At 61.4% G+C, this 53291-nt stretch carries 45 protein-coding genes and 1 pseudogene (1 of these 46 only partly in view); 23 read left to right on the plus strand and 23 right to left on the minus strand.

Going from position 1 to position 53291, the window contains the following annotated elements:
- A protein-coding gene (locus J4721_RS16000) for an alpha-2-macroglobulin family protein (protein WP_211003188.1) crosses the window boundary here: on the minus strand, window positions 1-4583 show its 5' portion. Its footprint begins 727 nt before the window's first position; 4583 of the gene's 5310 nt are visible here — the first part of the coding sequence; its start codon is at window positions 4581-4583; its stop codon lies beyond the left edge, outside the window.
- 309 nt (window positions 4584-4892) lie between these two features.
- Here J4721_RS16000 and J4721_RS16005 point away from each other — a divergent pair, with 309 nt between their 5' ends.
- The gene (locus tag J4721_RS16005) at window positions 4893-7187 is read left to right on the plus strand and encodes a response regulator (RefSeq protein WP_211003125.1); all 2295 of its coding nucleotides are present in this window, start codon (window positions 4893-4895) and stop codon (window positions 7185-7187) included.
- Window positions 7188-7214: 27 nt separating this feature from the next.
- Here the strand turns inward: J4721_RS16005 and yaaA are convergent, their stop codons facing one another.
- From yaaA to J4721_RS16020, 3 genes are all read right to left on the minus strand, one after another.
- Window positions 7215-7979: a peroxide stress protein YaaA gene (gene yaaA / locus J4721_RS16010; protein WP_027248221.1), complete on the minus strand. Its 765-nt coding sequence runs from the start codon at window positions 7977-7979 to the stop codon at window positions 7215-7217.
- 29 nt (window positions 7980-8008) lie between these two features.
- The gene (gene recQ, locus J4721_RS16015) at window positions 8009-10087 is read right to left on the minus strand and encodes a DNA helicase RecQ (protein ID WP_211003189.1); all 2079 of its coding nucleotides are present in this window, start codon (window positions 10085-10087) and stop codon (window positions 8009-8011) included.
- Window positions 10088-10277: 190 nt separating this feature from the next.
- A complete protein-coding gene (locus J4721_RS16020; protein WP_014873231.1) occupies window positions 10278-10565 on the minus strand; it encodes a YggT family protein in 288 nt (95 codons plus the stop codon).
- A gap of 133 nt (window positions 10566-10698) precedes the next feature.
- On the opposite strand from J4721_RS16020, the gene J4721_RS16025 reads away from it, so the two are divergent.
- From J4721_RS16025 to J4721_RS16075, 11 genes are all read left to right on the plus strand, one after another.
- A complete protein-coding gene (locus tag J4721_RS16025) occupies window positions 10699-11286 on the plus strand; it encodes an acyl-CoA thioesterase (protein WP_211003126.1) in 588 nt (195 codons plus the stop codon).
- Between the two features lie 17 nt (window positions 11287-11303).
- The gene (locus J4721_RS16030) at window positions 11304-12725 is read left to right on the plus strand and encodes an MFS transporter (protein WP_371816087.1); all 1422 of its coding nucleotides are present in this window, start codon (window positions 11304-11306) and stop codon (window positions 12723-12725) included.
- Window positions 12722-13645: a penicillin-insensitive murein endopeptidase gene (mepA, locus tag J4721_RS16035; protein ID WP_014873228.1), complete on the plus strand. Its 924-nt coding sequence runs from the start codon at window positions 12722-12724 to the stop codon at window positions 13643-13645. Before J4721_RS16030 ends, mepA begins: the two co-directional genes overlap by 4 nt.
- The gene (locus tag J4721_RS16040; protein WP_211003128.1) at window positions 13618-14547 is read left to right on the plus strand and encodes an esterase-like activity of phytase family protein; all 930 of its coding nucleotides are present in this window, start codon (window positions 13618-13620) and stop codon (window positions 14545-14547) included. The genes mepA and J4721_RS16040 overlap by 28 nt, the downstream gene beginning before the upstream one ends.
- A 146-nt stretch (window positions 14548-14693) precedes the next feature.
- On the plus strand, window positions 14694-15326 hold the full coding sequence (locus J4721_RS16045) for a queuosine precursor transporter (protein ID WP_102857732.1): 633 nt from the start codon (window positions 14694-14696) through the stop codon (window positions 15324-15326).
- A 329-nt stretch (window positions 15327-15655) separates the two neighbouring features.
- Window positions 15656-16075, plus strand: a complete 420-nt coding sequence (gene arfB / locus J4721_RS16050) for an alternative ribosome rescue aminoacyl-tRNA hydrolase ArfB (protein WP_044040862.1) — start codon at window positions 15656-15658, stop codon at window positions 16073-16075.
- 66 nt (window positions 16076-16141) lie between these two features.
- A complete protein-coding gene (locus J4721_RS16055) occupies window positions 16142-16903 on the plus strand; it encodes an SDR family oxidoreductase (RefSeq protein ID WP_211003129.1) in 762 nt (253 codons plus the stop codon).
- Window positions 16904-17024: 121 nt separating this feature from the next.
- Window positions 17025-18062, plus strand: coding sequence for a P1 family peptidase (locus J4721_RS16060; protein ID WP_211003130.1), 1038 nt, complete (start codon window positions 17025-17027; stop codon window positions 18060-18062).
- Between the two features lie 155 nt (window positions 18063-18217).
- Complete coding sequence (locus J4721_RS16065; protein ID WP_014873222.1) at window positions 18218-18682, plus strand: cytochrome c family protein; 465 nt, start codon at window positions 18218-18220, stop codon at window positions 18680-18682.
- Between the two features lie 258 nt (window positions 18683-18940).
- Window positions 18941-19489 carry an isopentenyl-diphosphate Delta-isomerase gene (gene idi / locus J4721_RS16070; protein WP_014873221.1) on the plus strand — a complete coding sequence of 183 codons (549 nt, stop codon included), beginning with the start codon at window positions 18941-18943 and terminating at the stop codon, window positions 19487-19489.
- A gap of 100 nt (window positions 19490-19589) precedes the next feature.
- Window positions 19590-20846 carry a flavin-dependent oxidoreductase gene (locus tag J4721_RS16075; RefSeq protein ID WP_211003131.1) on the plus strand — a complete coding sequence of 419 codons (1257 nt, stop codon included), beginning with the start codon at window positions 19590-19592 and terminating at the stop codon, window positions 20844-20846.
- Window positions 20847-21088: 242 nt separating this feature from the next.
- Here J4721_RS16075 and glpK read toward each other — a convergent pair whose 3' ends face one another.
- From glpK to panB, 3 genes are all read right to left on the minus strand, one after another.
- Window positions 21089-22573 (minus strand): glycerol kinase GlpK, encoded by a 1485-nt coding sequence (gene glpK, locus J4721_RS16080; RefSeq protein WP_211003132.1) that lies wholly within the window; start codon window positions 22571-22573, stop codon window positions 21089-21091.
- Window positions 22574-22640: 67 nt separating this feature from the next.
- A complete protein-coding gene (gene panC, locus J4721_RS16085) occupies window positions 22641-23498 on the minus strand; it encodes a pantoate--beta-alanine ligase (protein ID WP_211003133.1) in 858 nt (285 codons plus the stop codon).
- 7 nt (window positions 23499-23505) lie between these two features.
- Window positions 23506-24369 (minus strand): 3-methyl-2-oxobutanoate hydroxymethyltransferase, encoded by an 864-nt coding sequence (gene panB, locus J4721_RS16090; protein ID WP_102914317.1) that lies wholly within the window; start codon window positions 24367-24369, stop codon window positions 23506-23508.
- Window positions 24370-24529: 160 nt separating this feature from the next.
- Between panB and J4721_RS16095 the strand changes: the two genes are divergently transcribed.
- Entirely contained in the window at window positions 24530-26008 is a 1479-nt protein-coding gene (locus J4721_RS16095; protein ID WP_211003134.1) for an ABC transporter substrate-binding protein, read from the plus strand.
- A gap of 71 nt (window positions 26009-26079) precedes the next feature.
- Here J4721_RS16095 and J4721_RS16100 read toward each other — a convergent pair whose 3' ends face one another.
- Window positions 26080-27264 (minus strand): acetoin utilization protein AcuC, encoded by a 1185-nt coding sequence (locus J4721_RS16100; protein ID WP_211003135.1) that lies wholly within the window; start codon window positions 27262-27264, stop codon window positions 26080-26082.
- A 196-nt stretch (window positions 27265-27460) separates the two neighbouring features.
- On the opposite strand from J4721_RS16100, the gene J4721_RS16105 reads away from it, so the two are divergent.
- The 5 genes from J4721_RS16105 to J4721_RS16125 all read left to right on the plus strand — a co-directional run bounded on the left by J4721_RS16105 (window position 27461) and on the right by J4721_RS16125 (window position 32817).
- Entirely contained in the window at window positions 27461-28408 is a 948-nt protein-coding gene (locus J4721_RS16105; RefSeq protein WP_102869293.1) for an ABC transporter permease, read from the plus strand.
- A 69-nt stretch (window positions 28409-28477) separates the two neighbouring features.
- Window positions 28478-29293, plus strand: a complete 816-nt coding sequence (locus tag J4721_RS16110) for an ABC transporter permease (RefSeq protein ID WP_102857722.1) — start codon at window positions 28478-28480, stop codon at window positions 29291-29293.
- Entirely contained in the window at window positions 29290-30897 is a 1608-nt protein-coding gene (locus tag J4721_RS16115) for an ABC transporter ATP-binding protein (protein ID WP_211003136.1), read from the plus strand. Before J4721_RS16110 ends, J4721_RS16115 begins: the two co-directional genes overlap by 4 nt.
- The gene (locus J4721_RS16120; RefSeq protein WP_014873211.1) at window positions 30894-31367 is read left to right on the plus strand and encodes a GNAT family N-acetyltransferase; all 474 of its coding nucleotides are present in this window, start codon (window positions 30894-30896) and stop codon (window positions 31365-31367) included. Before J4721_RS16115 ends, J4721_RS16120 begins: the two co-directional genes overlap by 4 nt.
- Window positions 31360-32817, plus strand: a complete 1458-nt coding sequence (locus J4721_RS16125) for an aldehyde dehydrogenase family protein (RefSeq protein WP_211003152.1) — start codon at window positions 31360-31362, stop codon at window positions 32815-32817. The genes J4721_RS16120 and J4721_RS16125 overlap by 8 nt, the downstream gene beginning before the upstream one ends.
- A gap of 125 nt (window positions 32818-32942) precedes the next feature.
- On the opposite strand, the gene pncB is transcribed toward J4721_RS16125, so the two are convergent.
- From pncB to pncA, 3 genes are all read right to left on the minus strand, one after another.
- A complete protein-coding gene (gene pncB, locus J4721_RS16130) occupies window positions 32943-34232 on the minus strand; it encodes a nicotinate phosphoribosyltransferase (RefSeq protein WP_211003190.1) in 1290 nt (429 codons plus the stop codon).
- 64 nt (window positions 34233-34296) lie between these two features.
- Window positions 34297-36561, minus strand: coding sequence for a PAS domain-containing hybrid sensor histidine kinase/response regulator (locus J4721_RS16135; RefSeq protein ID WP_211003154.1), 2265 nt, complete (start codon window positions 36559-36561; stop codon window positions 34297-34299).
- A 58-nt stretch (window positions 36562-36619) separates the two neighbouring features.
- On the minus strand, window positions 36620-37225 hold the full coding sequence (pncA, locus tag J4721_RS16140) for a bifunctional nicotinamidase/pyrazinamidase (protein WP_211003156.1): 606 nt from the start codon (window positions 37223-37225) through the stop codon (window positions 36620-36622).
- A 121-nt stretch (window positions 37226-37346) separates the two neighbouring features.
- Here pncA and J4721_RS16145 point away from each other — a divergent pair, with 121 nt between their 5' ends.
- The 3 genes from J4721_RS16145 to J4721_RS16155 all read left to right on the plus strand — a co-directional run bounded on the left by J4721_RS16145 (window position 37347) and on the right by J4721_RS16155 (window position 39720).
- Window positions 37347-38261, plus strand: a complete 915-nt coding sequence (locus J4721_RS16145) for a rhodanese-related sulfurtransferase (RefSeq protein ID WP_211003158.1) — start codon at window positions 37347-37349, stop codon at window positions 38259-38261.
- 249 nt (window positions 38262-38510) lie between these two features.
- Window positions 38511-38726, plus strand: coding sequence for a hypothetical protein (locus tag J4721_RS16150; protein WP_247656168.1), 216 nt, complete (start codon window positions 38511-38513; stop codon window positions 38724-38726).
- A 4-nt stretch (window positions 38727-38730) separates the two neighbouring features.
- Complete coding sequence (locus J4721_RS16155) at window positions 38731-39720, plus strand: Hint domain-containing protein (RefSeq protein ID WP_211003160.1); 990 nt, start codon at window positions 38731-38733, stop codon at window positions 39718-39720.
- A gap of 95 nt (window positions 39721-39815) precedes the next feature.
- Here J4721_RS16155 and hpaH read toward each other — a convergent pair whose 3' ends face one another.
- The 10 genes from hpaH to J4721_RS16205 all read right to left on the minus strand — a co-directional run bounded on the left by hpaH (window position 39816) and on the right by J4721_RS16205 (window position 50247).
- Window positions 39816-40616, minus strand: coding sequence for a 2-oxo-hept-4-ene-1,7-dioate hydratase (gene hpaH, locus J4721_RS16160; RefSeq protein ID WP_211003161.1), 801 nt, complete (start codon window positions 40614-40616; stop codon window positions 39816-39818).
- Window positions 40613-41467 (minus strand): fumarylacetoacetate hydrolase family protein, encoded by an 855-nt coding sequence (locus J4721_RS16165; RefSeq protein ID WP_211003163.1) that lies wholly within the window; start codon window positions 41465-41467, stop codon window positions 40613-40615. The genes hpaH and J4721_RS16165 overlap by 4 nt, the downstream gene beginning before the upstream one ends.
- Complete coding sequence (gene hpaD / locus J4721_RS16170; protein ID WP_211003165.1) at window positions 41464-42447, minus strand: 3,4-dihydroxyphenylacetate 2,3-dioxygenase; 984 nt, start codon at window positions 42445-42447, stop codon at window positions 41464-41466. The genes J4721_RS16165 and hpaD overlap by 4 nt, the downstream gene beginning before the upstream one ends.
- A complete protein-coding gene (gene hpaE / locus J4721_RS16175; RefSeq protein ID WP_076618403.1) occupies window positions 42447-43958 on the minus strand; it encodes a 5-carboxymethyl-2-hydroxymuconate semialdehyde dehydrogenase in 1512 nt (503 codons plus the stop codon). Before hpaE ends, hpaD begins: the two co-directional genes overlap by 1 nt.
- Window positions 43955-44344 (minus strand): 5-carboxymethyl-2-hydroxymuconate Delta-isomerase, encoded by a 390-nt coding sequence (locus tag J4721_RS16180; RefSeq protein ID WP_211003167.1) that lies wholly within the window; start codon window positions 44342-44344, stop codon window positions 43955-43957. The genes hpaE and J4721_RS16180 overlap by 4 nt, the downstream gene beginning before the upstream one ends.
- A gap of 63 nt (window positions 44345-44407) precedes the next feature.
- Window positions 44408-45667: a Tm-1-like ATP-binding domain-containing protein gene (locus tag J4721_RS16185; protein WP_211003169.1), complete on the minus strand. Its 1260-nt coding sequence runs from the start codon at window positions 45665-45667 to the stop codon at window positions 44408-44410.
- Window positions 45668-45676: 9 nt separating this feature from the next.
- Window positions 45677-47161, minus strand: coding sequence for an aldehyde dehydrogenase family protein (locus J4721_RS16190; protein WP_211003176.1), 1485 nt, complete (start codon window positions 47159-47161; stop codon window positions 45677-45679).
- A gap of 5 nt (window positions 47162-47166) precedes the next feature.
- Window positions 47167-48684, minus strand: a complete 1518-nt coding sequence (locus tag J4721_RS16195) for a tripartite tricarboxylate transporter permease (protein WP_211003178.1) — start codon at window positions 48682-48684, stop codon at window positions 47167-47169.
- 12 nt (window positions 48685-48696) lie between these two features.
- Complete coding sequence (locus J4721_RS16200) at window positions 48697-49236, minus strand: tripartite tricarboxylate transporter TctB family protein (protein WP_014873195.1); 540 nt, start codon at window positions 49234-49236, stop codon at window positions 48697-48699.
- Window positions 49237-49302: 66 nt separating this feature from the next.
- Window positions 49303-50247 carry a tripartite tricarboxylate transporter substrate-binding protein gene (locus J4721_RS16205; protein WP_211003180.1) on the minus strand — a complete coding sequence of 315 codons (945 nt, stop codon included), beginning with the start codon at window positions 50245-50247 and terminating at the stop codon, window positions 49303-49305.
- A gap of 116 nt (window positions 50248-50363) precedes the next feature.
- Between J4721_RS16205 and J4721_RS16210 the strand changes: the two genes are divergently transcribed.
- Together J4721_RS16210 and J4721_RS16215 are read left to right on the plus strand one after the other, a co-directional pair.
- Window positions 50364-51173, plus strand: coding sequence for an IclR family transcriptional regulator (locus tag J4721_RS16210; protein ID WP_211003183.1), 810 nt, complete (start codon window positions 50364-50366; stop codon window positions 51171-51173).
- Window positions 51170-52516 carry an aminotransferase class III-fold pyridoxal phosphate-dependent enzyme gene (locus J4721_RS16215; protein WP_014873192.1) on the plus strand — a complete coding sequence of 449 codons (1347 nt, stop codon included), beginning with the start codon at window positions 51170-51172 and terminating at the stop codon, window positions 52514-52516. The genes J4721_RS16210 and J4721_RS16215 overlap by 4 nt, the downstream gene beginning before the upstream one ends.
- Before the next feature lie 116 nt (window positions 52517-52632).
- Here the strand turns inward: J4721_RS16215 and J4721_RS19805 are convergent, their stop codons facing one another.
- Both J4721_RS19805 and J4721_RS19940 read right to left on the minus strand, forming a co-directional pair.
- Window positions 52633-52833: a transposase gene (locus J4721_RS19805; protein WP_247656169.1), complete on the minus strand. Its 201-nt coding sequence runs from the start codon at window positions 52831-52833 to the stop codon at window positions 52633-52635.
- A 98-nt stretch (window positions 52834-52931) separates the two neighbouring features.
- Window positions 52932-53144, minus strand: a pseudogene (locus tag J4721_RS19940) (hypothetical protein); the annotation flags it as partial.
- Between the last annotated feature and the right edge of the window lie 147 nt (window positions 53145-53291).

Consider the following 53291-nt stretch of genomic DNA (forward strand, 5'->3'; position numbering starts at 1 on the left):
TCCGACCCGGCCTCACTGGCAAGGGCCAGAACCCCGGCCTGATCGCGGCGCAGGCTGCCGTAGTCGGCCCGCCACAGTGTCGGATCAGGAGCGGCGCGGTGCAGCATCGCGGCGGCACGGGCGAACATCTGATCTGCCCGACGCTGATCGCCATAGGCCGCCAGAGCCGCCCCCACCTGCGCCACTGACAACGGTGTGGCGAAATCACCGGCCTTCACATCCGCATAGTAGCGCAGATCCCCCATTGCCGCCTCACCTTCGCGGGCCAGAACCAACAGCGCATAGGCGATATCCTCGCCTCCATTGTCAAAATCGGGCGCGTAGTTCACCCGGTTGCGCAGATTGTCCAGCGCCTGACGGAACCGTGTCTCAGCCACCTGATAGCCCTGCGCCCGTGCGCGACTTAGAAAATCACTGGCATAGGCATCCAGCCAGAAATCGCCACTTTCTGCACGCCACAAACCAAAGCCACCGTTGCTGGCTTGGCGCGCCAGCACCTGCCGGATGGCGCTGTCGATCTTTGCGGTGACCTCAGGCGCGCCCCCCAGTCCCGCAGCCTTTGCCACCGATGACAGATACAACAGCGGCAATGCGCGCGAGGTCACCTGTTCGGTGCAGCCATAGGGGTAGAGATCCAACCCATTGAGCAGCCCCGGCACATCAAACCGCGCCAATGGCCCCGCAGACATCACCGCCCGCGCACTCTCCGGTCGCAGCCCGGTAAAGACGTCAGAGGAGAACAGGAAACTGTTCCCCGCCGCCAACTGGAAGCGGCGGGTGGTCGCAACCATCGGATCATTGGCCCGCACCGGCAGGCGCAGGGTCTGAATCAGGGTCTCCCCCTCAGCGGTGGTCAGCGTCAGTTCAATCTCAGGGTCGCCAACGGACAGCGCCGCAACGGGCAGGATCACGGTCTCGCTGCCGCCGGGTGCCAGTACAAGCGATTGGGGCAGCGCGCCGATCTCCAAACCCGCGCCAAGGGTACGGGCCGCAAGCTCCAGTCGACCGGCAGGGCCGTCCGCATGGGTGACCTCGATCTGCACCCGGCTGCTATCCCCCGGCGCCAGGAAGCGCGGTGCCGTCGCACTGACCACAACCGGATCCCGAACCAGCATGTCTTCAGCTGCCTGCCCAACCGCGCTCTGCGACCAGGCGACCGCCATCACCCGCACCGTCCCGTTAAAGGGCGGCAGCGTGATCGGCACCTCGGCGCGCCCCTCCGCATCAAGCTTCACCGGACCGGAAAACACTGCCATCAGATCCTGCGTCGGCGGCGGTGACTGCAACCGCATCCCGGTGCCCGCATCCCCACCCGAACGCACCCGGCCAAGCGCCCCGGTGCCAGTCTCAATCAACCGCCCGTATAAATCGCGCAGTTCCATCCCCAGCCGCCGCTGGCCATAGTAATGCGCCGATGGATCCGGGCTCTGAAATCCGGTCAGGTTCAGAATCCCCAGATCAACCGCTGCCAACGTCAGCCAGACCTCTTCGCCGGGGGCGGCACCGCGCACCTCAACCTTGGCCAGCTCGGTCCTGCGTGGTCGGGCCACCTCGGGCAGGTCTAACATCACCTGCAAGTCCTGCTCCGGCCGGGTGACCGTGGCATGCGCCAGCCCCAGCGCCCGGGTCGGGCTTTGATCTGCCTTGCCCGCCAGCGGCTGTACCACCATCGCAGAGACATAGGCGCCACTGCCCCAATCAGCAGCAACACTCAGCGGGATCACCGTTTCCCCGGCGGGCACCTCGACCATTTGGCGACTGATCAAACGGTTCGACATCACCGAGACCAGTGCGGTTCCGGCGCCACGGCTCACCACGCGCAGGCGTGCGGTATCACCCGGCTTATAGCTGTCACGATCCAATGACACCTCCAGCTGGTCCGGCGTATCCGCCCCCTCGTCCGGGACGTACCAGCCTGCATAGAAGTCACTGGACGCCGCGACATAGGGCACGCCCTGATGCTCTACCACCAACTCATATCTGCCCCAGTCAACCGGCTGTTCCAGCACCAGTGGCGTGGCGGCATTCACCTTCGCCGCGCCGGTTGCAACACGGCTGCGGCGGGTCGTTGGTTCCCAGTTCCAGTTCCCGTAAAGCTGATACCACTGATAGCGCGTTTCCACCCGGTTCAGCGTCCATGTCACCGGCATATCCTGCGGGCTGCCATCAGGAGCCAGCGCGACAATGGAAAACCGCGCCGCAGCACCTTCCGCGACAACATCCTCAAACAACGGCTTAATGCCAATCACCGGACCGTCCGGCTGCAGGGCCACGCTCAGTTGCCGTTCAACCGGACGTGCACTGCCATCACTCAGACGGGTGGTCACCTCCGCGACAACAGGCTGACCCAGCGCCTCAATCTCGGGCAGCGCCACCGAAAGTGTCCCAATCCCCTCCGCGTCCGTACGCGCGCCGCCGAAATGGCGACTTTGCGGGGCAACCACATCGTCGTAGCGGCCAAATCGGTAGCCGTCCCATCCCGCCAGCTGATCCGCCGGGCGTAGCGTCACCTCGCCGTCGATACTGAGATCCCGACCCGGCGCGCCGAACAGATACCGCGCCTCAATCCGCAAGGGACTGCTGGTGCCGGGACGCAGCTCCTGCCCGGCAGCTGCCGTCAGAGTTTGGGTAAAGTCGATCCGTTCGGGCAGAAAATCCTCAACCAGAATCTGCCGACTGGCCAGGGGCGGCGCTTTGGGATCGGACAGGATCGACAATCGCCAGGTACCACGCGGCGCGGTGTCTCCAACAAGTAGCGCAAACACATGGCCCCCAGCCACGCCCCGGTCCGAAATCAGACGGGCATATTCGACCCCATCAGGGCGATTCAAAACCGCGATCAACGGCAGGCCGGTTATCGCCTGCGCCGTCGCATCACGGGCAAGGACAGTGGCATGGATCACCTCTCCGGCGCGATAAGCTCCGCGATCCGTGGTCAAAAACACATCGATTGGTCCGGGCGCCACGCGCCCCTCAACGCCACGATCCGACAGATCAAAGGCCGCATCCCGCAGCGAGAGAAAGGCAAAGTCTGCCGCTGTCTCCCCCGCCTCACCCGTCTGCGCCATCAGCACGGCCGGAGCAGACGCGCCCTGCCCACGCGTCAGACCCGCATCAAAATGCGCATAGCCCTCGGCATCACTCACCGCGGTTCCCAATACGGCGTTGGCGTTGGAAATCAGCTCTACCCGCACACCAGCACGCGGCGCGGCATCGGAAAGCCCCTGCACCTGCACATGCAGCCCGTCACTGCCCAGCATTGTGCTTAGCCCCAGATCGGTCAGCACAAACCATTGGGTCGCGGCTGGGCTGTCATAAGGATCGGCGCCGGGCAGCTGCGCACTCAGCGCGTAGATCCCCACCGGTTGATCCGCCAGCGCCTGATCCAGGGGCAGTCGCGTGGTCACCGTTTGATTCAACGCCTGAGAGACCTCGGCGGTACCGCTCCAGATCTCCTCCGCGATATCGCTGGCGAACTGTTCCTCCTGCCATTGCGACAGCGGCCGGGCAAAGTAATCCTCTTGCAGGCTGCGCAGCAGATTGCGGTCACTGACACGGCGCAGGCGCAGATCCAGCGTGGTGGCATTCACCGTCTCCAGCGGCACAGCCACCTGATCGCCCTTGGGCAATACGTAAGACCGTCCGGAGAACCGGACACTCGGGCCTCGATCCCGCACGTAGTGGGTCAGCGTCACATCCTTGACCAATGTCTCACCGGTGACGGCAGGCAGCCCCCGCCGCAGGGTCAGTCGGTAACGGGTGCCATGTTCGACCCCATCGACGCAGAGTTCCCGGCCCGCCGACTCAGCCACCAGACGCGGATCCGCCAGCTTGATGAAATCATCGTACTCGACCCCGCTCCGCGCCAAATCTTCGGAAAATTCGACACATATACGGGGTGATGCGCTATCGCTCTCCACCCGGCTTCCGGTGATCCGAAATCCATATTTGGCAATTGCGTCATCCAGACGGGCCGCCAGTTTCGGGCTGTTGTCCCGCTCCGCCGCCAGCCGCAGAACCCCAAGGGCATCGCGACCGCGCCCCAGCTGTTCCAATGCCTCGGCTGCGGTGGCCAGGGCCTGTGCCTCGGCCGCATCATCCGGGCCGCGCAGATAACTGTTGAGCGCCGCCGAAAGGGCGGCCTCATGGGCGCGCCGCTGCGCCGATCCTTGCACCTCCTGCCGCAACAGCCTCCGGGCATAGTCCAGCCACAGATCGCTCCGGTCACTCAGCACCACCGCTTCCGCGGTCCAACGCAACGCTGTCGCAGGCGACGCGCTTTGTGCTGCCGCAACCAGATCATCAACGCTGACACCCCCGGTGGGAAAGCGTAACCCAAGGTTCTGAGCCTGTTTTGCCGCCTGTGCCAGATCGTCCTCCTGCACCCCTTGCAAGGCTGCAGCGCGCGCATCTGCCGCCTGCCTCTGGGCGCGGCTACTGGTCAGTTTAAGTGCCGAGAACGCGCCCTCATAGGGCGACGGCTGATCCATCGCGGATTTTGGAAAACAGGCGTTGGAGCGGCTGTTGAACGCAAAACCGGCACAGTCAGGTTGCGCCGAACAGGCCCGGGCGCAGCTGCGCATATCGGTCTCAAACAATGGGCCGAGGTCAGCGCCGAAATGATCGGTATCCCGCTGAATGACATACCGATTTTCAGGAAAAATTGAATCAGCAAAAACAACTAAAGGTTGAATAACCCAACCACACGAAAGTACAATAAGTGAAATGAGCACACGCACCATGGAACCCTCCAAACCTGCCCAGAGGCTGGCACGGGGTTAACGCCATAGCAAGGTATCGCAACGTAACAGATGGGCTAATCTCAATTTAATCTCTGCCCCTCTAAACTGGGGCAGATAAGTCGTGTTGGTTTTTAAGTGGAGTTTGCAGGGATGAACCTTGCTGACAGATTGACGGAAGAACGACGCGCGCGTCTCGCGGCGGAGCGCCTGCTTGAGCTGAAGCAGGCGGAGCTTTCGGCAGCCAACCGCAAACTCGGACGTCATGCGCTGGCCTTGACCCGCCAGATCGGCGCCACGCAGGCCGAGGTGGCCACCGTCCGCGACGAAAACGCCAAGGTGAAATCGGATCTCTCCACCGCCAACGAGAAAGTTGAGCGCGCCGAGCGTCGTCTCTGGCACTCGATCCAGGCCTTTCAGGACGGGTTCGCCTTTTTTGATGCGGACAGCAAACTAATCGGCGCCAACACCGCCTATCTTGATCTGTTTGACGGTCTGGAGGAGGTGACGCCGGGCGTCTCCTACGTGCGGATCCTGCAGATCCTCACCGATGAGGGGCTGGTCAACACCGGAGAACAGGATCCGGATCACTGGCGCGCCCAGATGTCAGAACGCTGGTTGTCCCCTTCACCGGAACCGGTGGTCGTGCGGATGTGGGATGATCGCTACCTGCGGCTGCTTGATCAGCGTGGCCACGGTGGGGATATGGTCAGCCTCGCGCTCGATATCACCTCCACCGTTCAATATGAGGAAGAGTTGCAGGCTGCCCGCGAACGGGCCGAGGCTGCAAACCGGGCCAAATCGGCTTTCCTGGCCAATATGTCCCACGAGATTCGCACGCCTATGAACGGTGTCGTTGGCATGGCAGAGCTGCTCAGCGACACCAACCTGAGCGACGAACAGCAACTCTACGCCAATACGATCAAGAATTCCGGAGAGGCGCTGCTGGTCATCATCAACGACGTGCTCGACTATTCCAAGATTGAAGCGCAGAAACTGGAACTGCACCCTGAACCCTTTGATCTGGAACGCAGCGTCCATGAGGTGCTGATGCTGTTGCAGCCCACAGCGCGGGACAAGGGGCTGACACTGCTGCTGGACTACGACCTGTTCCTGCCAACCAGCTTTGTCGGGGATCCCGGGCGCATTCGTCAGGTGCTTACCAATCTGGTCGGCAACGCGGTAAAATTCACCTCCGAGGGGCACGTTGCGCTGCAAATCACCGGCATCTCCAACGCGGATGATAAGATATGTTCGATCCACGTCACGATTGAGGATACCGGGATCGGCATCCCGGAGGAGAAAGTGCAGGATATCTTTGGCGAGTTCAATCAAGTCGAAGATGAGCGCAATCGCCAGTTTGAGGGCACCGGCCTTGGCCTTGCGATCTCAAAGCGGCTGATTGAACTGATGGGCGGTGAGATCTGGGTCGAAAGTCAGGAGGGCAAAGGATCCTGCTTCGGCTTCCGCATGGAGCTGCCGCTGGCGGAGGGGGCCTCCACCAGTATTCCCACCCTGCCCAAGGGATTGTGCCAGATCGCCGTCATTGATTCACAATCGGTGATGCGCGATGTGCTCAGCAAACAACTGGCCATGCTAGGGCTGGAGGTCACCGTATTCGACAATGGCGCCGCTGCGATTGCCGGCATGCCAGACGGCGTTGATCTGGTTGTCTGCGACGAACAACTGCCAGATCAGAATGGTGTCGAACTGGCACAGAAACTGCGCTCAGGACCTTTTGCTCAGGTGCCGATCCTGATGCTCAGCAGCGATCCCACCGCACCCAGCAATTCAGATGTGCAATCGGTGACGGACAGCGTGCTTTTGAAACCGATCCAGCGGGATGAGCTGTTCCAGAGACTGGTCGATCTGCCCGGCGGCGGATCAGCGACCCGCCCCTCTGCTGTCCCCGAAACCGTGGTGACGCCACGAGAACTGAGCAGCGTCGCAACCCACCCCGACCCACCCCAGCCTGCTCCGACCCCCGCGGCGGCCCTCACCGCCGTCAGCACACGCCCCACCCAGCGGCTCATGCGGGTGCTGGCAGCAGAGGACAATCGCACCAACCAGCTTGTATTCCGCAAGATGGTGAAGGATCTGAACATAGACCTGCAATTTGTCAGCAACGGGATTGAGGCGGTAGAGGCCTATCAGTCGTTCCAGCCTGATCTGATCTTCATGGATATCTCCATGCCGGTGATGGATGGCAAAGAAGCAACCCAGAAAATTCGCGCGCTGGAACACGGCGCCGGCATCTATACGCCGGTTGTCGCCCTCACGGCCCATGCCATGGCCGGTGATTCAGACGGAATTCTCGCCGCGGGGCTGGATCACTACCTGACCAAACCTCTGCGCAAGGCGCTGATCCATGAACGCATTCATGCCTATCTCCCGGCAGAGGCAGCGCCGCTAACGCACGAGACGATCACCCAGACCGGCGCCGCCTGATCCGGCGAGCCGATGCGCCGGTGGCGATCAGCCTGCGCGCAGGAACACTGGCTGATCCGGCTCCGACATCTCCGGCATGTAGCGATAGCCGCCACTGTCAAAATCCAGCAACGCCGCAGGGTCGCTAAGCCGGTTCTGAATGATGTAGCGCGCCATCGCGCCTCGCGCCCGCTTGGCGTAAAAGCTGACGACTTTGGGCGTGCCATTTTTGTCTTCCATGAACACCGGCGTCACCACACGCAACTTCAGCGCATCGCGGTCAACTGCGCCGAAATATTCCTGGCTCGCACAGTTCACCAGCACATCGCTGCCCACGGCCTCGCCCTGTGCATTCAGTGCATCAGAAATTTCGCGCCCCCAGTAGTCATAGAGGGTCTTGCCCTGTTCCGTTTTCAGCCGCGAACCCATCTCCAACCGGTAGGCCTGCATCGCATCCAGCGGGCGCAACACACCGTAAAGCCCCGACAGAATGCGGAAGTGATCCTGCGCCCAGGCCATTTCTTCCGCGTCCAGAGATCCCGCCTCCAGCCCCTGATAGGTATCGCCCGCAAAGGCCAGTGCCGCCGGGCGAATATCATCCGCGCCGGGATCCACAGCAAACCTCTGGAACCGCTCATAATTCAGCTTTGCCAGATCCTCGCTGATATGCATCAGCTTCATCAGATCGGCCACCGACAGATCGCGTGCCACTGATGCCAATTCCGTCGCCGCGTCGTGCATGGCAGGCCATGTCATCTCAACGTCGCGTTCGCTCCAGTCCAGCTTTTTCGCCGGAGAAGTCACTACCAGCATATTCTGCCCCCGTTTGTTCCGAACAAGACCTAGCCCGCGCCGCGCAAGACGTCCAGAAACGCCGCCGCAAAACGTTCCGCGCGGCGCTCGCCTAACAGCCTTGTGATCGCCATTTCGTCCTGTGGACGCATCTGCGCCAGTTTCGCCAGCTGCGCCGCCGAACAGCTGAGCGGCTTATCGGTGCCATCATCACCTCGCGCCAGACGGGTCTGCGTCTCCATCAGCGCATCATAAAGCGACCCAGCGTCGCGCCCGGCCAACTTGCGCCGCATCGGATGCAGCGCCTCGCTCTCGCCGGTGATCACCGACAGGAAATCGCGACCATAGCGTTCCAGCTTTTTGGCCCCGACCCCGCCGATCCGCGCCATCTGGTCCAGCGAGCTGGGGCGGGTTTCGGCCATCTCGATCAGGGTTCGATCCGGGAAAATGACATAGGCCGGTACTTTCTGCGCCTCCGCCAGCGCGCGCCGCTTGGCTTTCAGTGCCGACAGCAGCGGCGCGTCCTCATCCGACACCAGCGCCTTCACCGCAGGGCTGCGCTTGGCTGAACTGATAGTGTCGCGACGCAGGGCAATGTCCTGTTCGCCGCGCAGAACCGGCAGCGCCGCCTCGGTCATCCGCAAAGCGCCATGGCGTTCGGGATCCGGGCGCACCAGATCATGGCCCATCATCTGCCGGAACACCGCCTGCCACTGCCGTTTGCCGTATTCCTTGCCGCAGGCAAAGACCGACAGATCGTCATGCCGCTTGTCGCGTACCCTGTCGGTGGTATTGCCCACCAGAATGTCGATCAGATGTCCTGACCCATAGGTCTCATTCGTCCGCAAGATCGCCGACAATGCCTTGCGCACCGCCGTGGTGCCGTCAAACACATCCACAGGCTGATCGCACAGATCACAGTTGCCGCAGGGCTCAGCCGTCTCGCCGAAATAGGCCAGCAGGGTCTGGCGGCGGCATTTCAGCGCCTCAGCCAGCCCCAGCAGCGCATTCAACCGCGCATGATCCGCGCTGCGCCGATCCGCAGGCGCCAGCCCTTCGTCGATCTGGCTGCGGCGCAGGCGAATATCCTCTGGCCCGAACAGGGTCAGCGTCTCAGCAGGCGCGCCATCCCGGCCACCACGGCCAATTTCCTGATAATAAGCTTCGATGGATTTGGGCAGATCTGCATGAGCAACCCAGCGAATGTCAGGCTTGTCGATCCCCATGCCAAAGGCCACCGTCGCCACAACGATCAGCCCATCTTCGCGGGCAAATCGTGTTTCCACCCCGCGCCGATCTTCGGCGTCCATGCCGCCATGGTAATAACAGGCCGCGTGGCCCGCCTCGCGCAGCCCCGCCGCCAGTGCCTCGGTCTTGGCACGGGTCCCGCAATAGACGATGCCGGATTGCCCCTTGCGAGCGGCAGCAAACTCCAGAATCTGTCGGCGCGGGCTGTCTTTGGTGGCAAAGGCAAGATGGATATTGGGACGGTCAAAGCCCCGCAGAAAACTGCGCGGCGCCTCGCCATCAAACAGCTTTTCGACAATCTCTTCGCGGGTTTCCTGATCTGCCGTCGCGGTAAAGGCCGCCAGAGGCACGTCCAATGCCCGCCGCAACTCACCGATGCGCAGGTAATCCGGGCGAAAATCATGGCCCCACTGGCTGACGCAATGCGCTTCATCCACGGCAATGAGACTGACACCAATCCGCCGCAGCATGCCCATCGCCGCCCCGGAGGCCAGACGTTCCGGCGCCATATACAGAAGCTTCAGCCGCCCTTCCTCAATAGACTGCCAGACCGCTTCGGTTTCTTCGTCGGTATTGCCGGACGTCAGCGCCCCGGCAGTCACACCCACCTCCTGCAACGCCCGGACCTGATCCCGCATCAGCGCAATCAATGGCGAGATTACCACTGTAACCCCCTCGCGCAGCAATGCGGGCAGTTGGAAACACAGGGATTTGCCGCCGCCGGTTGGCATGATCGCCAGAACATTCTCACCAGCGGTTACCGCATCGACAATCTCTTCCTGACCGGGGCGAAACCCGTCAAATCCGAAGATCTCGCGCAACAGCGGTGTCGCATCGGTTGCGGACACGGCAGGTGACGTCGCACCACTGGGGGCGGTCATTTCCGGCGAAACTGCGGACATGGGGGCGGTGGGCCTCATTTTGGTGATCTGCTCGTCTTGGCAGTCACAATCCCACAACCGGATTCAGGCGGCAAGGGTCAGCGCCCCCGCAAAGGGGGAGCGCGCAGAAAAAGACCGCCGCAAGCCATGGCTCCGGCGATCAATCAAAATGGCAGAGGCCACCCTGCAATCAGTAGAACATCGCGATATTGTTAGTCAGAATGATCCGCAGCGCGTAAACCGCGATCAGCACCACCAGCGGCGCCAGATCCAGCCCCTGCATATTCGGCAGGATACGGCGAACGGGAGCATAAAGCGGCTCTAGCAAGCGGTTCAGACCATACCAGACCTGCGCCACAAATTGCTGATTGAGGTTCAGAACCTGAAAATTGATCAGCCAGCTCATGATCACATGCGCGATGATGAAGAACCAGACGATGTCCAGGATCAGCATCAGAATTTGAAACAGCGACAGCATCTCTTGATTTCCCTTTTTGGAGCTTGTTCACAGGTAAGCGCGCCCGCGCAAAATCGCAAGACTGCCGCGAGGTTGCGGTTGACGTGCTGTAAACACATGGCAACACGGGCACATCACACAGGAGAGCGCGCCCATGTTTCCCATCGTCCGCCTGATCAAGGATCTGCTGGTTGCCCGCCGGATGCCGCCGCTGGATCTGACCGACACCCATGTCTCCCGCCACATTTGCTGGCCCTGGGATCTGGATATCTGGATGGAGCTGAACAACGGCCGTGCGATGACGCTCTATGATCTGGGCCGCACCATGCTGGCCCAGCGTGTCGGCCTGATCGGTGCCCTGCGCAGCCGTCGCTGGGGCATGACGGTTGCGGGCACCACTGTCCGGTTCCGCCGTCGCATTCGCGGGTTCGAACGGTTTGAAATGCGCAGCCGGGCAGTGGCCTGGGACGATCGCTTCATCTACCTCGAACAATCCATGTGGAAATCCAACGGCGACTGCGCCAGCCACGTGATGCTGCGCACCGCAATCACCGACGCCAAGGGGATCGTCTCGCCGCAGGAGGTCCTGAAAACCATCGGCCGTACCGACAGCGCCGCGCCACAGATGCCCGATTGGATCAAGGCCTGGTGCGAGGCCGACGCAGGCCGCCCCTGGCCGCCGATGATGCCGACACAAACCGTGGTTCCTGATGCCCCGGCTGCTGAGGACACGCTTGCCTAACCCCACACCGGCCTGTCATACCGAAAGGTAACGACAAAAGACCACGACAGGCATCGGGCGAGGGAAGACGAGGCATGACGCAGATTTCCATGCGCAAGCGCATCTGGGGCTGGTGGGCCTTTGATTGGGCCAGTCAGCCCTATCACACCCTGCTGGTGACCTTTGTCTTTGCGCCTTTCTTTGCTGCGGTTGCCGCCGATTATTACCTCACCCAAGGGCTCGCGGATGAGGCCGCAAAGGCACAGGCGCAGACCGTCTGGTCGATGTGCCTGACCATCACCGGCCTGATGATCGGCCTTGGCGGGCCGTTCTTGGGCGCGCTTGCCGATATTTCCGGGCGCAAGCTTCCGTGGATTATGGTCTTTTCGCTGATGTATATCACCGGCGCCTGGGGGCTGTGGTTCATGGATCCCGGCGGCTCGAACCTGTGGTGGATGCTCATCAGTTTTGGTTTTGGCTTTATCGGGGCCGAATTTGCACTGATCTTCGTCAATGCGCAGTTGCCCTCGCTTGGCAACAAAGAAGACGTCGGCACCATCTCCGGCACCGGATTTGCCATCGGATACCTTGGCGGGGTGATTGCGCTGTTTCTGATGCTGACGCTGTTTGTTGAGCAGGCCGACGGAAAAACCCTGATCGGGATTGACCCCATTCTGGGACTGGATGCGGCGCTGCGCGAAGGCACCCGTGCCGCAGGCCCGCTGACGGCAATCTGGTTTTCTATCTTCATTATCCCCTATTTCCGCTGGGTGCGTGACGATGCCATCACCGGCGCGCGCGGGCGGTTTGGCGATGCGATCCGCTCTGTCGGGCGCGCCATCGCCAACCTGCGCCACCGCGCCAGCCTGACCGGCTATCTGATTTCATCGATGCTCTACCGTGATGCACTGAATGGGCTTTATGCTTTTGGCGGGATCTATGCGCGATTGGTGCTGGGCTGGGAAATCACCCTGATCGGCGTCTTCGGCATTATCGCGGTGATTTCTTCGGCGCTGTTTAGTTGGCTGGGCGGCCTCGCAGATCGCCGGTTTGGCCCAAAACCCGTTATCACCCTGTCAATTCTGATTCTGACGGCCGTGTGTTTCCTGGTCGTGAACATGTCACGCGAACAGTTCTTTGGCGTGACCCTCGCCGCAGGGTCCGGCCTGCCCGACACGGTTTTCTTTGCCTGCGGTGTGCTGATCGGCGGTTTTGGGGGCATCCTGCAAGCCGCCAGCCGCAGCCTCATGGTGCGCCACACCACCCCTGAAAACGCCACCGAGGCGTTTGGCCTTTATGGTCTTTCGGGTCGCGCCACAGCCTTTCTGGCACCGGCCCTGATCGGAATTGCCACGACACTCACCGGCAGCGCCCGCCTCGGCATTGCACCGGTTATTCTATTGTTCATTATCGGGCTCATCGTTCTGCGCTGGGTCAATGCAGAAGGAGACCTGAGTTGAAGTTCAGTCGATACATCACCCTCACCGCCCTCCTGTTAACCGCCTGCGGTCCCGCCGGAGACAGCCGCTCGCCCACAGTGGCCCCCGTGGTCAGCCGCTCTGCCGACACGGGCGTGCCCGCCAAACAGCTGTTCGGCGCCAAGCGCAACGGTTCGGCCCAGAAACCAGCGCCGCATGGTTCCTACGCCAAGGGCTGCGTTGCCGGCGCAGAGCAGCTGCCCCAGACCGGCCCGACCTGGCAGGCCATGCGCCTGTCGCGCAATCGTAACTGGGGCCACCCTGAAACCATCGACTTCATCAAAGATCTGAGCCGTGTCGCCGCCCGTCAAAGCGGCTGGAACGGCCTCTACGTCGGCGATATCAGCCAGCCGCGCGGCGGGCCGATGCTGTCGGGTCACCGCAGTCATCAAATGGGGCTGGATGCCGATATCTGGATGCTGCCGGCCAAGCGTCTTGATCTGTCCGTCGCCGAACGCGAAAAGATCTCGTCGATCTCCCTGCGCCGGGCGAAGGGCGCTTATACCAATTCCAACTGGACCCCTCAGCATCATGCCATCCTGCGCGCCGCAGCCAAGGATGATCGCGTCGCCCGGATCTTTGTCTTCCCGGGGGCCAAGGTTCAGATGTGCAACGATGAGAAAGGCAACCGGGACTGGCTGCGTAAAATCCGGCCATGGTACGGCCACCACTATCACTTCCATGTGCGGCTGAAATGCCCTGATGGTGCCCGTGGTTGTGTCAATCAGGATCCGCCCCCCCGCGGCGATGGCTGCGACGATGCCCGCCAATGGGTCAAGGACATCCTGAGCCCGCCGCCACCGAAACCCCGCGACCCCAATGCGCCCCGGCCTAAGCCACGGCGCGAGCACACTCTATCGGATCTGCCTCAGCAATGCGCCGCCGTTCTGCAATCAAACTGAGCCTCGGCGTCGTAACCGCCCTTGGACTGGCCCTGACCGCGCTGGTGGCCTATCGCCCTGTCGCTTCAGCCGCCCAGCCCGGCGGGGCGCAGTTCATCGCAGCTTATCGCTGGACCCACCCGGCCAAATGGTTTGGTGGGTTCTCCGCGCTCTCCCTGTCACCGGATGGGCGAAAGATGACTGTGGTCAGCGACCGCGCCACCATCGTCACCGCCCGTATTGAGCGCAGCCCGGGTGCGATGCAGCCGATCAAGGCGGTGACCCCGACCGAGGCCCATAAGCTGCGCGCATCAGACGGCGCGATCCTGCGCGGGCGGATCGTCGATGCCGAAGGTCTCGCCGTGGCGCGTGACGGCACCCTCTTCATCTCCTTCGAAGGGGTATCGCGCGTGGCCCGCCACCGCAGGGGTGACAGCCGCGCCGAGGTCTTGCCCCGTCCCAAGGCCTTCCGCCGCCTGCCCCTGAACAAGGCGCTCGAAGCGCTGGCCATCGACAGCAAAGGCCACCTCTACACCCTGCCGGAACGCGCGCTGACCACATCCGGCGATATTCCGGTCTGGCGCTGGAATGGTGTCCGCTGGGACCGTCCCTTCGTGCTGCCTAGCCGGGGCAATTTCCTGCCCGTGGGGGCGGATTTCGGTCCTGATGGCCGGTTCTACCTGCTGGAGCGCAACTTTGGTCTGATCGGCTTTCGCAGCCGCCTGCGACGCTGGGATATTGGTCCCGACGGCATCACCGGCGAGGTCACTCTGCTGGAAACCGGCCTCGGGCTGCACGACAATCTGGAAGGTGTGTCGATCTGGCGTGACCAAAGCGGCGCCCTGCGCGCAACCATGGTGTCGGACGACAATTTCAAATCGCTGCAACGCACTGAACTGGTGGAATACCGCCTCCCCGACTAGGTCATCACAGGCCTCGCACAGAGACCAATACAGGCGCCAATCCCGACAAAACCCTTGCCCAAACTGCGGCTTTTCCGCTATTGGGCCTGATCTTTCGCATTGGCGAAACAAGTCTCCGCGACCTTGTCTAAAAAACGGACTACAAAATGACACGTTCTTATCTACCTGGCATCCTTGCCATGGCCGCCATTGTCGTGGCCTCCAACATTCTGGTGCAATTCCTGTTTGGCCAGTGGCTGACATGGGGCGCCTTCACCTACCCTATCGCCTTTCTCGTGACCGATGTGACCAACCGCGTCTACGGCACCGGCCCCGCCCGCAAAGTGGTGCTGGCCGGTTTTGTCGTCGGCGTCATCTGCTCGCTGATCGGCACGCAGATCATGGGCGAATTCGGTCCTCTCGTGACCCTGCGTATCGCCATTGCCTCTGGTCTGGCCTTCCTGACGGCCCAGCTGCTGGATGTCTCGATCTTTGCCGCCCTGCGCAAGGGTGCCTGGTGGCGCGCGCCGCTGGCCTCCACCCTGATTGGTGCCTCCGTCGACACCGCGCTGTTCTTCAGCATCGCGTTTTCCGGCGCTCTGGTCTGGCTGGAACCCGGCAATGACGTCAGCTGGGCCGCTGAGATGCTGCCGGTCCTTGGCACCGGTCCCGTGGCCCCGCTCTGGGTGTCGCTCGCCGTTGCGGATTGGGGCGTTAAGGTCGGTCTGGCCCTCCTGGCCCTGATCCCCTTCCGCCTGATTGTGGCCCGTTTGACACGACCACAGGCCACCGCAAACTGACACTTTGGTTTTTTTATTTGGAGATCCTTCCGTTCCGTGCCACCATCCTGAGTAACGGAAACAAAGAGAAAAGGAGGTGATCCAGTGTCCAGAAAGGTATTGGAGCAATGCGTAGCAACAACCGGAGCGGCGGGCCTCTGAGGCAGCCCTCTCTGGCAGCAGCCATCCGGCTGGGTCTCGCACCCTAACCTGCCTTTGCTCTTACAAACTTTCGGAAAGGGCCGCCTCGCAAGGGGCGGCCCTTTTTGCGTGACACGCAGTCCACAGTGCCCAACGCAGCCCCGGCTTTCGCTTGGACCTTCGCCAATCACCGCAGTATGGTCCGCCCCATGTTGCGTATCACCGACACCATCGCCCTACAGGATTGGGAATTGACCGAGAGCTTTATGCGCGCCTCCGGTCCCGGTGGGCAGAACGTCAACAAGGTCTCCTCAGCCGTTGAACTGCGGTTCGAGGCCGCACGCTCCCCGGCGCTGACACCTGCAGTGAAATCCCGCCTGAAACGGCTGGCGGGCCGTCGCTGGACCAAGGATGGCGCGATCATCCTGCAATGTGACGAAACCCGCTCGCAGCAGCGCAACCGCGATCTGGTGCGTGAGCGGTTGGCCGAGCTGATCCGCCAGGCCCTGGTTGCCCCCAAGCGCCGCATCGCCACCAAACCCACACGCGGCTCAGTGCGCCGCCGCCTTGATGCCAAACGCCAACGCAGTGATGTCAAAGCGACGCGCGGTAAGATCGACCCAGATTAAGACAGGCGATTGCACTGGCCCCTGCTCTCGGCCAAGCTGCCGCAAAGTCAATCGGGGAGAGAGCATATGCGGCTGGCAGGGAAATGCGCCATTGTAACCGGCGGGGCCTCGGGCTTTGGTGCCGGGATCGTCACCAAATTCCTGACGGAAGGCGCGCGGGTGATGATCGCGGACATCAATGCCGATGCCGCCGCTGCGGCTGCGTCCGACGCCAGCGAAACCTATGGACCCGACCGGGCCATCGCCCAGACAGTCGATGTCTCTGACCGCGCCTCGGTCGATCAGATGGCGCAGGCCGCACTCAATCACTTTGGTCAGGTCGATATTCTGGTGAACAACGCCGGTGTCAGTCATCTGCCCACCCCACTCGAAGATGTCAGCGAGGAGGACTTCGACCGGGTCGTTGCGGTGAATATGAAATCGGTCTACCTGACCGCCCGCGCACTGGTGCCGCATATGAAATCCCGTCAGTCCGGTGCGATCCTCAATGTGGCGTCCACCGCCGGGGTATCGCCGCGCCCGAACCTCAACTGGTACAATGCCTCCAAGGGCTGGATGATTACGGCCACCCGCACCATGGCAGTGGAACTCGCCCCCGCAGGGGTGCGCGTCAATGCCATCAACCCGGTTGCGGGCGAAACCCCGCTGCTGAAAACCTTCATGGGGGAGGACACGCCAGAGGTGCGCGCGAAATTCCTCTCCACCATCCCCATCGGCCGCTTCTCCACGCCCGAGGATATGGGGAATGCCGCCTGCTATCTCTGTTCGGATGAGGCCAGCATGGTCACCGGCGTCGCGCTTGAGGTCGACGGCGGCCGCTGCATCTGACGGCCTCCCTGTGGCATCCGGCCGGCCCGTCATCTTTCCCCAAATACTCCCGCCGGAGGCCGCGCGCGCCAGCGCGCTCCTGCTACAGGCCTCACAGAGCCAACGACAAAGGACACACCCCATGCGACCCGGCCCCCTGAACCTGATCACCGATGTGCCCGGCCTCAAGGTCGGCAATGCCGAAGACCGGCGCTTGAAATCCGGCACCACGGTGCTGACCGCCGATCAGCCCTTCACCGCCGGGGTGCATGTGATGGGCGGCGCCCCGGGGACACGCGAAACCGACCTATTGGCGCCGGACAAATCCGTCGCCCAGATTGATGCGTTGGTGCTATCTGGCGGTTCGGCCTTCGGACTTGATGCCTGCTCCGGCGTGGTGGCCGGATTGCACGCCGCCGGGCGCGGCTTTGCCGTGGGGCCAGCGCGGGTGCCTATCGTGCCGGGCGCCATCCTCTTTGATCTCCTGAACGGCGGTGACAAGGCTTGGGCAGAGAACCCTTATTCTGCCCTCGGCCGTGCCGCCTATGAGGCCGCAGACCGCCAGTTCGCCCTCGGCACCGCCGGGGCGGGCACCGGCGCCCTGGCCGCACGGGTGAAGGGCGGGCTTGGGTCGGCCTCCCTTGTGCTGCCGGATGGCACCACCGTGGGCGCCTTGGTGGCGGCCAATCCGCTTGGCTCTGTCACCACGCCGGGGGATCGTCATTTCTGGGCCGCCCCTTTTGAGATCGACGGTGAATTCGGTGGTGCGGGTGTGGACCCGGCCTCAGGGTTCACCGCCCCCGCCCCCAGCCTGAAACTCGCCTCAATGCAGAAACTGGCCGCCGACGCAGAGATCCCAGCCGAGGGCAGCAACACCACCATTGCCATTGTCGCAACCGATGCGCCTTTGACCAAATCGCAATGCCAGCGTCTCGCCATTGCCGCCCATGACGGGATCGGGCGGGCGATCGTTCCGGCCCATTCCCCCGGCGACGGCGACCTCGTCTTTGCCGTCAGCACCGGCGATCCGGGTGCGGCCACCACAGGTGGCGAACTCGGCGCTGATCTGGGCGAAATCGGCCACGCCGCAGCCCTCTGTCTCAGCCGCGCCATCGCCCGCGCCGCCGCCCTGGCCTGTCCCGAACCGGGCGACCTGCTGCCTTGCTGGCAGAAGAGTTGACCCTTCGGTCGCCCCCAACCTTGACCTGAGGCAGATCAGATACAATTAGTCGGGCTGAGCGTATAGCAGAGAGCGGACGCGGCAATACGCCCGTTTGACTCCGCGCCGGATCACGCGCGTATTGACCAAGCCAACTCAATATTGGAGCAAGCGAAATGAAACTTCTGACTGCTGTAGCAGCCCTGGGCCTGATTGCGGCCCCTGCCTTTGCCGAAGGCGACGCCGACAAGGGCGAAAAGGGCTTCAATAAATGCAAATCCTGCCACATGGTTGTCTCCGACAGCGGTGACGTGATCGTCAAGGGCGGCAAGACCGGCCCGAACCTCTGGGGCGTCGTGGGCCGCACCGCCGGCACCTATGAGGGCTACAAATACGGCAAGGACATGGTCGCTGCGGGCGAAGCAGGCCTGGCCTGGGACGAAGCCTCCTTCACCGCCTATACCGCCGACCCCAAAGCCTTCCTGCGTGACACCCTCGGCGACAAGAAAGCCAAGTCCAAAATGTCCTTCCGCCTGAAGAAAGGCGCGGAAGATATCTACGCATTCCTCGCGCTGCATGGTCCTGCGGATGCTGCCGAAACCGAGGCAGAGACCACCACGGAAGAGACCGCAACCAACTGATCTTCTCTGTTCAGACAAACTGGCAAAAGCCGCGCGCCCCCGGCCGCGGCTTTTCGCACAATTGATTTTCATATTTCTCTGCGATATTGACCGTCCCGCGCAGGCCTTCTGCCCCTGCATCCACTCACCCGCCGATCCGGGCAGCCTCGTTTGTGGGATTGATCTCCAACTGATGACCACCATATCTGCCCGATCCTGTGCGCCCGGCCCAGTGGCTTGGCCGCCAGCCTCCTTGCTCAATCCTTGCGAGTTCCTGCAATGACCCACAAGATTCCCGCCTGGGTGAATGGCACCCTGACGCCGGTTGATAAGCTGGCCGCCCATGAACAGGGGCTGAAGCACAAAGCCGTCTCGGTCTTTGTGGTGAAGGGCGGCGAGATCCTGATGCAGCGCCGCGCTCTGGGCAAGTACCACACCCCTGGTCTCTGGGCGAACACCTGCTGCACCCACCCGCAATGGGACGAGGCCTCCTCGGCCTGCGCGGTCCGCCGCATGGAAGAAGAGCTGGGCATCACCGGGCTATATCCCGAGTTCCGTCATCATCTGGAATACCGCGCCGATGTCGGCAACGGGCTGATCGAACATGAGGTGGTCGATGTGTTCCTGGCCCATGCCCATCGCGTGCCGGATCTCGCGCCAAACCCGGAAGAGGTGATGGAGACCCGCTGGGTCGACTATCATGACCTCCTGGCGGAGGTGCAGCGCCACCCGGATCGCTTCACCCCCTGGCTCAAGATCTATCTCAACAGCTACTCCGACGTGATCTTTGGTCCTGACCTCAGCCTCGGCAGCAGCGAGGATGGATAGCCGCGTGTATTCGGCTCTAACCGCGGCATTTACCCATCTTGTTCTGCCTCTCGCGGCATGGTTCTAATGCCGCAAAGCGCGCAGGAAGTGGGAGAGCCAGATGACGGTGATGATTGCAGGCGCAGGGATCGCCGGGCTGACGCTTGGCCTCACCCTGCACGAATTGGGCGTGCCGTTTCACATCTATGAGGCCACCGAAACGCTGAAGCCGATGGGCGTCGGCATCAACCTGCAACCCAATGCGGTGCGCGAACTCTTTGATCTGGGGCTTGAGGCCGAGCTCTCCGCCATCGGTGTGCGCACCCGGCAACTGGGCTTTTACTCCAAGCTCGGAAAGACCATCTGGGAGGAACCGCGCGGTGAGGCTGCAGGCTACCGTTGGCCCCAGTTTTCCGTCCATCGCGGCGCGTTGCAGATGATGCTCTACCACGCGCTCCTCCAGCGCGCAGGCAGCAGCGTCCTGACCACCGGCGCGCGCGCCACCAGCTACGACACCTCGGATCAGGGCGTCTGCCTGCATCTGGAGAATGGCCGCACCGCCCGTGGTGATCTGCTGATCGCCGCTGATGGGATCCATTCCGCCATCCGCGCCCAGATGTATCCGGATGAGGGCGCACCGATCTGGAATGGGCGCATCCTGTGGCGCGCCACCACTCGCGCGCCTGCCTTTCATGGGGGCGCGGCGATGGCGATGATCGGTCACGACCAGCTGCGCCTCGTCGCCTATCCCATCAGCACGCCGGAGGCCGATGGCAGCGCCACAATCAACTGGATTGCGGAAAAACAATTCGACCCATCCGCCCCCTGGAAACGTGAAAGCTGGAACCGCGCGGCAGACATCAGTGACTTCCTGCCGGATTTTGCCAATTGGCATTTCGACTGGATTGATGTCCCCGCGCTGATCAAAGGGGCCGAAACCGTCTATGAATACCCGATGGTGGACCGCGATCCGCTGCCCCGCTGGCAGGATGGGCCAGTCAGCCTGATGGGGGACGCCGCCCATCCGACCTATCCCGTCGGCTCCAACGGCGCCAGCCAAGCCATTGTCGACGCCCGCATCATTGGCGCGCAGATGCTGGCCCATGGCATCAATCCGCAGGCCCTCAGCGCCTATGAGGCGGCTGTCCGCCCGGTGACCACAGCCGTCGCTCTGGCCAATCGCGCAGGCGGTGGTCCGGATGGCGTGCTGCAACAGGTCGAAGATCTCTGCGGTGGTGATTTCAGCAATATCGGCGATGTAATCCCGCAGGCGGACCTTGCGGCCCATGCGGCAAAATACAAATCCATCGCCGGTTTCTCGATCGAGGAGCTGAACGCCCGCCCCCGCACCATACCAGCAGGCACCCGCATCAACTGAGGCGACCGGGCGCCGCGCGGTGGGTCAAGGGCGGCACAGCCGCCGTGCCACAGGCACGGGTCACCCTTGAGGCGCGGATCGGCGCCATCACCATCGATATGGCGCGTTTGCGGGCAGGCCTGCCCGCAAACCGCTTATCAGCAAAAGAAAACGCCGCGCATCACGCGGCGCCACCCCCAACTGTGCAGGCACAGTCCACGACTGTGACGGAGCAGGCGGGAGCGCCCGCCTGCGGCCACGCCTCAGACCCCGATCACCGCGTCTACCGCACGCTTCCAGCGCGCATAGGCGGCGCTGCGTCGGTCTTCGTCCATCTCCGGGGTGAACTGCTGGTCCAGCGCCCAGGTCTCGGCAAAGCCCGCCTGATCCGGATAGACCCCCGCCCGCATCCCCGCCAGCCAGGCCGCACCCAACGCGGTGGTTTCCTGCATCACCGGACGATCCACTGCCGCCCCAAGGAGATCCGCCAGGCTCTGCATGGTCCAATTGCTGGCACTCATGCCACCATCCACCCGCAGGGTGACCAGGCTCTCACCATCCCAGTCAGCCCGCATCGCCTCCCACAGGTCACGGGTCTGATAGGCCACGCTTTGCAGTGCTGCGCGTGCAAATTCCGCCGGTCCCGAGTTGCGGGTCAGGCCAAACATGCCGCCCCGGCAATCGGGTTTCCAATAAGGCGCACCCAACCCGGTAAAGGCCGGCACCAGAATGACGTCCTGACCGGGATCCGCATTGCGCGCCAGGGCACCGCTTTCCTGGGCTGAGCCGATAATGCCCAAGCCGTCCCGCAGCCATTGCACCGCCGCGCCGGCGATAAAGATCGAGCCCTCCAGCGCATAGGTCGGCGCGCCGTCCAGCTGATAGGCGATGGTGGTCAGCATCCGGTTTTGCGACACAACCGGCGTATCACCGGTGTTCAGCAGCGCGAAACAGCCCGTGCCATAGGTCGATTTCATCATACCCGGCTGGAAACAGGCCTGTCCGATGGTGGCCGCCTGCTGATCGCCAGCAACGCCCAGAATGGCAATTTCACCCCCAAGAAATTCACCTTTGGTGGTGCCAAAATCGGCGGCGCAATCCTTCACCTCGGGCAGCATTCCGCGCGGCACTCCGAGGAAACCACAGATCTCGCTGCTCCAACGACCCTTGCGAATGTCATACATCAGCGTCCGCGCAGCATTGGTGGCATCGGTCACATGCGACGCACCGCCCGTAAGGCGCCAGATCAGGAAACTGTCGACAGTGCCGAATAGCAGATCCCCGGCCTCAGCGCGGGCGCGAGCGTCCGGCACCGTGTCCAGAATCCATTTCAACTTGGTGCCCGAGAAATAGGGATCCAGCAGCAGCCCGGTTTTCTGGCGCACGCTGTCCTCATGTCCTGCCGCTCGCAGCTCTTCGCAGATCGGGCTGGTGCGACGGTCCTGCCAGACAATGGCGTTGTGGATCGGTTTGCCACTGTGACGATCCCAGACCACCGTGGTTTCACGCTGATTGGTAATGCCGATCCCGGCAATATCCGCCGCCGTGACGCCCTGCTCTGCCATCACCTTGCGGCAGACATCCAGCGTTGAGGTCCACAGATCCTCCGGATCATGCTCTACCCAGCCCGCCTGCGGGAAATGCTGAGCAAACTCCTGCTGAGCCGAGCCCTGCGCCTGCATCCTGTCATCAAACAGGATCGCTCTGGTCGAGGTTGTGCCCTGATCTATCGCCAGAATATACGTCATCTTGCCCCTCCCCTGGGTCGTTTGGGGCAGAGATTAGACGCAAAAGTGCTATCGCTACCAGCCCCTACTAATCATTTAGTTGATCAACCGCGATATTGTCGATCAACCTGATGCCATCCAGCCATGCCGCGACCAGCAGACGGGCCGGACGATCAGGGCGCGACAAAGGCTCCAGCGTTTCGGCGCAGCGCAGATCCAGGTATTCCAGCTCACCAAACCCGGCCTCTGCCAGATGCGCCTTGGCCACTGGGAGGAGATCTTCAAAAGCCGCCCCCGTCTGCAGCTGATCGGCCAGATCCCGCAGCACCGGATAGAGCTGCCCAGCCTTGCCCAGCGCCTCAGGTGACAGCCGCAAATTGCGCGAGGACATGGCAAGCCCGGATGCCTCGCGCACCGTAGCACAACCCTGCACGGTGATCGGAATATCCAGATCCCGCGCCATGCGGGTGACAACCATCAGCTGCTGATAGTCCTTCTCGCCAAAAAACGCGTGATCTGCACCGCTTTGCAGGAACAGCTTGGCGACCACCGTGGCCACACCATCGAAATGACCCGGACGAAACTCGCCCTCCAGCACATCCGTCAGCCCCGCCACCGACACAGTGCTGGCATAGCCTTCGGGGTAAATCTGATCCGGGTCGGGCACATAGATGGCATCGACCCCGTAGGGGGCCAGCTTTTCCGCATCCGCCAGTTCCGTGCGGGGATATTTCGCCAGATCCTCGGCATTGTTGAACTGCTTGGGATTCACGAAAATCGTGACAATGACCCGGTCGCAGGCGGACTTGGCTGCAGCGACCAGCGACAGATGGCCCTCGTGCAGCGCACCCATTGTGGGCACCAGACCAATACGGGCACCCTCGCGGCGCCAGTCGGAATGCAACGCGCGCAAATCGCTCAAGCGGCGCAGAATCGGGGCAGTCATGATGGGGTCAGTCCTTTTGCGAGGCCTTAGGCGCTGCCGTCTTGGCGGCAACCGGGGCCTGGTCTGCAAACACATGTTCGGGCGCCGGAAAACTGCGCGTGCGCACCTCGGCTGCATACTCGGAAATCGCGGCCTCTGCCAAGGGGCCGAGGTCGGCATAGCGTTTCACGAACTTCGGTTTAAAGGCGGTGAAAAACCCCAGCATGTCATCCACAACCAAGATCTGACCGTCACAGCCGGCACTGGCCCCAATACCAATGGTCGGAATCGCCACCTCAGCGGTGATCCGATCGGCCAGCCCCTGCGGCACCTTCTCCAGCACGACGGAAAACGCGCCCGCATCCGCCACCGCATGGGCATCCGCCAGCACGGCATCGGCCTGCGCGTCCCGGCCCTGCACCTTATAGCCGCCAAGCGTGTTGATCGACTGTGGCGTCAGGCCAATATGCGCCATCACCGGAATGCCACGTTTCACGAGAAAGCGGATGGTTTCCGCCATCTCAACACCCCCCTCCAGCTTCACCGCTCCTGCGCCAGTTTCCGCCATCAGCCGGGCGGCATTGCGAAACGCCTGCTGCGGGCCCTCCTCATAGCTGGCGAAGGGCATGTCGATCACCATCATCGCCTGGCTCAACCCACGCGCCACGGCCTGCCCGTGCAGGATCATCATCTCCATCGTGACGCCCAGAGTTGAGGGCAAGCCATGCAGCACCATCCCGACGCTGTCGCCGACCAGCACAAAATCGCAATGACCGTCCATGAATTGCGCCATCGGTGTGGTATAGGCGGTCAGGCTCACCAGCGGGGTGCCGCCTTTGCGGGCGCGAATATCCTCGGCATTGGGTGCCATTTTGCGGGCCGTTGCACTCATGATGCTGTCCTCTCCGTTCGCATTGCGCACCGCTAGCAATTTACGCTGCGCGCTTCTAGGGGGCGAAATGTCCCGTCAAGCTTGATTACCTGACGGAAAATGCGGAACAGTTTTCCGAAAGGTCACAAAAGACGGCCACCACAGTAGGGAGACACCACCGATGACACGACTGCCATTCCTGTTTGCCGCCAGTTCCGCGCTGGCCATTCTGGCGGGCGCCGCCGCCGCGCGCGACACCGTCACCGTCGCCCTGCAGCTGGAACCGCCGCATCTGGACCCCACCAGCGCAGCAGCTGGCGCCATCGACCAGGTGCTTTATTCCAACGTCTTTGAAGGGCTCACCCGCTTCATGGGCGATGGCTCGGTTGTGCCGGGCCTTGCCGAAAGCTGGGAGATCTCAGAGGATGGGCTGACCTACACCTTCACCCTGCAAGACGGCGTAACCTTCCATGATGGGTCCACGATGGACGCCGAGGATGTGAAATTCAGCCTCGACCGCGCCCGCGCCGAGGATAGCACAAACGCCCAGAAAGCACTGTTCGCCGATATCGCCAGTGTGGATGTCGTTGATCCGCTGACAGTGAAGCTCACTCTGTCACAGCCCAACGGCAACCTTCTGTTCAACCTCGCATGGGGGGATGCGGTCATCGTGGCCCCCGAAACAATCGACACGATCAAGACCGCCCCCGTCGGCACTGGCGCCTTCACCTTCACCAACTGGGTGCAGGGCGACCGCATCGATCTTGCCCGCAACCCGGATTACTGGGGTGAGGCCCCGGCGCTCAGCGCGGCGACCTTCAAATTCATCTCTGATCCGACCGCCGCCTTTGCCGCGATGATGGCCGAGGATATCGATGCATTTTCCGCCTTTCCCGCGCCAGAGAATCTGCCCCAGTTTGAGGCCGACCCAAGGTTTCAGGTGCTCATCGGCTCGACCGAGGGGGAAACGATCCTGTCGATCAACAACAAGCAGGCGCCCTTCGACAACCCCAAGGTCCGCGCGGCTGTGGCCCATGCGATCGACCGTCAGGCCATCATTGATGGCGCGATGTTTGGCTACGGCACCCCGATCGGCAGTCATTTCGCGCCCCACAACCCGGCCTATGTCGATCTGACCGGCACCAGCGCCCATGACCCGGAGAAATCCCGCGCCCTCCTGGCCGAGGCCGGTCTGGCCGATGGCTTTACCACCACACTGCACCTGCCGCCGCCCTCTTACGCGCGCCGGGGTGGTGAGATCATCGCCGCCCAACTGGCCGAGGTTGGCATCACCGCCGAGATCATCAACGTCGAATGGGCGCAGTGGCTGGAAACCGTGTTCCGGGGCAAGAATTTTGGCCTGTCCATCGTCAGCCACACCGAACCGATGGATATCGGCATCTACGCCCGGCCCGATTACTACTTCCAGTATGACAACGCCGCCTTCCAGGATCTGATGGCAGAGCTGACCGGCACCACCGATCCCGACGCCCGCACCAAGATGCTGCAACAGGCGCAGGAGATCATCGCCAACGACTATGTGAACGGCTACCTGTTCCAGCTCGCCGCGCTCAGCGTGGCCAAGGCGGATCTGCAAGGGCTCTGGGCCAACGCACCGACACAGGCCACCGATCTGACAGTGGTCAGCTGGGCAAAATAGGCCGTTTCCCTAGTATTAGAGACCAAATAACAGCGCCCCGTACCGGGGCGCTGTTGCCGTTTGGTCAGGCCTCAACGCAGCCCCCGCCGCCTGCGCAGCAGCGTCACAGCCTCGCGGATTTGCTCCCGCACAGGACCGGGACGCGGGTCATCACGTAGGGTGGTAAACCAATGTTCGGGCGGGTTGCGTCCCAGGCGGTGCCCCTTGAATTCCAGCCCCCGCAGAACCTCCTCGGCTTCGACAGGCAGGCGGTCGGGGATCTCATGCCCGTTCAACACCGCCCACACCCCGGTCCAAAGCCGCCCGACAGACCAGGGGTTATAGCCACCACCGCCCAGCACCAGATAGCGCGGCGCAAGGGGCCGCAGCGCCGCCACCACCGACCAATGCGCATTGTTCGACAGATTCAGATGCGCCAAGGGATCCTCAGTGACCGCATCCGCCCCGCATTGCAGGACCACCGCATCAGGCGCAAAATCTGCCACCGCAGGCAGGATCAGCTCCTCCAGCACATAGGCCATCTCGCTATCGTTGAACCCGCGCGGCACCGGCAGGTTCAGCGCGCTTCCGCCTGCGTCATCGACCAGCTTACCGGTCTTGGGCCATAGGTTCTCCTCATGGGTCGAGATCATCAGCACATCCGGGTCACCGGCAAAGCCATGCTCGACCCCATCCGCGTGATGGGCATCAATATCGACATAGGCAATCCGCTTTGCACCGTGATGGCGCAGCGACAGCATCGCCAGCACCGGGTCGTTCAGATAACAGAAGCCATTGGCCCGATCCGGCATCCCGTGGTGGGTGCCCCCCGCCGGGTTGTAAATCACGCCGCCGTCTGCCAGCCGCTCCCCCGCGAGGATCGACCCACCTGCAGCTGTGGCGGGTCTGCGAAATATCTCCGGGAACACCGGGTTGGAAATGGTCCCGATATGGTGGCGCGCCTTCACCTCTTCGCTCACCGCCTGCGCTCGCTCCGCCGCCTGAAGCGCGGCGACATACTCCGCGCTATGCCAGCGTTCCAACGCCGCCGGTTTCGCCCGGGGCGAGGTCTGATACTGCGCCGCAGGCAGCCAGCCCAGCGCCCGCGTCAGATCCATCACCGTGGACACCCGCGGCACCCGCAACGGGTGCATCCGCCCATAGCTGGACCCGCGATAGATCTCCGAGCCGATGAACAGCGGCGCCTCCAGCGGGCCGAAGGGGCTGGCGGTATCAGCGGTGGCAGGCCGAGTGGGAGCAGCAGTGAATTGTGTCATGCGCCCAGAGATAGCGCGGAACAGTGCTGCGCCAAACCCCGCAGATCCAACAGCAGCAACAGCCGCGCGATAGCCGCACAGCTTCGCCTTTTACGGTCATGCTAGGGCGCTGGGAAATAAATGTTTTTGCCGTTTTCTCCAGCTCAGGGTCCAGCCGCTCTGGACCCGCGCCCAGCGCACCCCTAACCTGCCGCCAATGGGACGCTACTTCGCCAAACGCCTGCTGTCGCTGATCGTCAGCCTTGTGATTGCCTCTTGGGTGATCTTCTTCGTGATTGAGATCGCGCCGGGGGATCCTGCGTCATTCATGCTGGGAATCAATGCGCAACCTGATACCATCGCTGCCCTGCGCAGTGAACTGGGTTTGGATGAGGGGAAATTCAGTCGCTACATCAGCTGGTTCACAGGTATGTTGCAGGGCGATTTCGGCACCTCTTACACCTATCGCACACCGGTTGCGCAAATGGTTGCGGACCGGCTCTGGGTGTCGCTGCCGCTGGCGATCTACGCCCTGACGCTGTCGACGCTGATTGCCCTGCCCGCTGGCATTTACGCCGCTTCCCGCCGCGGCAAAACTGGCGATATCGCCGTCATGGGCGCAACCCAGCTGGGGGTCGCTGTCCCGAACTTCTGGTTTGCGATGATGCTCGTGCTGGTCTTCGCCATCAATCTGCGCTGGTTCAGTGCTGGTGGGTTTGTCGGCTGGGAGGCAGGACCACTCGCTGCGCTGCATTCTCTCACCCTGCCCGCCATTGCGCTCGCCCTGCCGCAGGCGGCTATTCTGGCCCGCGTCATGCGCTCGGCCCTACTCGATATTCTGGGCGAGGATTTCATCCGCACCGCCCGCGCCAAAGGGTTGAGCCAGCGGCAGGCTCTGTGGCGTCACGGGCTGCGCAATGCGCTGATCCCGGTGCTGACCATCATCGGCTTGCAGTTTTCCTTTCTGCTGGCCGGCGCGATCATCATTGAGCAGGTGTTTTATCTTCCCGGTCTCGGACGCTTGGTGTTTCAGGCCATTTCCGCCCGTGATCTGATCGTGGTGGAAAGCGTCGTGATGCTTCTGGTCTTTGCGGTGATCCTGGTGAATTTCCTTGTCGATCTGACCTATGCGCTGGTCGATCCCAGACTGCGGGGGCGCACATGACAAACCACATTGCTCACACATTCCCGGAACAGCCGGGCACCAGCCATTCTGCACTCCGCGAGGCCCACGATGACCCGTAGCCTCATCCTTGGCGGTGTCCTGTCCGCGCTGGTTCTGCTGGCCGCACTGCTGTCCTTCATCTGGACGCCTTACGACCATACCGCGATGAACATCCCCGCCAAGCTACAAGCCCCAAACGCCATACACTGGCTCGGCACCGATCACTTTGGCCGCGATATCCTGTCGATGATCATGGTTGGTGCGCGCACCTCAATTGCAGTGGCACTGGTGGCGGTGGGCATCGGCATGGGGCTGGGCGTGCCCTTGGGCCTTGCCGCTGCGGCCAAGCGCGGATCCTGGCTGGACGAAGGCATCATGCGCGCCAATGATCTGGTCTTTGCCTTTCCGTCGCTGGTGATCGCCATCCTGATCACCGCCATCCTTGGCGCCGGTGCGATCAATGCGATCATTGCGATCGGCATCTTCAACATCCCCGTCTTTGCCCGCGTCACCCGCGGCGCGGCGCTGTCGCTCTGGCAGCGGGAGTTCATTCTGGCCGCCCGTGTCGCAGGCAAGGGCGCGGCGAGGATTTCCGCCGAACATATCCTGCCCAATGTCGCCAATCTTCTGATCGTGCAGGGCACCATCCAGTTCTCGCTTGGCATTCTGGCCGAGGCGGGTCTCAGCTACGTCGGCCTTGGCGCACAGCCACCCCTGCCCAGCTGGGGGCGGATGCTGGCCGATGCGCAGACCATGGTCAGCCTCGCCCCCCATATGGCGCTGGTGCCGGGCTGCGCGATCATCCTCACCGTTCTGGGCCTCAACCTGATGGGGGACGGGCTGCGCGACTGGCTGGACCCCAAATTGCAGGGGGGCCGCGCATGACCCTCCTTGAGATTACCAACCTGTCGCTCTCCATCGGAGCGTTTCCGATCCTGCGGGATGTCTCCCTGTCGGTGGACCCCGGCGAGATCCTCGCCATCACCGGCGAAAGCGGGTCCGGCAAATCCCTGACCGCGCTGACCATTCTGCGCCTTTTGCCCAATTGCACCCGCCTTTCCGGGCATCTGAGCCTTGAGGGCCAGGATCTCCTGTCGCTGAGCGAGGAACAGATGTGCGATCTGCGCGGGCGCAAAATCGGCATGGTGTTTCAGGAACCGATGACCGCGCTCAACCCGGTGCAGAGCATCGGTGATCAGGTGATGGAAACCCTCCTGCTGCACAGCAGCGCCACCAAGGCGGAAGCCGAGACCGAGGCGCGCAGCCTGCTGGACCGGGTCGGCCTGCCTGCCGAACGCTTCCCGCTCAGCCGGTATCCGCATGAGCTGTCCGGTGGGCAACGTCAGCGGGTGGTGATCGCCATGGCCATCGCCATGCGGCCGACGCTCCTCATAGCGGATGAACCGACCACCGCACTGGATGTGACAACGCAGGCGCAGATCCTTGATCTGCTGCGTGATCTGGTGCGGGACTACGGGATGGGGATGATCATCATCACCCATGATCTGGCGGTTGTCGCCGATATGGCCGATCGCATCATCGTCATGCGCAAGGGCGAGGTGGTCGAGACCGGCAGCACGGCGCAGCTCCTTGCCAATCGCCGCCATCCCTATACTCAGAAACTCTTTGCCGCCTCGAACCATCAGGCCGACCTGCCCCCGGCGGTGGATACCCATCCGCAGGACACGCCCCTTCTGGAGGTGCGCAACGCGGTGCGTGACTATCCCCTGCCGCGCAAACGTCTGTTTGCACCCGCCGAACAGATGCGCGCGGTGGATCACGTCAGTTTTGCCCTGCATCGTGGCGAACGGCTGGGGCTGGTGGGCGAATCCGGCTGCGGGAAATCCACCCTGACCCGCGCCATTCTGGGGCTGGAACCGCTGCAAGGTGGGGAGATCCTGCTGGATGGCACCCCGCTTTCGGGCAAAGGGTTGACCGCTGAGCAGCGGCGCAAGATGCAGGTGGTGTTTCAGGACCCCTTCGGCAGCTTCAATCCGCGGCACCGGGTGGCACGGCTGATCACCGAACCCTTTCACGGGGTTCCTGATGCCCCAACCGGGCAGGAGCGGGACGACCGCGTGGCAGAGGCGCTAAGTGCCGTAGGCCTCAACCCCGATGATGCAGGTCGCTATATTCACCAGTTTTCCGGCGGCCAACGTCAGCGCATCGCCATTGCGCGCGCGCTCATCACCCGGCCGGAGCTGATCCTGTTTGATGAGGCGGTCTCGGCACTGGATGTCTCCGTGCGCGCGCAGATCCTCGATCTGATGGCCGAGCTGTGCAGCGCCTATGGGCTCAGCTATCTGTTCATCAGCCACGACCTGCATGTGGTGCGCAGCATGACCGACCGCTGTCTGGTCATGCAAAAAGGTCAGATCGTGGAACACGGCAAGACCGAAGACCTCTTTGCAGACCCGCAGCATCCATACACAACATCCCTGATCGCCGCCGCCCCGGTGCTGCCCGATCTGGCAACGGGGGCGGCATGAGCTTTCGACTGACCTTGATCCTGCCGCGCGAACGGGCGCGACTTGCAGCGGCGCTGACGCGGTATTACTCCGAAATTGCCCCAAACCTGCGGATCGACCCGAGCGAGCGTGCAGGCCAGATGCTGCACCGCAAGGATGTGACCGCTTTCTGGATCCGTCAGGAGGAGGACCGCATCGGGTTTGCCATCGTGCTCAACCTGCCTGATGATCGCCGTGAGCTGTCGGAGTTTGCCATTGATCCCGCCTATCGCAGGTTGGGGCACGGCCATGCAGCCGCCAGCCTGATCTTCGCCGAATTTCCCGGCTATTGGCGCATGGGGATTTCCGCAGGCTCGCCCAATGCGGTGGCGTTCTGGGGCACCTGTCTCAGCGCCCTCAAGGGGGTCGAGCAACTGCGCGACGGCGCGCCCTTCACGGACCATCAGGTCAAGAGCTACAGTTTCTACATTGCAGGAGACCAGAATGACTGATGCAGCACCTCTTTGGTTTGATCCTGCACTCTGCCTGATCGATGGCAGCTGGCAGGCGCCTGCCGGTGGAGGAACCCTGCCGCTGACAAACCCGTCGGATGGCAGCCCCCTCTGCCAGATTGCGCGAGGTGACGCCCGCGATATTGACGCCGCTGTTGCGGCCGCCCGCGCCGCTCTGGATGGTCCCTGGGGCGGGATGACCGCGACGGAACGCGGGCGGCTTCTGACCCGGATGGGCCAGATGGTGCTGGAACGTGTCGATACCCTCGCCCAGCTGGAGGCGATGGACGTCGGCAAACCGCTGACACAGGCGCGTGCCGATGCGGTGGCGCTGGCGCGGTATCTGGAATTCTACGGCGGCGCGGCGGACAAGCTGCATGGCGAGACCATCCCCTATCAGGCCGGTTATACCGTCTACACCCTGCGCGAACCGCATGGGGTGACGGGGCATATCGTGCCCTGGAACTACCCGATGCAGATCATTGGACGCTCTGTCGGGGCGGCGCTTGCCATGGGCAACGCCTGTGTTCTGAAACCCGCCGAGGAAGCCTGCCTGACCGCGCTTGCCTTTGCCCATATCGCGGTGGAGGCCGGGTTGCCCGCAGGCGCGCTGAACGTGGTTCCGGGCATCGGCGCCGAGGCTGGCGCGGCATTGGCGGGGCATCCGGGCGTTGATCATATCTCCTTCACCGGGTCGGTCAGAACCGGCGCGCTGGTGCAGCAGGCGGCAGGGGCCAATGTGGTGCCGGTCACCCTCGAACTGGGCGGGAAGTCTCCGCAGCTGGTGTTTGACGATGCCGATCTGGAGCCCGCCCTGCCGTTTCTGGTGAACGCAGGGATCCAGAATGCAGGCCAGACCTGTTCCGCCGCTTCGCGTATTCTGGTGCAGCGGGGTGTCTACGATCAGGTGCGCGCCGCGATGGCCGCGGCCTACAGCCAGCTGACCGTGGGGCCGGCCCTGTCCGACCTGCGTCTGGGACCGCTGATTTCAACCCGCCAGAAAGAAATCGTCGAGGGCTATCTGGCCAAGGGCGCGGACCTGACCATCGCGGGCCAGGGCGTGCTGAGTGAGGAGGCCAGCGACACGGGCGCCTATGTGCGCCCAACCCTGTTTGCCGATGTTGTCGCAGATCATCCGCTGGCGCAGGAAGAAATCTTTGGCCCGGTGCAGGTGCTGATCCCGTTTGAGGATGAGGCAGAGGCGGTCAGGATTGCCAACAGCACCGACTACGGGCTGGTTGCGGGCATCTGGACCCGTGACGGCGCCCGCCAGATGCGGCTGGCAAAACGCCTGCGCGCGGGTCAGGTCTTCCTCAACAACTATGGTGCAGGCGGCGGGGTTGAATTGCCTTTTGGCGGGGTCGGAAAATCCGGCCACGGGCGCGAGAAAGGCTTTGAGGCGCTTTATGGGTTTTCGCAGCTGAAAACTGTCGCGGCTTATCACGGCTAGATTGACCCCGACGTTTAGGTCATAGGATCTGCCCAATTGTTTCGCGTGCGAAACATTGGGGCAGACCTGTTGCCGCAACTTGTTGGGAACCTTGCCAGACAGGCCGCAAAATACGCGAAGTATTGCTAGACAATTACCGCCTGGCTTTGCTGCTCTCCCACACCAAACACCCGTTTGTAGCGGTCGATTTCGGCCGCTGTACCCATCGCCTTTTCCGGGTTGTCGGAGAGTTTCACCGTGGGGTTGCCGTCAGCGGATACGGCCTTGCACACCAGCGAGAAGGGGGCCAGCGCATCATCTGGCACCAATCCACGGAAGTCATTGGTCAGCAGGGTTCCCCAGCCAAAGGACACTTTGGTCCGGGCGGAGAACTGCGCGTGCAGTTCCTTGATCTTGGCCACATCCAACCCATCGGAGAAGATCACCCGTTTGTCCTGCGGGTCCTCGCCGCGGTCCTGCCACCAGCGAATGGCGGTTTCCGCGCCGCTGGCCGGATCGCCGCTGTCGATACGGATGCCGGTCCACCCCGCCAGCCAGTCCGGCGCGCGATCAAGGAAGCCCCTGGTGCCATAGGTGTCGGGCAGGATGATGCGCAGATTGCCCTCATGTTCATCATGCCAGTCGGACAGCACGTCGTATGGCGCCTGCGCAAGGGCCATGTCATCCTCCGCAAGCGCGGAATAAACCATCGGCAGTTCGTGCGCGTTGGTGCCGATGGCCTCCACCTCGCGACGCATCGCGATCAGGCAGTTCGAAGTGCCGGTGAATTTGTCGCCCAGCCCCTCCATCATGGCCTGCACGCACCAATCCTGCCAGAGAAACCCGTGGCGACGGCGGGTGCCGAAATCGGCAATGCTGAGGCCGTCGATGTCGCGGAGCTGTTCGATTTTTTCCCAGACACGGGTCATGGCGCGGGCGTAAAGCACCTGCAGTTCAAACCGGCCCATGCTGTTGATCACCGCGCGGCTGCGCAATTCCATTAGCACAGAAAGCGCCGGGATCTCCCAGAGCATGACCTCGGGCCATTTGCCCTCAAATGTCAGCTCATATTGGTCGCCCTTGCGTTCCAAATGGTAAGGCGGCAGGCGCAGCCCCTCGAACCACTCCATGAAATCAGAGCGGAACATCTGACGTTTGCCGTAAAAGGTGTTGCCGCGCAGCCAGGTGCTCTCGCCGCGAGACAGCGACAGGGAACGGATGTGATCCAACTGCTCGCGCAGCTCTCCCTCGTCGATCAGATCCGCCAGCGGGATATGTTTGGAACGGTTGATAAGTGAAAACCGCACATGGGTGTCGCGATGATTGCGAAACACCGACTGGCACATCAGCAGTTTGTAGAAATCCGTGTCGATCAGGGATCGCACGATCGGATCGATCTTCCACTTGTGGTTATAGACGCGGGTTGCAATGTCCACAGGCGGCCTCATCCATCGTGTTTCAATGGTTGATAAAACAGCCCGCAGCCGGGAGCAAAGGAAATCAGACCGCGGCGCTGCGTCCCTCTGCCGGACAATGTTTGCGCAGGACCGCTAGCAGATCATCGCGATTGATCGGTTTGCTGAGAAAATCATCCATACCTGCCTTCAGACAGGCCTCACGGTCGGAGTCAAAGGCGTTGGCGGTCAGCGCCGCGATCACCGGCTGACGAATGTCCATCTCGCGGATATTGCGAGTGGCATCCAGCCCGTTCATCACCGGCATCGACATATCCATCAGGATCACATCGGGGGCAAAATCAGGCGTTTTCTCCAGCGCCTCCGCCCCGTCTACGGCAAATTCGAGCGTCACAGGTTCATCCTGCAGGTATTTCTCCACAAGAAGGCGGTTGATCCTGTTGTCCTCCGCCACGAGGATGCGCAGCCCCTCTAGGGACCGGCCCGCCTGCTGGGCGCTGGCCGCAACCTCGGCGAGGTTGGCCCCGGTGGCGGGCTGCATCCGCAGATGCACCGAGAAACAGGACCCTTTGCCCGGGTCTGAGGTGACGTCGATCTCGCCGCCCATCGCCTCGCACAGCAGGCGCGAAATGGTGAGACCCAGACCGGTGCCCCCGAACCGTCGGGTGATGGCTGCATCCGCCTGAGAGAAGCGTTCAAAGATCTGATCCTGCTTCTCCTTGGCAATGCCGATGCCGGTATCGGTCACAGAGAAGCGCAAGCGCAATCTGTCGCCCACGCGGCTGGTCGTGACTGCGACCCCTACGCCGCCGGTGTCGGTGAATTTCACCGCATTGCCGACCAGATTCAGCAGCACCTGACGCAGGCGCCGGTCATCGCCGTTGATGATGCGCGGCACGTCGGGTGCAATATTCAGATCAAGGGTGATGCCCTTCTCCTGTGCCTGCGGTTCAAACAGCTGCAAGGTCTGCTGGAAACAGGCGGGCAGATCGAAATCCACCTCGCTGAGGATCACCTCGCCGGCGTCCATCTTCGACAGATCAAGCACATCGTTGATCAACGACAGAAGGGTACGGGCCGAGCCGAGGATGGTGTCGGCATAGAGTTTCTGTTCCTCATCCAGCTGGGTGCGTTCCAGCATCTGCGCCATGCCGATGACACCATTCATCGGGGTCCGGATTTCGTGGGACATGGTGGCGAGGAATTCGGATTTCACCCGGGCGCCCTCCTCCGCCGCGATCCGGGCATCTTTCAGCTGCTGTTCATATTGTTTGGCGGCGGTGACATCGCGTTCGACGGCAATGATGGTTTCCACCGTGCCATCGTCGCGCAGCATCGGCACCTGATTGGTCTCCAGCCAGAGCAGCTGGCCATCCTTGCGCCGGTTGCAGATCTCCAGCCGGAAGGGTTTGCCAGTGGCACGCCCCTTCTCCAGCGCCCGCACCACCGCCATATCGGTGTCATCCCCGTTGAGCAACGCGCCCGGCATTTTGCCGATCGCCTCATCGTAGCGATAGCCAGTGATCCGGGTAAACGCCTCATTCACCCAGCTGATCCGGCCTTTCTCATCCATGAGAAACACGCTGTCGTTGGCATTTTCCGCCACCAGAGCCAGCCGCTGGGATTGCAGTTGCTGGGCCTGCAGCTTTGCATTGATCTGAGCGAGCTGCTTATGCTGCAGCGCCATGGCCAGAGTGTTCTTGCGGCTGCGGTTGTAACGACCGACGATGAAACTGACAAAGAAGAAGACACTGAAGTAGAGCACCCCCAGACCCGCGATCTGGAACAGTTGCACCTCATCCATACCGCCGCCGGATTCGATGATGGATTCAAGCGTGATCGCGACCAGCGGTGTCAGGCCATAAACTGCCAGCCGCGTGATACCAGCAGGCACATTGTAGGGCAGGATCACGGTGGCATTGATGGCCGCACCGATCAGGATACCTACGGTGAAAAGCGGCGTGGCATGGGCCTGATGCAGGTGATCGGCAGAATGCATGAAGACCGATGGTGACCAGGCCAAAAACGCGAGTGACAGGGCCTGAATTGCGGCGGTGATCCCACTGATCACCTGCACCTGCCGAAAGCGCCCATTCTCCCCTATGGGCGTAGCCCGGGCGAGGTAGACCGTGTCCAGCATGTCCCCAAAAAAGGCAACGAGAAAGACCAGCAGACCAACCAGCGGAAAGGTCAACAGCCCGATCAGCGCCGAAAGCCCCGCCATCGTCATCTGGCGATAGACAAAGTACTGGCGCCGCCCATCCGCATACCGGTTGAGCAGCCCGCGCTGGCTGTATCGCCTGTTGTAGGTTTCTAATGGCCCGTTTTTGAGCGCATCGGCCTGCGACATCTGCTTGCTAGGTCCCTGATGACGACGAGTCTGTTATTATCGTCAATTCGTTAACAACTTACCCAAGGGCATCCCTCAGGTGCACGCCAGCTGTCTGCATCTTCGATATGGCCGCCGCCAGTGACCCATCCAGGTCAATCGCCCGGCAGGCCGTCAGGTCAACCGTCACATCATATCCCAGCCGCGCGGCATCCAGCGCAGAGAAGGCAACGCAGAAATCAGTCGCCAGCCCAACCAGCGTCACATCCGAAATCCCGCGTTCCTGCAGGTAGCCGTGCAAGCCGGTTGCCGTGCTCTGGTCATTCTCAAAGAACGCCGAATAGCTGTCTATCTCACGCCGGTAACCTTTGCGCAGGATAAGATCCCCGCGCAGGTCCAGATCCGGATGGAACTGGGCGCCTGCGCTGTCGATCACACAGTGCTCCGGCCACAGAACCTGTGGGCCATAGGGCATCTCGATCATATCATATTCGGCAGCATCGCGATGTTGCGAGGCAAACGAGCTGTGGTCGCCGGGATGCCAATCCTGGGTCATCAGAACCGCATCATATTGCGCCATCATCGCATTGATCGGGGCCACAACCTGATCCCCATCCGGCACCGCCAGAACGCCGCCCGGGCAAAAGTCCATCTGCACATCAATCACGATCAAGGCTTTGGTCATAAGGGTCTCCGCAACTTTGGTAACAGGGGTACGCGTCGCAAACCCACCCGTCAACAAAGCTGCACCGATGTCGCGGCCCGCCATCTTGCAGCGGCTTGTCTGCTTGGTGTAAAGCGGCGCCATGTATACGATTGCTGCGCTCTACCACTTCACCCGTTTCGACGATCCTGCCGCCATCAAACCGGCGCTGCTGACGCTTTGCGATGCACAGCAGGTCAAAGGCTCCCTGCTGCTGGCTCAGGAAGGGATCAATGGCACCATCGCCGGCCCGCGGGCCGGGATTGATGCGGTGCTGGCGCATATCAGGGCACTGCCGGGATGCAGCGATCTGGAATGGAAGGAAGCCAGCAGCGATAAGCCGCCCTTTGGCAAGATCAAGGTGCGGCTGAAAAAGGAGATCGTGACCATGGGCCAGCCGGACATCGATCCGCGCGCCCGCGTCGGCAACTATGTGGAGCCGGAAGACTGGAATGATCTGATCCGCTCGGACGATGTGGTGGTGATCGACACCCGCAATGACTACGAGGTCGCCATCGGCACCTTTGAGGGTGCCATCGACCCGAAGACCGAGAGTTTTCGCGAATTCCCCGCCTGGTGGGAGCAGAACAAGGACCGGTTCCACAACAAACGTGTGGCGATGTTCTGCACCGGCGGCATCCGCTGCGAGAAATCCACCAATTTCCTCATTGGTCAGGGCGTCGAGGATGTCTATCACCTGAAAGGTGGCATCCTGCGCTATCTTGAGGAAATGCCGAAAGAAGACAGCAGCTGGAATGGCGACTGTTTCGTCTTTGACAGCCGGGTCTCCGTTGGCCATGGATTGCAGGAAGGCCCACATGAGCTGTGTAACGGCTGCCGCCGTCCCATTCTGCCCGAAGATAAGGCCAACCCGGCCTTTGAACAGGGCGTATCCTGCCATCTCTGTATCGATGAAACCTCAGAGGCCGACAAGACCCGGTTCCGGGAACGCCAGAAACAGATGAAACTGGCGCGGGAACGCGGCGACGACCACCTGGGCCATCTGCCGCTGCGCTGATCCTGACGCAAGGCCCGGAACCTATGTCTGGTGCCCGACGTGAACGCCCGGCACAGAACCCGGGCGCAACAGTCCTGCACGAAGACATGCGCCCCCATTGTCGCCATGCAACAGCCCGGTTAAATTCCCCAGGGTCAGTTGCCGTCCGAGCGATAGCCGGGCGATGGCGTAAATCGATAATGTGTTTGGAGAAACGGCGCACTGCCCTAAGGTGCTAGATAGTCCTGCCTGAAGAGTGAGCCGAGGTTAATGGCGATGAGCAAGAATGCCGCATTCTGCGCTGAACTGAAGTCCCGCAACGGGATTGAGGTTGATCCGGCGGAGCGTCAGCCGGTCGAGGCTGAACTGGGCGCCGATGCAATTCAGTACAAATTGACCCCAGCCGGTCTGCGCCAGCTGTTCCAATCGCTGTCGGATCAGTCTCTGTCGGGCGGGGACACCGCCGATACCGGATCGCGAGGGTAGCGCGATGCCACAGTATACAGTCACAGCCTTCAGGTGGAGCGGGACTGGCTATAACGCCCAGTACAACACCTCCTATACCGCCACATTGGACGATGACGACGCGAGTTATCAGGGGGGGGGCGACGGCAATGAAAGCATCAGCATCAATGGCGGCGCCTTCGGCGGATCTGCGGGTACGCCTTATGCGATCAATGTTTCCTTCACCGATACTGGCGGCACCGCCCATATTGAAACTTTCTATTTCTTCAATACCGGTGGCAATTGGTATTTCGTGCCCGGGCCGGATTCTGAGTTTACGGTCGGCGCGACGCTGGGCAGCTATCAGAACCATACTTCGGGCTGGAATTATTCCAACATCACCTGTTTTGCCCGCGGCACGCTGATCGAGACGGATCGTGGCCGGATCGTGGTTGAGGCCCTTGTTGCCGGGGATCGCGTTCTGGTCGCGGACGGCAGCTATCGTCCGCTGCGCATGGTGATGAGCCGCAAGCTGTCGGCCGCTGAGGTGGCGGACAACCCCAAGCTGAGACCTGTCAGAATCACCGCCGGTGCGCTGGGGCATGGATTGCCGGAGCGCGACCTTCTGGTGTCGCGACAGCACCGGATGCTGGTGTCGTCGAAAATCTCGGAGCGGATGTTTGTTGCCCCTGAGGTTCTGGTGGCTGCGGTGCGGCTGACTGAACTTCCCGGTATTTTTGTCGAACCAAGCGGAGAGCCGGTCGAGTATTTCCACCTGCTATGCGACCAACACGAGGTGATCTTCGCCGAAGGGGCCCCGACCGAAAGTCTGTTCACCGGCGCCGAGGCGCTGAAAGCCCTGTCCCCGGAGGCCTATGAGGAAATTACCCTGCTGTTTCCCGAGTTGCTTGCCACACAGGCCGCAGCCCGGTCAGCCTGCCCGATCCCCAGCGGCAGACAGCAACGCCAGCTGGTGGCGCGGCATCTGAAGAACAACAAACCCATCCTTGGGTGCGCCCCGACCGGCGCGCCGTAACACGCAGCCCGGTGTGCACGCAGGCAGGGATACCCTCGGGAAAGTTCGACTGAGACAGCAAGGCAACGCAGATCGCCATCGGCCATCATATGCGTTTATGCAAAGCCGATCTCTACTGCGCCGAAGGGCCCGAAATCCGCAGCGATATCTGTGCCAGAGGGGCATTCGACAGGGCGGATGAAGCTGCCCGACAGGATAATCTGACCCGGTTCGATGCGCTGGCCATATTGCGCCATGCGGCGGGCCAGCCAGACCACGCTTTCGACCGGATCGTTGAGCACGCCAGCCCCGAGACCGGTCTCCTCAACCTCTCCATTCCGACTGGTGATCGCCCCGACCCAACGCAGATCAAAGGCGTCGACCGCATGGCGCTGCGGTCCCAGTACGATACCTGCATTGGCAGCGTTATCGCTAATGGTGTCGAAGACATTTCGGCTCTGCCCGGTGGCATGGTCCTGACGCTCTATGCGGGTATCGAGAATTTCGAGAGCGGGCGCAACATAATCGGTGGCGGTCAGAACGTCGGTGCGAGTGACACCACTGCCGCCAATCGCAGTTTTCATGACAAAGGCGATTTCCGCTTCTACCCGTGGCTGGATAAAATGGCCCTTGGGAACACGCCCACCATCGGCAAACAGCATGTCATCAAAGAGGATCCCGCTGTCGGGAATGTCGATATTCAGGGCATATTGCATCGCCTTGGACGTGAGCCCGATTTTCCACCCGATGACCTGACGTCCTTGGTCCAGTTTAGCCTGATGAATCGCTGTCTGGATGGCATAGGCATCGTCCATGCCCATCTCGGGGTGCCGCAGGCTGAGCAACCCGATCTGCCGACCAGTTTTCTCCGCATGTAATAAATCCGCAGCGGCCTGCGCATGGTCCTGCGGCGTCATGGCTGTTCGTCCTCAATCGTGTTTCTGAGAATGCCTATACCCGTCACTTCGACCTCAACCACATCGCCGGGTTTCAGGAACTGCGGCGGATCCAGCCGTGCGCCGGACCCGGTGGGGGTGCCAGTCACGACAATATCGCCCGGCTCAAGCGTCATGAAGGTGGAGATATATTCGATCTCCCGCCGGATTGGGTGCATCATGCGCGACAGGACATCGTCCTGCCTAACATCCCCGTTCACACGGGTGATGATCCGCGCGTCATCCAGCTGCGCCGGGTCCCGGAACGGCACCAGCCAAGGGCCGATGGCACCAGAGTTGTCCCAGTTCTTGCCCTGGGTGACGTTGAATTTTGCGTGGCGCACCCAATCGCGGATGGTGCCTTCGTTGCAGATGGTCAGCGCGGCGATATGGTCATAGGCGTCGGCCTGTGCGATACGCCGCCCGCCTTTGCCGATGACAATCGCCACCTCGCCCTCATAGTCGAGCATATGGCTTTCGGGGGGGCGGATGAGCGGGCGATTGTGGCCGGTGAAACCACTGGCAAAGCGGGGGAACAGCGACATGTATTTCGGCTGTTCGCTGCCGTCTTTGTATTCGGCGTTGCGGTCTGGAAAATTGACGCCGACACAGAGGATCCGCCGCGCATTGGGCAGCACCATGTCGTACTGCACGTCTGTGTGGGTGACGGATCTGCCCTCGGCCGTGACAATCAGCTGATCCAGCCCGCCCGCGCGCACCACATCCAGCAGGGTCGGCCATTGCGGGAAGTCCGGGCTAAGAGCGATCATCCCGTCATCGGTTGCGGCCCCGTAGAAAGCCTGCCCGGCGGCGCTGTAACTTGCAAACTTCATGGCGCGATGATCGGGCTGGCTTGTAACTCCGACTCCTTCGGCGTGACGCCGACAAAACGGCTGCCATGTTTGAACCAGCTTTCCGGGGCCGGCGCCCCCCAGAGCGTCTGGCGCTGCGGATCCTTCAGATCCCATTTGATCGGCTCAAGGTCGGGATCGACGGTCTGATAATCCGAACAGTAGATTTCGATCCGGTGGCCATCGGGATCGAGGATATAAAGGAAGAAGGCGTTGGAAATGCCATGTCGGCCGGGGCCGCGTTCGATATTGGTCACATAGCCGGTGGTCGCCATCAGATCGAGCAGGTCGATGATATTGAGCGGGTTCGGCACCCAGAAAGCCACATGGTGCATACGCGGGCCGGTGCCATTGGTGAAGGCCATGTCATGCACGCCACCTTTGCGATGCAGCCAGGCCGCCCAGAGTTTCTTGCTGTCTTCGTCTTCGGTATATTCCGTCACCCGAAAGCCGAAATCACTGTAGAAGGCGACCGAGGCATCGACATCATGGCTGAAGCAGTTGAAATGATCGATCCGCAAAGGTTTCACACCACGATAGAGCGCATATTGCTGGTGGATCGGCTCCAGCCGGTCCATCTTGTGGTAGAATTCCAGCGGAATACCCATGTTGTCCGAAGTCAGCAGTGTACGCCCCTGATACGAGCGCTGCACCCATCCGGTTGGCCGTCCTTTCTTGCGGAAATAGGCGTCGGCGCGGTCCAGATCCTCCTCGTCAAAGGTCTTGAACCCCATCACCTCAACCGTACCCGGCTGATCTGATTGTTGCAGGATCACGCAGTGATGGCCGCGCTCCTCCATCGCGCGCAAATAGATGCGGTTTTCATCCGCATCGCTGACCCGCAGGCCAAGGATCTCGGTATAGAATTTTTGCGAGGCAGCCAGATCCTTGACGTTCAGGCAGACATGGCTGAGCCGGATCGTGTTGAAGTCGGGATAGAGATTTGGGGCTGGGACAGGCATCAGAGCGCTCCTAACTTCGTAATCTTGTGGGAGCCGGTGGCGAAACCGATGTGTTTTTGCTCCATGTAGAATTCAAACGACCAATCGCCGCCGTCGCGACCAATACCGGAGGCTTTGACGCCACCGAAGGGCGTTGGTAGATGGCGCACATTCTCTGAGTTCACCCAGATCATGCCCGCTTCCAGCCTGTCGGTGAAGCGCAGCGCCCGAGTTAGATCGTTGGTCCAGAGATAGCCGGTAAGCCCGTACGCCGTGTCATTGGCCAGCGACAGCGCCTCTGCTTCGGTGGTAAACGGGATCGATGTCAGCACCGGGCCAAAGATCTCCTCCTGAGCGATACGCATGTCATTGCGCGCATCCGTGAACAGGGTGGGCCTTATGAAATACCCCTCTTCGCCTACGGGTTCGCCGCCGGCCGCAATGGTTGCGCCCTCTTTCGTCGCAATATCGAAATAGCTGGTGACCTTGTTGAAATGCTCTTCGCTGACAAGCGGCCCGATTTCTGTCGTGGGGTCCAGCGGGTGACCAACCTTGATATTGTTGATGCGCTCGATCAGCCGGGCTTCAAAATCGTCCCTTATACTGTCTTGTATCAGCAACCGCGACGAGGAGGTGCAGCGTTCCCCGTTGATCGAGTAGATCATGAAAATCACTGCATCCAGAGCGCGCTCAAGATCTGCATCCTCAAACACGATGACGGGGTTTTTGCCGCCCAATTCGAGATGGTTGCGTTTCAGTGTGTCTGCGCCCTGTTTGGTAATCAGGCTGCCAGTGCGCGACTCCCCGACGAAGGCGATGGCCCTAATCGCCGGATGTTCGCAAAGCGCCTTGCCCGCCTCATCGCCAAACCCGTTGACCGTATTCAGCACTCCCGGCGGCAGGCCGGCCTCCTCAGCGATTTCGACAAGCAGGCGGGCTGTCAGCGGCGACGCTTCGGCGGGTTTGTGAACAACCGTGCAGCCTGCGGCAAGCGCCGGCGCAATCTTCCAGGTCGAGAGCATGAAGGGCGTGTTCCAGGGGGTGATCACCCCAACCGGGCCGATAGGCACACGGGTGGTCACATTCATCAGCGTCGGGGATTGCAGGTGCTGCCCGTCCCGGGCCTGCACCACCTGATCCGCAAAATAGCGAAAATTCTCGGCCCCGCGCAGGGCGGCCTTGGACATGAATTTGTAGGCTTGGCCGGTATCCCAGCATTCACAGAGTGCAATCTCCTCTGCACGCGCCTCAATGCCCTCTGCAATGCGGATCAGAATTTTCTTGCGCTGGACCGCAGGCAGATCCCGCCATTCCGCGAAGGCCTGTCGCGCAGCCTGAGCGGCAGCATCGATGTCAGCCGCCGTCCCATGAGCCACATCACAGATCACGCTTTTGTCCACCGGCGAGATGGTCTGGAACACGCCAGCCCCTCCGGCCACATCCGCGCCTGCAATCCGATTCCGGATCCCTGTGTCGCGGAACCGCGCAAGATAGCTCTCCAATTTGCCGATATTGCTGTCGAGCTGGCTCATGCCTTGTCCTCCATATGGTCGCGGATGTTTCCGAATTTGGGCGAGAGCTCAGCGTCGATGTCGCGCATCTCCGCTGAGAGCGCGATGGGGCGGCTCTCCATCGCGGTGCGGGCAAAATCGCAAAGCACAGAAAATACGCGCGCAATGGCGTCTTTCTTGGCCGCCTGGCTGCGCCCGGCACGCAGGCGGATGGACAGGTCAATGAACCCGTGCGCCGGATTGCCATCCGCCATCGCCACATGGTCCACCCGAACAGCCCGAACACGGATCCCCGCGGTGGGAAAGGTCTCGATCTGCGCCGCTTCGGCACGGAGTGCCTCGCAGAGTGCCGTCATGTCCAACGCCTCCTCAAGGTTGGCAGAATATTCGATCTGGAAATGCGGCATCACGGGATCCTGCGTGGTATTGGCGATGTATTACTTATCAAGTTAAATAAAAAGACGCCTGTGTCAATGTTGTGATCCACCAATCCGCCGTTCCGGCAAAATGATGCCTTCGGCGCACCAGCTGTCAAAAATCTCCAACACTTTGTCAGCGAAGTCGGCATCATTGATGTGGCTGTCGATGCGATGCGCGGCGACATGCGCGGGTAGTCTTGCCTCAAGCTCCGCCAGGAAGGTCGCCAAACCGGCGCTGTCATGGAGGTCGGCACCCTCCCGATCCCATTCTCCCAGCCCTCGTTCAGGCAGTATCATGGCGACGGGGCCGGTAGCGGTTGCCAGCTGCGTCGCATGGGCCTGCGCGACCTGCCGCCGCTCCTCCGTGTTGAGCACAACCGAGGTCAGCAGGCGATTATGCGCATGGGTGGGATGGTCGACCCATTTCTCCGCAACCGGTTGCCAGCCAACCACATCAACGAGATCATAGCAGCCAGGCGCCACGATCTGCGGTGTACCTATGAGACCCGCATTGGTCAGCCGATCCGCTCCGGCGGAGATGGCTGATCCGTGGATCTGGTTTCCCAGTTCCTGCGTGCAGAAGTCAAACACGCAGGCAAAGGTCTGCTGCCGTGCGAGGCTTTCAAACGCCCGCCCACCCATGCCTGTGGCGTGAAATACTGCGACCTCAAAACCGCGCGCCTCTAGCGCCGGCTTCAGCGGGATCACATATTTCAGCGCGGAGGTGCCAAGGGACATGATCCCGATCAACGGTTTATCCGGGTCCGGCATCTGCACAGCCCGCGCTGCACCGAGAACCGCCCCGGCTGCCTGACTGAGCGAGGCCCTGCACACGGAGTTAAGCCCATATAGCCCCCCCGCCCATAAGATCATCTGGGTATCGGGCGCCAGTCGCTGGGCAGGGATCAGCGGCGAGAAAGCGACCGTTGAGACGATGTATTTAGGCACCCCAAGCGGCAATGCGGAACAGACATCAAGTGCCAGATCGGTGCCCATGGTGCCACCCAGAATAATCACGCCGTCAAAGGCGGCAGCGCTGTGCAGCCGCGCCGCCAGTACGCAGGCACCGCGCGCCATGATCTGCATGGCGGTGTTTTCATCCCCGCTGTCGATGGCAGCCTGGATAGAACTGTCACCAGCCGTTGCCACATCATGTTTTGAATAGTCGGTCGGGATCGCAGGATCGCCCAGCACCGAGACATCCATGGTCAGTACCTGGCCGCCCTGCTCGTGGATCACCCCCGCGAGGAAGCTCAACTCATCGTCTTTGGTATCATAGGTGCCGATCACCAGAATGGTTTTATTGGTCATGCCACCCCCTCAGAGTTTCATCCATGCGGTTTTCAGGTTGATATATTTGTCGATGGCGTGGAGCGATTTATCTGCGCCATTTCCGGATTGCCCGACCCCGCCAAGAGGCACCGTTCCGTCTGCTCCGCCATAGGTGTTGACGTGCATGACACCGGTTCTCACGCCCTGCACCATGCGATGCGCCCGGGTCAGCCCGGAAGTCCAAACCGCGCCTGCAAGACCGTAGACCGTGGCATTGGCAATCCGCAGGGCTTCGGCGTCAGTCTCAAATGGCGTGACCGCAAGCACCGGGCCGAAGACCTCCTCTTGTGCCAGAGTTGCATCAGGCGTCACACCGGTGACGATTGTGGGGGCCATGTAGGACCCGCCGGTTTCCGACAACAGACGCTGCCCCCCGGTGATGATCTGTCCTCCCTCGACCTCAGCTCTGGCGACAAATTGCAGGTTCCGGGCCAGCTGTGCTTCTGAATTGATCGCGCCGATCTGCGTGTCGAGCCGGAGCGGGTCGCCGACCCGCATCATCTGCGCTGCCTTCGCCACCTCTTCGACAAAGGCGTCATGAATCGAGGCCTCCACCAAGAGCCGCGACCCCGCCACGCAGACCTGACCCGAGTTGCGAAAAATACCAGCGGCGGTGACCTTCGCCGCATCTGCCAGATCCGGCGCGTCGGCAAAAACGATATTGGGGGATTTACCGCCCAGCTCCAGATACACACGATTCAGATTGGAGCGCGCGGCATACTCCATCAGACGGCGCCCGGTTTGCCCTGATCCGGTGAAGACCAAAACGTCAACATCCATGGAGAGCCCCAGCGCCTCCCCCACCACTGCGCCTTCACCGGTGACCGCATTCAGAACACCCGGCGGTAGTCCGGCCTCCAATGCCAGTTCCACCATACGCATCAGCGAGAGTGACGCCGTTTCAGACGGCTTCAGAACCACAGAGTTCCCCATCGCCAGCGCTGGCGCCAGCTTCCATGCGCCAATCATCATCGGGAAATTCCAAGGGATGATCGCACCCACGACGCCGACCGGTTCCTTGTGGACCATTCCCAGGACGTCGCTAGAGGTTGGAGCGATCTCGCCATAGATTTTGTCCAGCGCTTCTGCATAGTAGCGGATGGTTGCGGCAGCGGATCCCGGTTCGGCCTTCAGTGCCATCGTGATCTCGGTGCCATTGTCGCGCACCCCCAGAACCGCCAGGTTCAGCGCGTCGGCCTCAATCAGCTCCGCCCATTTCATCAGCACCTTCTTACGCGCGGCCGGAGGTTGTCCGGCCCAGCGACGGTCCTCAAAGGCCGCGCGGGCGGAGGCGATGGCGCGCTCCATATCTATCACTGTTCCCCGTGCGATCTGGGTCAGCCGCCGCCCGTCAATGGGTGAAAGCACGTCCATCGTCGCCCCATCGGAGGCAGCAACCTGCTGCCCGTCAATCAGATGTGAAAAACACGGCACAGGCTGCGCACGCAGGGTGTCAATTTTGGTTTGGTCCATTGGAGTTACCTTGTCTGGCTGTCGTGCAAATCGTGATCTTCATCCGGTTGATGCAACTGCCATTCCCGCACCAATGCGCGGATATGCAGCGCCAGAACCAAAACGATCAGCGCAAAAAGGATGAAGGAAATCGGGCGGTCGATCATATCCAGTGGTGTCTTGAGTCTTGGCAGGGCCGAGCGCAGCTTGACCTCCATGATGCCGCCCAGAACCATGCCCAGAATAATCGGCACAATCGGCAGGTTCAGGCGTTTGAGGATCAGGCCAAGAACGCCAAACCCTGCGGCGATCATACAATCCGTCAGGGAGTTCCGCAGCGAGTAGACCCCGACAAAGGACAACAGCAGGATCAACACACCCAGAAACCGGGTCGGGATCCGGATAATCCGGGTCAGCAGGTTGGTAGACACCATCAGAAAGGCCACCACGATCACATTCAGCAGTATCAGCGCCAGATAGAGGCCATAGACCAGATCGATATTGTTCTGAAACAGCTGTGGGCCGGGGATGACATTGTGAACATAGAACACTGACAGCATCATGGCGGTCAGAGCCTCGCCCGGAATACCAAGCGCCAGCAGCGGGATCATGGCCGCAGCCGGGACGGCGTTGTTTGCAGCCTCTGAAGCGATCAGCCCTTCGGGAGAGCCTTTGCCAAACAGATCCGGCGTCTTGGAGGTTTTCTGCGCGTAGGTGTAGCTCATGAACTGGGCCGTAAACTCACCAGTGCCGGGGATCATGCCCAGGATCACACCGCAGCCGGAGGCAACCGTGGCAACCCGCTTGTGACGCATCAATTCACGTATGCCTGCACTCATGCGTCCGGACACGGGTTTGGCATCCGGACTGTTGTCCGGTGTCGTAAGCAGAAAAAACGCCTGACTGAGCGCAAAGAGGCCAAGCACGACCACTATCAGATTCACGCCGGAGCTGAGAAAGGTCAGACCAAAAGTGTAGCGCTGGGTATAGGCCACCGCATCCAGGCCGATAGTCTGCAGAAAGATACCAAACATTGCCAACACACCGGCTGCGAATATCTGACCGCGGTGGGCGAGGATCACCAGAACAACCCCAAGAAGCGCCGCCAGAAAGATCTCTCTGGACCCAAACATCGGAGCCACCAGCGCCAACACCGGCGACAACAGGATCAAGCAACCGATGCCAAAGATCCCGCCCCAGAAAGATGCGCTATAAGCCAGCGAAAGTGCACGGTGAGCGTCACCTTTCTGTGTCATCGGGTGGCCATCGTAAGAGGTGAGCGCATTGACCGCCGTGCCCGGCGTATTGATCAGGACCGCCGGAATTGCACCGCCATACATGGAGGAGCCGTAAATCCCCAGCAGCATCGTCAGCCCTACGATGGGGTCGAATGCGAAGGTCGCAGGCAGAAGGATTGCGATGGCGACCGCAGGCCCGACGCCCGGAATCGCACCAATCACGACGCCGCCGATTGACCCGATCAACAGCGCAGCAACCACGTCCCAGCGTGCTAGCATCTCGGCTCCGGCGAGGAGGTTTTCCATCGAGTGTTCCGTTCAGAAATAGGTCAGCATGACTTGGCGCAGCCCGTCCGGCAGTGCCTCATAGACAAGGCCGGCGGGCAAGTTCACCTTCAGCAGGGTTTTGAACAGCAGCACGATCACCCCTGCAGAAGCTGCCGCACTGGCAAGTGCTGCTGGTCGCCGGTAGCCGGCCCGCAGGGCCAGAGCGACTGCGAAAAGGACCGTGGCCGGAAGATAGCCCGCATATGGGACGGCGGCCGCATAGGCGATAAACCAACCAGCATATTCCAGTGAGGACAGCCAGAGCCAGACCTCCTGCCAGCGACCATGAATACGCTCAGACAGAGCCGAACCAAGCAGGTGAAGTGCCGCAAAACCCGCCATGCCTGTCAGTGAGACCGCAGGCCAGAACCGGGGCTGGGCAAACAGAGGACCACCTTTGCGCCACGCAGTCTGATCGTAAAGTTGCGCCAACAGCAGCAGCGCCACAATGAGGATAATCCAGGCAAACACGATATCGCCCGGTCTGCGATAGCGTTTGAACAAGGCTTGAAGCGTATTGACCCGCGACATTGGTTCCCCCGTCGTCGTGAATGGTCGTCACCGGGCGGTGCCACCGCCGGGCTTCCCGGGACGTGCTTATTCGGAGAGCATCTTCTCAATCTGGGCCATGGTCTCGGTATCGGTCTGAATCTGTGTGACCACTTCCGCCGCTGGCTGCCAGTAGACCGCCGCACCCGTTTCTGCAGCAAGGGCCTGAGCCCGATCAGACATCACGGTTTCCTGCGCGACGGCAATGATCTTGTCGCGTACATCCTGCGGCGTTTCCTTGTGAACAAACAGCCCATTCCAAAGCGACACATCCAGATCCGGCGCCAACTCTGCAACGGTCGGCGCCCCGGAGGTCAATGGGATCCGCTCTGAACCGATGGAGGCGAGAACCTTCACATCATCAAGGCAAGGCAGGATCAGCTGCAGCGTGGTGTTGATCACATCCACATCCCCAGAGGCCAATGTGTTGCAGTCCAGCGCATCAAACGCCGCATCCGAAGCGTAGGAAAACCCCATTTCTTTGGCCAAACCCAAAGTCACCTGAGTTGGGACCAGCGGCGCTCCGAAATGACCCAACACCACATCGTTTTCTGCCGCATGAGCCGCCAGTCCGGCGATATCATCATAAGGCGCATCAGCGCCGGCGGCGATTACAAACGGGTAGGTCAGAAAATTGCCCAATGGGACAAATGGATCCGGGCTCAGCTGCGGAATACCGATCTGCGGGCCAACCACCGGGATCGCGATAATAAAGGAGCCGATGGTGTAGCCATCCGCAGGTGCCTCCGCCACAGCAACCGCACCAGGGAATGGCCCACCGCCACCGCCGGGTTTGTTCACAACGGCAGTTGGAACATCATAGGCCGCCGAGAAATCCTCTGCGATCATGCGGGTCAGAACGTCCTCCAGATCGCCGGGCGGCCATGGCACCACAAATTCTACGGGTTTCTCTGGGTATTCGGCATGGACCGCACCGGCAGCAGCTGCGGTGACCAAGGCAAGCGCGGTAACAGAGCTTTTGAATTTCGACATGTTTCCCCTCCCTTATATCGGTTCACATATTAAACCGATGTTACGTAAAAAAGGTTGCCTTGCTATCTATCATGTGTCAAATTTTTTCTGACTCCACAGGAACGGTGACCGACGACATGTCCTCTGCAACCAAAACGCTGGCACTTCTGTCGCACTTCTCGGCTGACCGTCCGGAAATCGGCCTATCACAGCTGTGCAGGATTGCCGGGCGTGACAAGGCAACCACCTATCGACACATACAAGCCCTTGAATTAGCTGGATTTGTAGAGCAGAATCCGACGACAAAGCACTATCGGCTGGGACCCGCAATCCTGCAGCTGGCGCAGGTGCGGGAGGCCACTGTCCCCCGCAAGCTTGGTGCTCAATTGCCGCTGTCGCAGCTCGCCGACGTAACTGGAGAGACGGCGCATGTCTCGGTTGTGTCAGGCACCACACTCTACGCATTGGCGTCCTGCGAATCCCCCCGGCACGGCACACGGGCGATCATCGACATCACGACTTTTCCACTTCATGCGACGGCATCAGGCCTCTGCGCGCTGGCTTTTGGTCCTGATGCCATGCTGGACGCTGCACTCTCGCAGATGGACAGGTTCACACCGCATACCGCCACCACTGCCGCGGCGCTGCACGATCTGATCACCGATGCGCGCGCAACCGGTTTTGGCTGTTCTGACCGCAGCTTCGAGGCGGAGATCCATAGTCTTTCTGCGCCGCTCTATGATCAGACCGGTCTGTTCGCGGGCGCCGTTTCGGTGGCCAGCGTCGCCACGCGTGTCTCCCCCGAGCAAGAGCAGTTGATCAAAACAGAACTGATCAGAGCCAGCCGCGAAATCACCCGAAACTGGGGGGGGCAGCTCCCGGTAAACGTCACATCTGCCTGGGCCAGCGGGTCCAATCGGCACTATGAAACGGATTCTACGTCATGACAGAGTCAAACTTCCTCAAGGAACACAACGGCCGCCTGATGTGGCACCCGATGACGTCGCCGCAGGACAGTGTCGCACAGCCGCCCAAGATCATCACCGGTGCCGAGGGCGTATTCATCACGGACATTGACGGCCATCGGGTCATCGACGGGGTTGGTGGCCTTTGGAATGTGAACCTCGGCTATTCCTGCCAGCCGGTTAAGGACGCAATGGCCGCTCAGCTGGACAAGCTGCCCTACTATTCGACATTTCGCGGAACCTCGAATGATGCTGCAATTGAGCTGTCCTATGAGCTCAGCCGGTTCTTCGAACCAGATGGGCTCAGCCGAGCCTTCTTTACCTCGGGCGGCTCTGATTCGGTGGAGACCGCGTTGCGACTGGCGCGGCAATATCACAAACTGCGTGGCGACAGCGGCCGAACCAAATTCCTCAGCCTCAAAAAAGGCTATCACGGCACCCATATCGGCGGCGCCTCGGTAAACGGAAACGCCAATTTCCGTACTGCTTATGAACCCTTACTTCCCGGCTGTTTTCATATCCCCGCCCCTTATACCTATCGCAACCCCTTCGATGAAAGCGACCCGGAGCGTCTGGCGCAACTCTGCGCCGCAGCACTGGAGGATGAGATCGCTTTTCAGGGCGCCAATACAATTGCCGCGATGATCATGGAGCCAATCCTCGGGGCAGGCGGTGTGATCCCGCCCCACCCATCATTTGCGCCAATGGTCCAGGAGATCTGCAATCGCAACGGCATCCTGTTGATCACCGATGAGGTGATCACGGCTTATGGGCGCACAGGGGCCTGGTCTGGTGCCCGCCTCTGGGGCATCCAGCCAGACATGATGTGTACCGCAAAAGCCATCACAAACGGCTATTTCCCGTTTGGTGCTGTTATGTTGGGTGCCCGGATGATTGAAGTCTTCGAGGACAACCCCGATGCCAAGATTGGCCATGGCTATACTTATTCCGGCCATCCCGTCGGTGCGGCGGCCGCACTTGCCTGTCTCGCAGAGATGCAGCGCCTGAATGTGACTGCAACAGCAGCGGCGCGCGGTGCGCAGTTATATGAGGGCTGTCTGGCCCTGAAGGAGCGTTTTGATGTCATCGGCGATGTCCGTGGCGGCTACGGGTTAATGATAGCGCTCGAACTGGTGAGCGATCGCCAGACACGGGCCCCGCTTGACGGGCGTAGGGCCCTGGCCCTTCAGGAGGCCTGCTATGAAGCCGGTGCGCTGATCCGGGTTTCGGGTCCAAACGTGATACTGTCTCCACCGCTCATCATGAGTGAAGCCGATACGCGCGGTTTGCTAGACGCCCTACGCGTGGGTCTTTGCGCGACCTAACACGGGATAGCGCTCTGGCGTGGATTCGGTGCAGCCCGCTACGCCGCGTCAGCAGCGTAGCGCCACGGCATGAGTTCAATCAGACGTGTGATTTTATCGTCCGCGATTTGGGCCACTTATTCAGTCGTCCAGATTTCCAGATCATCGGGCAGAGACTTTGACCGGGATTGGTGCAGCCGGACGCGCTCCTCTGGCTGCAGGCCCCTTGCGCCTTTTTCCACGGCATAGAGTTCTGCGATACGGGGGATCCCCGCTTCAGAAACGGCCAGCCCTTGCGATTGGAGCACATCAACGAACTTGCGCCGTATATGAGCCATGTACTCCCTAGCAGGCGCATGCGAAGCATGCTGCCGAGAAGGCAAGCAACTTCACTGACAGCGCCAGAGCGGTACAGGTCATTGAAGCCAGAATATCCTTCAGCGTGCATCCAGCCTTTGTAATTGGTCAAATGAGCCGAAAGGTGTTCACCTTTCCTATTGGATGTGAACCGGTACCAGGCGGCAAGCGGATCAGCTCTACCATTCCTTCGACTTAGAACCTCTTTGAAGTGTATCTGGGTGATATCGATCAGTCCGGAACGCCTGCCACGTGTGCCATTGCCGCGTGAGCGGCTTCGTCCTTGGGCTATTCGCGGTCATGGCGTGCGTCGGGGAGTGTCTGCCTGCACTTCTCCGTCTTCGGCCCGCCCCCTCATGCCTATGTGATCCCATAACGCTGGAAAGCGCTTTGACCGTTAGCTCCTGCCATATTGGCTGCTGCTTCTGTGATTTTCCGT

It is taken from the genome of Phaeobacter sp. HS011, assembly GCF_018101215.1.
GTDB lineage: Bacteria > Pseudomonadota > Alphaproteobacteria > Rhodobacterales > Rhodobacteraceae > Phaeobacter > Phaeobacter inhibens.

Bases quoted from the DNA above. Each gene is read 5' to 3' on its own strand.
- hpaH (WP_211003161.1), bottom strand. From the start codon at position 40,616: ATGACGCCGCAGGACCATGCGCAGGCCGCTGCGGATTTATTACATGCG.
- J4721_RS16215 (WP_014873192.1), top strand. From the start codon at position 51,170: ATGACAGAGTCAAACTTCCTCAAGGAACACAACGGCCGCCTGATGTGG.
- J4721_RS16165 (WP_211003163.1), bottom strand. From the start codon at position 41,467: ATGAAGTTTGCAAGTTACAGCGCCGCCGGGCAGGCTTTCTACGGGGCC.
- J4721_RS16025 (WP_211003126.1), top strand. From the start codon at position 10,699: ATGTTTCCCATCGTCCGCCTGATCAAGGATCTGCTGGTTGCCCGCCGG.
- J4721_RS16145 (WP_211003158.1), top strand. From the start codon at position 37,347: ATGTATACGATTGCTGCGCTCTACCACTTCACCCGTTTCGACGATCCT.
- J4721_RS16105 (WP_102869293.1), top strand. From the start codon at position 27,461: ATGGGACGCTACTTCGCCAAACGCCTGCTGTCGCTGATCGTCAGCCTT.
- J4721_RS16125 (WP_211003152.1), top strand. From the start codon at position 31,360: ATGACTGATGCAGCACCTCTTTGGTTTGATCCTGCACTCTGCCTGATC.
- recQ (WP_211003189.1), bottom strand. From the start codon at position 10,087: ATGACCGCCCCCAGTGGTGCGACGTCACCTGCCGTGTCCGCAACCGAT.
- arfB (WP_044040862.1), top strand. From the start codon at position 15,656: ATGTTGCGTATCACCGACACCATCGCCCTACAGGATTGGGAATTGACC.
- J4721_RS16100 (WP_211003135.1), bottom strand. From the start codon at position 27,264: ATGACACAATTCACTGCTGCTCCCACTCGGCCTGCCACCGCTGATACC.
- J4721_RS16200 (WP_014873195.1), bottom strand. From the start codon at position 49,236: ATGTCGCGGGTCAATACGCTTCAAGCCTTGTTCAAACGCTATCGCAGA.
- panB (WP_102914317.1), bottom strand. From the start codon at position 24,369: ATGAGTGCAACGGCCCGCAAAATGGCACCCAATGCCGAGGATATTCGC.
- J4721_RS16110 (WP_102857722.1), top strand. From the start codon at position 28,478: ATGACCCGTAGCCTCATCCTTGGCGGTGTCCTGTCCGCGCTGGTTCTG.
- J4721_RS16060 (WP_211003130.1), top strand. From the start codon at position 17,025: ATGCGACCCGGCCCCCTGAACCTGATCACCGATGTGCCCGGCCTCAAG.
- J4721_RS16135 (WP_211003154.1), bottom strand. From the start codon at position 36,561: ATGTCGCAGGCCGATGCGCTCAAAAACGGGCCATTAGAAACCTACAAC.
- J4721_RS16040 (WP_211003128.1), top strand. From the start codon at position 13,618: ATGCGCCGCCGTTCTGCAATCAAACTGAGCCTCGGCGTCGTAACCGCC.
- J4721_RS16185 (WP_211003169.1), bottom strand. From the start codon at position 45,667: ATGACCAATAAAACCATTCTGGTGATCGGCACCTATGATACCAAAGAC.
- J4721_RS16020 (WP_014873231.1), bottom strand. From the start codon at position 10,565: ATGCTGTCGCTGTTTCAAATTCTGATGCTGATCCTGGACATCGTCTGG.
- J4721_RS19805 (WP_247656169.1), bottom strand. From the start codon at position 52,833: ATGGCTCATATACGGCGCAAGTTCGTTGATGTGCTCCAATCGCAAGGG.
- J4721_RS16190 (WP_211003176.1), bottom strand. From the start codon at position 47,161: ATGGACCAAACCAAAATTGACACCCTGCGTGCGCAGCCTGTGCCGTGT.
- J4721_RS16210 (WP_211003183.1), top strand. From the start codon at position 50,364: ATGTCCTCTGCAACCAAAACGCTGGCACTTCTGTCGCACTTCTCGGCT.
- panC (WP_211003133.1), bottom strand. From the start codon at position 23,498: ATGACTGCCCCGATTCTGCGCCGCTTGAGCGATTTGCGCGCGTTGCAT.
- hpaE (WP_076618403.1), bottom strand. From the start codon at position 43,958: ATGAGCCAGCTCGACAGCAATATCGGCAAATTGGAGAGCTATCTTGCG.
- J4721_RS16120 (WP_014873211.1), top strand. From the start codon at position 30,894: ATGAGCTTTCGACTGACCTTGATCCTGCCGCGCGAACGGGCGCGACTT.
- J4721_RS16150 (WP_247656168.1), top strand. From the start codon at position 38,511: ATGGCGATGAGCAAGAATGCCGCATTCTGCGCTGAACTGAAGTCCCGC.
- J4721_RS16115 (WP_211003136.1), top strand. From the start codon at position 29,290: ATGACCCTCCTTGAGATTACCAACCTGTCGCTCTCCATCGGAGCGTTT.
- yaaA (WP_027248221.1), bottom strand. From the start codon at position 7,979: ATGCTGGTAGTGACTTCTCCGGCGAAAAAGCTGGACTGGAGCGAACGC.
- J4721_RS16045 (WP_102857732.1), top strand. From the start codon at position 14,694: ATGACACGTTCTTATCTACCTGGCATCCTTGCCATGGCCGCCATTGTC.
- J4721_RS16195 (WP_211003178.1), bottom strand. From the start codon at position 48,684: ATGGAAAACCTCCTCGCCGGAGCCGAGATGCTAGCACGCTGGGACGTG.
- J4721_RS16005 (WP_211003125.1), top strand. From the start codon at position 4,893: ATGAACCTTGCTGACAGATTGACGGAAGAACGACGCGCGCGTCTCGCG.
- J4721_RS16205 (WP_211003180.1), bottom strand. From the start codon at position 50,247: ATGTCGAAATTCAAAAGCTCTGTTACCGCGCTTGCCTTGGTCACCGCA.
- pncA (WP_211003156.1), bottom strand. From the start codon at position 37,225: ATGACCAAAGCCTTGATCGTGATTGATGTGCAGATGGACTTTTGCCCG.
- J4721_RS16055 (WP_211003129.1), top strand. From the start codon at position 16,142: ATGCGGCTGGCAGGGAAATGCGCCATTGTAACCGGCGGGGCCTCGGGC.
- J4721_RS16095 (WP_211003134.1), top strand. From the start codon at position 24,530: ATGACACGACTGCCATTCCTGTTTGCCGCCAGTTCCGCGCTGGCCATT.
- glpK (WP_211003132.1), bottom strand. From the start codon at position 22,573: ATGACGTATATTCTGGCGATAGATCAGGGCACAACCTCGACCAGAGCG.
- J4721_RS16180 (WP_211003167.1), bottom strand. From the start codon at position 44,344: ATGCCGCATTTCCAGATCGAATATTCTGCCAACCTTGAGGAGGCGTTG.
- J4721_RS16075 (WP_211003131.1), top strand. From the start codon at position 19,590: ATGACGGTGATGATTGCAGGCGCAGGGATCGCCGGGCTGACGCTTGGC.
- J4721_RS16155 (WP_211003160.1), top strand. From the start codon at position 38,731: ATGCCACAGTATACAGTCACAGCCTTCAGGTGGAGCGGGACTGGCTAT.
- J4721_RS16065 (WP_014873222.1), top strand. From the start codon at position 18,218: ATGAAACTTCTGACTGCTGTAGCAGCCCTGGGCCTGATTGCGGCCCCT.
- hpaD (WP_211003165.1), bottom strand. From the start codon at position 42,447: ATGCCTGTCCCAGCCCCAAATCTCTATCCCGACTTCAACACGATCCGG.
- idi (WP_014873221.1), top strand. From the start codon at position 18,941: ATGACCCACAAGATTCCCGCCTGGGTGAATGGCACCCTGACGCCGGTT.